The following is a 43,657-nucleotide window of genomic DNA, read 5'->3' on the forward strand; positions in this document are numbered from 1 at the left end:
TCGCCGCCGTGGTCTTCGCCCCCGTGCGCCTGTACCAGGGCCGGGGGAGGCAACAACACGGTCAGGACCAATCCGGCCGCGGCCGTGGCGACCAGAAATTTATGTGTGGTTCTCATGTCCGTTGAGCTTTAGGGAAAGGGGGTGCGGCGGCTGGCAGTCAGCGCTTGCTCCGAGGTTTGCAGCACGGGCTCCGGGCGCCGCCGGCGCAGGAACAGGGCCGTCAGCCCGATGCCGAGCATGAAGGCGCCGACCAGCGCCAGGATGGTTTTCCAGGAAGAGAAAAGCGAGCCGTCGGCGTGGGCGGCCTCCGCCGCCACGGGCAGCTTCTCCCCCACTTTGATGCCTTCGAGCAGCATTAGGTCAGCCTTGTCGCCCACTACAATGTTGGCCGCGAAGCTGTAGGCCTTGTTGGCCGGAAACTGGCCTTCTACCAGGTACTCCCCCGGCCCTTTTTCCGTCACCGCCCATTTCAGGTTGGCATCCTCGGGGTTGGTGAGCGTCAGCTTGGCGCCTTTGATGGGGGCGTTGGTGGCGTAGTCCGAGAGGAACAGGCGCAGGTCGGCGGGCTGCCCCCCTTCCAGCGGCTCGTAGCGCAGCAGCACCTCGAACTGCTCCGAGAGCGCCGCCACCGAAAAGGAAGTGGCGCCGGCCGGGGTCGAGGCCTTGGGCGCGCCGTGGTCTTCGCCCCCGTGGGCGGAGGCCCCGCCGCTCAGCAGCAGCAGGCCCAGCAGCATAATCAGGAGTTGTTTCATGTTATTCACCCCGCAGGTAGTTAAGTTCGATGAGGGCCTGACGGTAGTCGCGAATGGTGGTCAGGTAGGTATTCTGAATGGTAAAGGCTTGGTTGAGGCTCTGAATCAGCACGAGGTAGCTGATTTCGCCGGCCTTGAAAAGTCGTTGGGATTGGCTGATGATGGCCCGGGACTGCGGCACGCCGGTTTGCTCGTAGTAGCCCAGCGAAGCCGAGAACTTGCGCGTGTCGGCCAGCGACTGCTGGTAGAGGGTGCTCAGCTCCAGGCGCTGGGTTTGCAGCTGGTAGCCAGCCGCCTGCGAGCGGGCCGTGGCCGCCTGCAACTGCGAGCGGTAGGTCCAGAACCAGATGGGCACCGACACCCCGAACTGGAAGCGGTACTTGAGGGCCGAGTTTTCATAGGCCTGATTCTGATAGCCCACGGTCAGGGCCGGCGTACGCCGGGCCCGCACCAGGCTGATGCCCGACTGGCTTAGGGCCACGTTCTGGGTGGCCGCGGCCAGCGTGGGGCTGCGCACCAGGGCGCTGCTGTCTTCGGTGAGTAGGCCCGCGAGCAACGCCCCGCCGGTCTGCACCAGCTCGGGGCCGCTGCGGCGCAGATCGGTGCTGGTGGTGAGGGCGGCCGTGGGCTGACCCAGCAGCAAGCCCAGGCGGCGCTGAGCGGCCTGCCGGTCGGCAGCGGCCTGCTGCAGCTGCACGCTCACCTGCCGGGCTTCGGCGTCGGTGCTGATGCGCTGCAGCGAGGTGACTTCGCCGGCCGCGAACAGGCGCTCGGTGGCCACGCGCAAGGCGCGGAACAGGCTGTCCTGGTAGGTGAGCTGGCGCACCTGCGCTTCGGCAAACTGTAGGTTCAAATACGCCAAGCGGGTATCGCGCAGCACCGAGGCCCGGCTGACGTCGCGGTTGCGCTCGGCCAGCGTGATGCCGACCTCGGCCACCTGGCGCTGACGCCGGTACACGTTGGGCAGGTCGATGGTTTGCACGACGCCCGGCGCCCACCGCTCGCCCGTGGGAGCCGAGAAAAGAAAGTCCGGGTTGGCGGGCGCGAAGGAGCCCCGCTTCAGGGCCCGCTGCTCCTCAATCTCCCGGTCCGACTGCCGCAGCCGCGGGTGGCGGCGCAGGGTCAGGGCTTCGGCGCTGTCCAGGCTGATGGCGGTTTGGGCCCACGCGGTTTTCGGGAGCAGCCCGAGCAGCAGCGCCAGCACCAGCAGCCCGTGCGCCGCATAGTTCATTTTGAGGTACTTCATGTTATCCGATTAAAGTCCGGCTAGGGGCCGCCCACCGTTGCAGCAGCGGACGGCCCGAGACGGAGGAGAGGGTCCGGACGCCCGGCGTCCGAAAAACAGGCTCCGCCTACGCCTTTTTCACCAGGGCCATGCCGCACTTCGGGCAGCTGCCCGGCTTGGTGCTGGCGCTGCCTTCGCACTTCATGGGGCATTCATAGGCCGCGCCCACGGCCTTGCTGCCCGGGGCGGCCGCGTCGAGCTTGTCGAAGCGGGTGTTGATGGCCTTGCCGTCGGCTTTCAGGCTGACGATGGCCGTGCGCACTTTGGACCCGGCGGGCAGCTTGGCCACCAGGTGGTCGTCGCCACCGGCTGTCAGCGTCACCGACGTGGTTTTGTTGTCGGTGGTTTGCACCATCACCGTGCCCGAGAGCGACTTATTAGGCACCGGGGCCATCTTGGCCGCCAGCAGGTAGATGTGCAGCTCGCCGGCCTGCTGCACCAGCTCCATGTGGTAGGGGCTGGCCGAGCGCACCACGCCGCCGTGCGGGGCCACGTGGGCGTGGGTTTCGCCGGGGGCCATGTGGGCGTCCGGCTTGCCGTCAGCGTGGGCGTGCTGGGCCTGCGAGGCCAGGGGGGCGAGGGCGAAAAGGGCGGCAACGGCCAGGGAGATTCCAAAAAGCTTCATGGGGATTGAAAAAGAGATTGGGAAAGTGAAAAAGCGGGGCCGGCCGCTATCCGTCTGGGCGGAGCGACCGGCTGCCCGGGCTACATTTTGTCGGCGTTCTGAGCGTGCCAGGTTTTGAAGGCGGAAATCTCTTTTTGCTGGGTATCGACCATCTTCCGGGCCATTTCCTTCAGCTTGGTGTCTTTGCCGTGGGTTAGTTCGGCCTTGGCCATGTCCATGGCGCTCTGGTGGTGCATCGTCATCATCATGTTGAAGTTCATGTCCGGGTTGGCCACCTGCTTGGGCATATCTTGCATCACGCGGTCCATAGAGGTCTTCATCTGGGCCGTGAACGGGTCGTTGGGGTCCTGGGGCTTGTAGTTCGTCGGGGCCGCGTCGAGGCGCTCGGCAATGGGTTCCAGCTCCCCGATTTCCTTCTGCTGGTCGGTCTTGATTTTCTCGGCCATCTGCTTCATGGTGGCGTCCTTGCCGTCGCGCAACTCGATGTCGGACATGGCAATGGCGCCCTTGTGGTGCTCCATCATCATGTGGGCAAAGTCGTGGTCGGTGTTGCCCTTCATCTTCATGGCATTCATTTTGGCCATCATGTCGTTCATGGAGGCCATCAGGGGCGAGTCGCCGGCCGGGCCGCTCTCGGCCATTGTGGAATGGTCCATGCCAGCCATGTCGCCTGAAGCGTTGGCGTCCGGCGTGGTCGTTTCGGTGGTCGTGGCCGTGGTATCAGCGGTTTTGTCGCTGTTGCAGGAGGCCACCAGCAGGGAGCCCGAGCAGAGGGCGGCGAGGAAAAAAGCGGACTTTTTCATGGGTTTTGGACTGGTTGAGAGCCGGGAAAAGGAACTGATGAACGGGACGCACCCTAGCTGGCGGCCGGGCCCTGTACGTTGATGGTGAAGTCGCCGGTGTGAATCTTCCCGCCGTGGTTGAATTGCAGGAAGACGCGGTAGAGGCCGGGGGCTTCGAAGTTGGTGTTGAAGCCGATGGCGGGGCCTTTGTCGGGCTGCTCGTTGGGGTGCACGTGCAGGTAGCGCTCGGTGTCCTCGCTGATGACCACCACGTGGCCCAGCGCGCCGAGGTAATTGTCGAGGTCGGTCACGGGCTTACCCTCCTTGTTGATGGTAATTTTCATGCCCAGCAGCTGACCGGTGTTCAGGGGCTTGTCAAACGCCAGGGTGGCCGAGTAGCCATCCTTCTCCCACTGCATGTCGTCGTTCTTGAACTTGACCGACGTGTATTTGGGGCCCTTTACCGAAATGGGCTGGCGGCCCAGTTGGTGGCCGGAGCCCGTGGGCGTGTAGTCCTGAAACAGCACGTAGTCGCCACCCTTGGGGAAGGTATAACTGACCTTGTAGTTGACATCGGCCGTGTAGTCGGGGTGCTCGTGGTAGAACTGGCCCAGGTCCTTGCTCACGATGATGAGGTGAATCTTCTTCTCGTGCACCACGGCCAGCGGGACGGGCGCGGCCTCGTTGCCCACCTGCTGCGGCGTGAAGACCAGCTGCGACGGCTGACCGGCCGTCAGCTGCATGGGCTGCGGCTCGAACTTCATGGCGTAGGACTTGCCGTTAGCCACTTGGTCGTTGTGTTCGAGCTTCATGCCGCACTTGGGGCAGGTCTCTCCTTCCTTGGTGCTGGTCACCTCGGGGTGCATGGGGCAGGCGTAGGTGTGGCCGCTGGCGTGGTCGGCCGTGCCTTCGGCCGGCCCATTCGTAGGCGTCGTGACGGTGTTGGTAGCGCTGCTCGACGAGGAATCGGACGAGCAGCTGGCCACGGTTAGCAGGCCGGCGACGGCCAGCAGGGAAACAGGTAAGCGAAACATAAAATGGGGTAAGGGTAAGAAAACGGACCGCCGGCATCGGCGGTCCGGCGGCGGCAGGAGCCGTATTAGGCCTGCCATTGCTGCCAAAGCACGAAGCCCAGGGCAGCGGCCAGCACGACGTAGAGCAGGCCCGTGAGTAGGCGGCGGAGCGGTCCGCGGGGTGGCGGGCCGGCGGCCGGTTCGCAACAATCTTTCATTGCGGAGCAGGGGTAACCCGGAAAATGGAGGGGGAGGAAATGCCGACGTAGGCGGCGCGACGGGCAAACGAAAAGGCCCGCCCCGGACACAGCATAGCTGTGCCGGCGCGAGCCTTAGCGCGTCGGAAGAATCAGACAGTCAGCGACTGAATGAAAATGCGGATGTCAGGTATTTTGGGTTTCAGCTGCCGGCGAGCCACCAGCAGCACGGGCCGCGTGCGGTCCCATTGTTGAAAGCGAACCGCCAGGGCCAGCGGAGCCGGGGGCAACATTACTGGCAGGAACGCCATCTTCTCGATACCGGCTTTCGGCGGATGGGCCAGCGCGGCCCACACGGCAGCGGCATCGTCCTGGCAGCAGGCTCCCTTGGGGCCGTGCTTATGCGTGCCAGGTGCTTCGCTATCGTGGTGCTGGTGCTCGGCAGTAGCGCCGTGCTGTTTTCCGTGGAAATGGGGTACCCCGTGGCCGTGCTTATGTTCGGGTGTGCCCACCGGGTGCTCATGTTCCGCCGCCTGGGCCGGAGCCGCTGGCATAACCAGCGCGCAGACGACCTGCCCAAAGAACACGTTGAGGAAGACCACCAGCAAGGAGGCCGCCATCGTGCGTCGGGAATGGGTCTTGAGTCGGAACATTAGTACGAAGCAACGACAAAGGTATTTAAAAGGTTTAAAAGGTTCGCCGCCCGTTTAAACCTCCCCCGTTGGCCATTGACTTGTTTTGCCGCTTGCCTACTCGACTGAAAATGCAGCTTTTAGGCCCCTGTAGTTGCTTCGGGCATCCTGCTCTAAGCCTTGACAGTTTGGCCAGTTTAAGTACAGCTCTGGAAATTTTATAAGCCCCGCAGCCTAATCATGTACAACCGCGGCTAAATCATGGCAGGGTCCACAAATGTTGTAAGCACAAAGCCCAATTCTACACATCTATTGCCAACCGAAAGGAGTTTAGATAATGTTGTTTTGCTGGCCGCTATTCGCGCGGCCTTCCCCGAATCATTTTTCCTATGGAAACCACTCACCACCACCCGGCGCCTCCGGTGCCCGCAGGTCCGCCCCCGGCGCCGGCCGCCGGCACCGAAACGGCGACCCTTAACATCGAGGGCATGACCTGTGCCTCCTGTTCCAACTTTGTAGAAAAAGCTTTGAGCCGGACGCCCGGCGTGCAGCGCGCCACCGTGAACCTAGCCAGCGAAAAAGCCACCATCGAATACCTGCCGGGCCAGATTGACCGCGCCGGCCTACGCGCCGCTGTGGAGCAGGCCGGCTACGGCGTGCACGAGGCCACCCCGGCGGTGGCCGCCAACGTGCTGGCCTCCGACGAGGAGCTGGACGCCCGCAAAGCCGCCGCTTATGAGAAGCTGAAGCGCCGCTTTCAGGTAGCCGTGGGGCTAGCCGTGGTCATCATGCCGCTGAGCATGCTCATGCTCTGGCCCGCCATGATGAGCCGCATCTCCACGCCCGTGCTTAACTACGTGCTGCTGGCCCTGACGCTGCCGGTGCTGCTCTACAGCGGCCGCGAGTTCTATGTGTCGGCCTGGAACGGCCTGAAGCACCGCACCGCCAGCATGGACACCCTGATTGCGGTGGGCACCGGCGCCGCCTTCCTGTACAGCCTGGCGGCCACGCTGATTCCGCACTGGTTTATGCAGCACGGCCTCATGCCGGAGGTATACTACGACACCACGGCCACCATCATTGCCCTGATTCTACTGGGCAAGGTGCTGGAGAGCCGGGCCAAGTCCAAGACTTCAGCCGCCATCAAGGCGCTGATGGGCTTGCAAGCCAAAACCGCCCGCGTAGTGCGGGGCGGTCAGGAAGTAGACGTGCCCATCGAGCAGGTGCTGGTGGGCGATGAAGTAGTTGTGCGCCCCGGCGAGAAAGTGGCCACTGATGGCACGATTCTCACCGGCCGCTCGGCCGTGGACGAGAGCATGCTGACCGGCGAGAGCCTGCCCGTGGAGAAAAAGGAAGGCGACAACGTGTTTGGGGCCACGCTCAACAAAACCGGCTCCTTTCGCTTTCGCGTGAGCAAAGTGGGCGCCGAAACCATGCTGGCGCAGATTGTCAAGCTGGTGGAGGAAGCCCAGGGCAGCCGGGCCCCCATCCAGCAGCTGGCTGATAAGGTCAGCGCCGTGTTCGTGCCGGTGGTCATCATGATTGCCATTGCTACGTTTGTGGTGTGGTTTGACCTGGCTCCCGAGGCTACCCGCGTGCCGCTGGCCTTGGTAGGATTCGTGGCCGTGCTCATCATTGCCTGTCCCTGCGCCCTAGGGCTGGCCACGCCCACGGCCATCATGGTGGGCACCGGCAAAGGGGCTGAGCACGGCGTGCTCATTCGCAACGCCGAGGCGCTGGAGAAAGCCGAGAAAGTAACCACCGTGCTGCTCGATAAAACCGGCACCATCACTCAGGGCGAGCCCGCCGTGACGGACTTTGTGCCGACCAATGGTGATACGCCCGCCCACCTGCTGCCCTTGCTGGCGGCGGTGGAGCGGCAGAGTGAGCACCCCCTGGCGGAAGCGGTAGTACGCTACGCTGATGCGCAAAATAGCGCGCGGCTAACGGCCACCGCGTTTCAGGCCTACGAGGGCCGGGGCGCTGGCGCCACTGTTGAGGGGCAAGTGATTCTGCTCGGCAACCGGCGCCTGCTCAGCGAAAACAGCGTGGTGCTTTCCACCGATACCGAGCAGGCCGCGGCCCAATTGCTGAGCCAGGCGAAAACGGTACTTTACGCCGCCATCGGCGGGCACGTAGCCGCCCTGATTGGGGTAGCCGATACGGTGCGCGAGTCCAGCCGTGCCGCCATTCAGGCGCTGCAGGCCGACGGCATCGATGTGGTGATGATGAGTGGCGACAACCAGCAGACCGCCGCCAAGGTGGCCGAGCAGGTGTGCATCAAACGCTTCTTCGCCGAAGTGCTGCCGGCCGACAAAGCCGGCAAGGTGAAAGAGTTGCAGGCCGAGGGCCGGGTGGTGGCCATGGTGGGCGACGGCATCAACGACGCGCCGGCCCTGGCCCAGGCCGACATCGGCCTGGCGATGGGCGGCGGCACCGACGTGGCCATGGAAGCGGCGGGCATCACCCTCATGCGCTCGGACCTGCAGGGCGTGGTCACGGCCATTGACCTGTCGCGCCAGACCATGCGCACGATTAAGCAGAACCTGTTTTTTGCCTTTGTCTATAACACCTTGGGCATTCCCATTGCGGCCGGGCTGCTGTATCCGTTCACGGGCTGGCTGCTCTCGCCCATGCTGGCGGCCGGGGCCATGGCCCTGAGCTCGGTGTCGGTGCTCACCAACTCGCTGCGCCTACGCGGCTATAAGCACTCGGCCTAATGCCGGGGCTTTTTCTTTCCCTTTTGTTCTCGTTCTCATGGATACTTCTCAGATAATTGTGACCCTGGTGGGCGTGGGCCTGCTGGCGTTTGTGGGCTGGTTTTTCTTTCTGGCGCCACACCGGGTGGCTGCGGCCGTGTCCTCGTCGGCGGGCGTGCAGCAGGTCGACATCGTGGTAAAGGGCGGCTATTCGCCCAACGTCATCGAGGTGGAGCACGGCAAGCCCGTGCAGCTGAACTTTTACCGCGACGAGGAAAACACCTGCTCGGAGGAGCTGCTGCTGCCCGACTTCAACATCCGGCGCGACCTGGCCCCGTTTAAAACCACGGCCATTGAGTTTTTGCCCAAGCAAGCCGGTACCTTTGAGTTCACCTGCGGCATGCACATGCTGCGGGGGAGCCTCGTCGTTAAATAAGCGCAATGCTGCAATCCGCCACTTCGGTGTTGCCGGCCCCCGCGGCCGACGCCACCCGCCTCTCCATTCGCAACATGGTGTGCCCCCGCTGCCTGCGGGTGGTGCAGCGCGAGCTGGAAAAGGCCGGGCTGGTGGTGGACAACGTGGCCTTGGGCGCCGCCAACGTGCGCACGGCCGATGGCAGCCCGGTGGACATGCCGGCGGTGGAAGCCGCGCTACAGGCCTTCGGGTTCGCGCTCGTCCAGGACCCGCGCGAACAACTGGTGGAGCAGGTCAAGGCCCTGGTGGTAGAGCTCATTCACTACACCCCGGCCGAGCAGCAGCCCTACCAGACCTACTCGCACTTCATCAGCGAGCGGCTGGGCCGCTCCTACGCCTACCTCTCGCACCAGTTCTCGCTGCGCGAGGGCCTGACGCTGGAGAAGTACATCATTCGCCAGCGCGTGGAACGTGCCAAGGAACTGCTCAGCTACCAGGATGCCAAGGTGGCCGAAGTGGCCCGCCTGCTGGGCTACAGCAGCGCGGCGCACCTGACCAACCAGTTCCGACAGGTGACGGGCATGGCGCCGTCCGACTTCCAGGCCCTGGGGCCGGGCAGCGCGGGCCGGCTCAGCCTGCATGATCTGGGCTAAAGCTGGAAACTTTACAACGCCACAGGGCGAATTGTGCGCATACCAGGTGGAGCTTAGTCCGTTAAGAAGCAGGAACATTTCCTTCATCATTTCGACCAAAAATCCTTTTCCCATGCTACGTTCTCTCCGCCTCCCCTTGCTGGCTTCCCTGCTGGCCTTTAGTGCCCTGACTTCCTGTAATAAGGACGACGCCGACGGTCTGATGGTCATTGCCCACGACGACAGCGTGTACATGCGCAACATGCACGAAACCATGGCCATGATGGAAGCCATGCCCAAAACCCAGGACCCCGACAACGACTATTCTTCCATGATGATTCTGCATCATCAAACGGCCATCAAAAACAGCCAGGAGGAGCTCAAAAGCGGCAAAAATGCCGAGATGAAAGCCATGGCCCAGTCGATTATCGACAAGCAGCAGGCGGAAATTGCCCAGTTCAACGCCTTCCTGTCGGGCCACCCGGCGCACGCCCCGGCCGTGCCCGAGTTCAACGCCCTGCAAATGATGAACATGATGCAGATGATGAAGGCCGTGGATTTGCGCCCCCTGACGGGCGACCCGGACTTTGATTTCGCGCAACTCATGATTGACCACCACCAGTCCGCCATCGAAAACTCGGACGCGCTGCTGAAGTATGGGCGGGAGAACACCACCAAGGCCCTGGCCCAGCAAATCATCACGGACCAGAAAATGGAAATCAAGATGCTGCAGGATTGGCTGCTGGCCAATAAAAAGTATTAGGCAGCAGCTTGTCTTGGTCACCTCCACAAGAGCGGCCCCTTTGGGGCTGCTTTTTTGCTTCCAGGTTGTTTTGCTAACTCCCACCTCCTGATGCACCCGATGTCGGCGCCCCTGTTTCCCGAGTACCTGTTGTGGGTGTGGTTTGCCCTCACGGCCTTATCCGTGGCCTACGTGGCCTGGGACCTGTTTACCAGCACCCCGAAAATGAAGGTGGTGAAGTGGGGCTGAGTGCTGGTGACGCTCTACACTGGGCCGATGGGGCTGCTGGTGTACTGGTTTTCGTGCCGTGAGCCCTCGCCCGGCACCCACGATTAGTTTGTGGCCCCGCTCTGGAAGCAGGCCGTGGGATCCACTATTCACTGCGCGGCCGGCGACGCCACGGGCATTATCGTAGCCGCCGCCATCACGGGCTACTTCGGTCTGCGCATGGGCGTCGACATCTGGCTGGAGTATGCCGCCGGTTTTGCCTTTGGGCTGTTCATTTTCCAGGCCCTGTTATATAAAGGACATGATGAAGATGAGCTACGCGCAAGCCCTGCGCAGCTCGTTTCTGCCGGAGTGGATGTCGTATGAACGCCATGATGGCCGGCATGTTGCCCACCCATCCTCATGAGCCGCGACATGCGGGCCATGGAAGCCACCTCGCCCTGGTTCTGGGCGGCCATGTCGGCCGCCATGCTGACGGGGTGGTAGTCTCATATCCAGTGAACTACTGGCTGGTCAAGAATAAGCTCAAGCACGGCATGGGCACCGAGCGGGCCCTGGGCAAGGGCGGTGCTCCCCTGGCAGAAACGGCTCCGTCCGCGCACGCCGGCCATTCCATGAGCATGACCGGCATGACCCACGGCCAAGCACTTACTCCGCCCGCCGCGGCCCATTCCGGGCATAACATGGCCGCTATGCCCGGGGTGAACATGAGCGCCGGTGCCCCGGTTTCGGGAGGGCGCAGGGCGGTCGTAACCCTGCTCACCTTGGTCATGCTGGCCGTGGGCTACTACCTGGCAGCGCGGTACGGCGACTTGACCATGCGGGCCGGTGACTCGGAAATGCTCATGAGCATACCCCGATATACGGCCGGTGGCCAGTTCTGACCGCCCGCTCCCATTTCTGTTAGGCTGGAATTACAACCTGTGTCTTTCCGAGGGCCGTTCACCTTGGTCTTTAGGAAGTCGATTTTTGTAAGCTCTTGATAATTATGTTGATATACCCAATAAGCAACTATCCTGTAGAGCTGGTTAGTGGAGCGTGCTCAACAATAAATCATGCAAGCTCATAGTAGATTCATATAAAACGTCTCAGGGGTGAAGTAGGTAAAGCAGGGGGTACTTGGCAGTCATTCACAAACCATCTCCATTCTGTTCAAAACATTACATCTTTTCAACATGAAAAACATTTTGCTCAGTGCAAAGGCAACGGTGTTTGCCCTGCTTACCAGCTCCCTGGTTTTTACCGGCTGCGGTGACAGCACCAAAAACGAGGACCCTACTCCGCAGACACAGAACGACCCGCAGTACGCGTCGGCGGAGGACAAGCGCAAAGACGAAGCGTTTGACCAGGCAATTGGCGATATCATCAGCCGCATGCAGCGGGAGATGTCGCAGATTCAGGCCAACTACACCCGGGACCCCGACGTGGACTTCGCCCGCCTGACCATCAAGCACCATGAAGCCGGCATCGCCATCGCGGAAGCCGAACTAAAGTACGGCAAGCACGACGAAGCCGAGAAGTTGGCCGAAAGCTCTAGTCGGGCGCAGCGCAACAGCGCCCGCCGCTTGCAGGAATTCCTGGCCAGCCACGGAACCCCCGAGCCGGCCTCTACCGAAGAGTTTGCTGCATTCAAAGCGGAAATGGACGGCGCTGTAAGCGATATGATTCAGCACATGCGCAGTTCGCCCGATACGCGCGACGTGGACATCGACTTTGCCGAAGTCTTTAAGCGCCACCACCAGGGCATCATGAAAATGTCCAGCATCGAAATCGAGTTTGGCGATGACGATGAGGTGACCGACGAAGCGCAAATGATAATCCGCAGCCAGGGCCAGGAGGTCATTGAACTGTCCAAGTTCATCAACAAGCACGGCTATCCACGCTAGGGCTTGCCGGTTAGTTCCAAGTACAACGCCCAAGAGGGGGCCAGAAGATGACCATTCTTATGGCCCCCTCTTGGGTTGTTGCAAAGCCGTCCGAACTCTGATAGAGCCGTTAATCACGCGGGTAATGTCAGCGGACAGCCTCCTTGAACCGGAAAAGTTGCTCATCTTGGAGCTTGCTTTTCTCCTCCACCGCTTGCCATCTTATGTCCGTTGACCTCTCCTCATTAGTAGCCCACTACAAAACCGATTCGGAGTCCGTTTATAATACCTGGTTTATCAACAACGAGGAGCGCCTGAAGGCGTTCCGCTCCATCCGGCGCGGGGTGCAGCAAGTGGTCAAGGACATCAAGGCGGGCAGCTTCGGCAACGACTTCAAGGGCACTTCGCTCGAATTCGTGCTCAGCGTCATCAGTGAGCAGAAGCAGGTGTTTCAGGGTGCGGCCCACCCCTTCTACTGGAAGCCCAAGCTGCGCATCCCCGACATCTACGAGCACGAGGGCAACAAGCGGGCCTTCGGCCAATTCCTGGAAAGCTGCCTGGCGGCCACCACCGAGCAGCAGTTGCTGCGCGAAATTGACATTCTGGACCGCCGCAAAATCAAGGGCCTGGGGCCGGCCGTGGCCAGCATCCTCTACTTCCTGCATCCGACCTTGATGCCGCCTTGCAACACGGCCATCGTCAACGGCTTCAATGCCCTGTTTGGGGAGAAAATCAAGCTCGGTTCCTGGTCGGAATATCTGCGGATGCGCGAGCGGCTGCGCGACCTCAACCAGGAGCACCGCCAGCACCTGAGTCTCGACTACGGCGCGCTCAGCGGGCTGCTCTTCGACATCGGGGTGAAAAAGATGATTGCCGGCGACCAGCAGTTTGCCACCGACGAGGACCGCGACAAGTACCAGCAGCAGGCCCAGAAGCGCCATAAAGAGGTGCAGTCCGAAGCGCAGGAGGAAAACCAGCACACCGAGATCCAACACCACCTGCTGCGCATCGGCAAAGCGCTGGGATGCGATGTGACCACCGCCATCAACGACCGCAACCGCCTCTGCGGCGGGCAGAAGCTCTCCTTCCTTTGCCTCGACCAACACCCCGAGCTGCCGGTGCCCGCCGACGTGGCCAGCACCATCCGCCTGATTGACATCGTGTGGTTTGCGCCCGGCAGCAACCGCGTCGTGGCTGCCTTCGAGGTGGAGAAGAGTACCAGCATCTACAGCGGCATCCTGCGCCTGACGGACCTGGCTTTCTCCATGCCCGAGCACGAAACGGCGCTTTACCTGGTGGTGCCTGATGCCCGCGAGAAGGAAGTACAGGCGCAGCTTTCGCGCCCGGCCATCCGGGCCGCCGGCGCCACCATCCGTTACATCCTGTTTTCGGAGCTGCGCCAGCACTGCGAGGCCCTGTGCAAGTTCGGCGACTCGCCCGCGGCGATGCGCAAGATTGCTAGGAGCGTCGCCGCAATGGGTGTGGGTACCAGCTAAGGTTTTGCGTAGTTACGGAACACATTTTCAGTAAAAACCAGCCGATTCAGTAAGAGTCAACGAATTTTAATGTTGCACAAACGCAACAAACGTGGTATATTTGGCCATCTTTGTTGCGCCTATACAACATGAACTGGTACTCTCTTTCAGACCTGGCCATCCTGCGTGAGCTGGGCAGCAGCCTGCGCCAGATTCGGCTCAACCGCAATCAGTCCCAGCAGGCGGTGGCCGAGGCGGCCGGCATCGACCGGGCCACCCTGAGCCAGATTGAACACGGCCGGCCCACCTCGCTGCTCACCTTCGTGCAGCTGCTGCGCACGCTGGAGCAGCTCGACCTGCTCGACACGCTGGTAACCAAAGCCGAGATTAACCCTTTGGTGTTAGCCCGCCTCACCAAAAAGCAGCGCCGCAACGCTTCGCCGGCTGCGTCAACGCCTCCCCCTCCCCCGCCCGCTGAATGGTAGACCTCGCATTTGTTCGCCTGTGGGGCCAGCAGGTTGGTGCCGTGCGCTGGGACGCCGCGCGGGCGCTGGCCACGTTTGCCTACGACCCCGGCTTTGTCAAATCCGGCCTGAACGTGGCCCCGCTGCAGATGCCCCTGCCCACCCGGGCCGACCAGGTATACGCATTCCCCCGCCTGAACCCCGACACCTACCACGGCCTGCCCGGGCTGCTGGCCGACGCGCTGCCGGACCGGTTCGGCAACCAGCTCATCAACGCCTGGCTGGCCACGCAGGGTCGCGCCGCGGCGGACTTTTCGCCGGTGGAGCGCCTGTGCTACATCGCCAACCGCGGCATGGGCGCCCTGGAGTTCGAGCCCCAGGTGGGCAACGTGGCCGGGGCAGGCGCCCAGCCCCTGGAAGTGGCCGCCCTGGTGGAGCTGGCGCAGCAGGTGGTAGGCCAGCGCGAAGCCTTTCACGCCAACCTGCGCGACGGGGCCGCCGAGGGACTGGCGACCCTGCTGGCGGTGGGCACCTCGGCGGGCGGGGCGCGGCCCAAGGCCATCATTGCCTTCAACGAGGAGAGCGGCGAAGTGCGCTCGGGGCAGGTGCAGGCCCCGCCCGGCTTCGGCTACTGGCTGCTCAAGCTCGACGGGGTGCGCGACCAAGCGCTGGCCGACCCCCAGGACTTCGGCCGCCTGGAGTACGCCTACTACCTGATGGCCACCGCCAGCGGCCTGCACATGAGCGAGTGCCGCCTGTACGAGGAAGGGCTGCGGGCCCACTTCATGACCCGGCGCTTTGACCGAACGGCCGCGGGAGAGAAAATTCACGCGCAGACCCTGTGCGCGCTGGCCCACTACGACTACAACCAGCCCGCCGCCTATTCCTACGAGCAGGCCTTCCAGGTCATGCGCGACCTGCGGCTGCCCTACACGGCCGCCGAGCAGTTTTACCGGCGGATGGTGTTCAACGTGGTGGCCCGCAACCAGGACGACCACACCAAGAACATTTCCTTTTTGATGGATGCGGCCGGCAAGTGGCAGCTGGCTCCGGCCTACGACGTGGCCTATGCCTACCAACCCGGCAACCGCTGGACCAGCCAGCACCAGATGGCCCTGAACGGCAAGCGCGACAACTTCACCCGCGCCGACCTGAAAGCCGTGGCCCGGGAAATGAACATCCGCGGGGCCGACGAGCTACTCGAGGACGTGCTGACGCAGGTGGCGCGGTGGCCGGAATTCGCCGCCAGGGCCGGCATGGCCGAGGAGCGCACCGCCGCCATCGGCCAAGCGCACCGGCTGCTGCAGTAAGCAGAAATTATTCTGACTGCACCGGGAGCCGCCGCAGCCAAGCCTGCACCTGCTCGATTTCCCGCTGCTGGTCCAGCAGGATAAAGTAAGCCACTCGTTGCAGGGCCTCATCCCGTCCCAACTCCAGCTCGGCGCGGGCCAGGGTCATCGAGTTTTGGTGATGGGGCACGAGCAGGGCGGCAAAGTCGCGGTCAATGCTGCCGGTGCCGGCGTCTTCCTGCTTGGGGGTGTGATGGTGGTTGAGGGAATCGGAGCCTGCTTCCACTTTGGCGATGATGCGGTGGGCGGCCGGGTGCAGGCCGTCGGTGGCCGCCGCGAGCAACTTCTCCAACTCGTGGGATTGGGTGGTATGGTCCGGGTAAGCAGGTGGCTGCGCCTGAATGCGCTGGATGGCCGAGTCCAGCCCCAGAATGAGCTGCTGATGGGCGCGGTGGATGTCCTGTGCAATGCTACGCAGCTCCGGGTCGTGGCCCTGTTTGAGCTCCAGGGCGGACATGGACACGGCTGCCCGGTGGTTTTCGCGCATGAGCCGGGCAAAGTAGAGGTCGAGGTTGGTCCCCAGCGGGAGGGCCTGGGAGTGCTCGGCCATGGTGTGCAGGGCCGCCATCATGGTCGCCGGCGCCCCGGGCGCGTGCACGTCGGCCGTCTCCGCCGATTTACCCCGGCAGGCGGCCAGCAGTAACCCCAGGGCAAGCAGCAGGAAAACGCGCACCTGCAGCAGCGCACGCGATGCAAGGGGAACGTAGATGGGAGTGCCACATGCCGCAAACTTAGGCGACGGTGGTGCTCACCACGTGGCTGCGGGCTTCGGGCGTGCCCTGCTGCGTTTCGTGCTGCACGTAGTATTCCAGCAGCGTGCCTGGGGCAAAAGCGTCGGTATCCAGGTAAGGCGAGCGGGCGTTTACGGCCACGCGCTGCCAGGCGGAGGCCTCCCCGCCGACGCGGCGCAGCACGTGGGCAACTTCCAGCAGGTCCTTGGAAAAAGCCAGGTGGCGTCCTTCGGGCACCAGGGTCAGGTCAATTTTGGCGGTGTGTTCAGTTGACATTAGCAAGGGGGAATAAGGTACTAGCTGTATGGTCCCGGGGTATGGGGAAGGGGTTTCGTGTCGTATCTTTCAGGCAAACTTATGGGCAAAATACCACACGGCTGCGCCACGACAACGCCGGCAACCCGGCGCCTTATCCAGCAAAGTACAGAAGGCGTACAAACGCTAGCCAAGCGCCTGGGGCTGAACGAGAAGACGGTGCGCAAGTGGCGGCGACGCACCACGACCGAAGAGGCGGTGCGCGGTCCCAAACCGGCCTCCACGGTGCTGGCCCCACTAGAAGAAGCGGCGATTGTGCTCTTTCGCAAAGAGATGCTGCTGCCCCTCGATGACTGCCTCTACGCGCTGCAGGAAACCATTCCGCACCTGCGCCGGTCGGCCCTGCACCGCTGTTTGCAGCGCCACGGCATCCGTTGCCTGCCCCCCGCTGACGCGCCCGCTGAAGGGACGAAAAAAGCGGCTTTCAAGTCCTATCCCCTGGGCTACCTGCACGTCGACTTTGCCCAGGTGCAGACGGAAGAAGGCAAGCTGTATGTAGTTATCGCCATTGACCGCACCAGCAAGTTTGCCTTTGCCGGGTTGCACCCGCACGCCACGCAGGCCATCGCCGTGGACTTCCTGCGCCGGGTGCTGCCGCAAATCCCCTACAAGGTGCATCAAGTGCTCACCGACAACGGCATTCAGTTTCGCAACTTGCCCCACCACACCCGCGTGGGCCGGCACCCTTTTGGCCAGCTCTGCGACGAGTGGGGTATTGAGCAGCGCTTTACCAAGCCGGCCCATCCCTGGACCAACGGCCAGGTGGAGCGGATGAACCGCACGGTGAAGGAGGTTACGATTAAACGCTACCACTACGAAACGACGGCCCAGCTCCACACCCACTTGCTCAGTTTCTTAGTCGCCTACAACTATGCCAAACGGCTCAAGCGTTTAAAGGGCCTTACCCCTTACGAATTCATCTGCGCCGAATGGCGGAAAAATCCTACTATCTTTCATCGCGACCCCACCTGCGCCCCCCTTCCCCATACGCCGGGACCATACAGGCGGCGGGCTTCTGGTCAATGTAAGCCCCGCCCGCGTTCTGGTTGTTGCGCGAGACGGCCTGGTAGACCTGGTCGATGGTGACGTTGAGCGAGCGCAGGCGGGTGGGGTCGAGCCGGATTTCGTACTGCTTGAGCAGGCCCCCGAAGCTGGCCACGTCGGCCACGCCGGGCGTGCCCAGCAGCTGCCGCCGGATAATCCACTCCTGAATGGTGCGCAGCTCGCGGGCGTCGTACTTCTTCTCGAAGCCCGGCTTGGCGCGCACCAGGTACTGGTACACCTCGCCCAGGCCGGTGCTCACGGGCGCGAGTTCCGGGCGGCCGGCTCCCTCGGGGATTTCGCTCTCGGCCTCGCGCAGGCGCTCGGCCACCTGCTGGCGGGCCCAGTAAATATCCACGTCGTCTTCAAAGACGATGGTGACAACCGAGAGGCCAAAGTGGGAGAAGGAGCGCACTTCCTTGCACTCTGGAATGGTGGCCACGCTCTACTCGATTGGAAAGGAAACGAGCCGCTCGATGTCGCCCGCGGCCAGCGAGGGGGCCACCGTGTACACGACGACCTGGTTGTTGGTAATGTCGGGTACCGCGTCAATCGGCAGCCGGCTCAGCGAGTAGCCGCCCCAGGCCACCAGGGCCAGGGTCAGCAGCCCGATAATGAGCTTGTTGTGAATGGAAAAATGAATGAGCCGGTCAAACATGCTGGCTGAGGGGTAAGGCTAGAAATCCTGAAAAAGAGCGGCCGGAGCTCGGGGGCTCGACGACGGCAGGTCCGGCGGGGCACAAAACGGTGCGCATGTGCCTACGCAACCGGGCACAACAGGGTGCCCGGTCCCGCAACGGAACCGGAAAAACAGGAAACTAGGCTTGGGGAGGCTGCCAGATGCTAGCGGCCCGTTGCCGCGCGGCGGGGGGCGCTAGGCGCGGGAAAAAGCGCGGGCCGGCGAATTCCTGCACGGGCTGGCCCAGTACTATGGCCAGCGCCACGGGCAGGGTGGTGCCCGGGCAGCAGTGGCATTGGCACAGCGGGGAGCACCATTCCAAGTGCGTGCGGCTGCCAGCCCCGTGCTCGGTGGCTTCCACCCGCGTCCTGCTGCCGAATGCCCACACCGGGACCTCGTCTGCGCAGGGCAAACAAGCCAACAAGGCAATGTAGACGGCAAAAAAGACGGAGAAGAAGCGCATTATTTAACGACGGGACGGTGCAAACATACGCAGTCTGCCGAGAGAAGGATATGCGGGCGGCGGGTTTGGGTTCCAGCCGGCGCAGCGCGGTGAAGGGAAACTCGTCGCCGGTGCGGTTCAGGTTGCGTGTTTGGGTTCCAGCCGGCGCAGCGCGGTGTAAGCCAGCGGCTGACCAGTGTAGTCCAACACTAGAAAATGGCTGGAAGTTGCCACGAAGCTCCCCGGAAAGAGCCCATTACCGGCAGCATTCTTTTTTCAACAATGAAACGCGGTTTCGGTAACTTTGTTTAGAAAGATTACAAATAAAAACTAGGTTCATGTCCGCATTTACTATGCCCCCCCCCGCTGCCCCGCTGCCCCTCGTGGACCAGCCGGGTTCCGGGCGGGCCACTTTTTCCCGGCTGGCGCTCATCGGCAACCCCAACTCGGGCAAATCGTCGCTCTTCAACCAGCTCACGGGCCTCAACCAGAAGGTGGGCAACTTCCCCGGCGTGACGGTGGACCGCAAAACTGGCATCAGCCAGCTCACGCCCCAGCACCGGGCCGAAATCATTGACCTGCCCGGCACCTACTCGCTCTACCCCAAGAGCCTGGACGAGAAGGTGATTACCGACCTGCTCTACGACCGCACGTCGGCCCAGTACCCGGACTTCGTGGTGGTGACCGTGGACGCGAGCAACCTGCGCCGCAACCTGCTGCTCTTCACCCAGGTGGTGGACCTGGGCCTGCCCGTCATTCTGGCCCTGAACATGATGGACGTGGCCGAGCAGCACGGCGTGCACATCGACGTGCCGGCGCTGGAGCGCGAGCTGGGCGTGCCTGTCATCCCGATGAACGCACGCAAGGGCGTCGGCGTGGCGGCCCTCAAGATTGTCATGGCCCGGGAGTTGGCCGCGCCCCGCAGCCGGTTCTACACGCCCGAGGCCGACCTGGCCGACCCGGTGGCGCAGATTCGCGCCCGCTTCGGGCTGCACAACGACTACTTGGCCTTGCACTACGCCCATCAGGGCGCGCACATCAAGCTGCTCACGGCCGAGGACCGAGCTTTCCTGCAGGAGCTGACGGGCCGGTACGACTTTCAGCCCACGGCGCGGCAGGCCCAGGAAACCATTGCCCGCTACGCCCGCATCAACGCCATCCTGCTCGACTGCGTGACGGTGACGCGCACCGAGAAAAATGAGCCCTACAGCAACCGGCTCGACAAGGTCCTCACCCACAAGGTGTGGGGCTACGGGATTTTCTTCGCCGTGCTGCTGCTGCTCTTCCAGGCCATCTTCGCCTGGGCCCAGTACCCGATGGATTTGATTGACCGGGGCATTGCCGGCCTGAGCGGGCTGATTCAGGACCGCTTCGATGGGCCGCTGGTGAACTTGGTGACGGAGGGCATCCTGGCGGGCCTGGGCGGGGTGCTCATGTTCGTGCCCCAGATTGCGCTGCTCTTCGCCTTCATTGCCGTGCTGGAAGAAACCGGCTACATGGCGCGCGTCACGTTCCTGATGGACAAAATCATGCGCAAGTTCGGCCTCAACGGCAAGAGCGTGGTGCCCCTGATTTCGGGCGTGGCCTGCGCCGTGCCGGCCATCATGAGCGCGCGCACCATCGAAAACTGGAAGGACCGCATCATCACCATTTTCGTGACGCCGCTCATGTCGTGCTCGGCGCGCATCCCGGTGTACACGGTGCTCATTGCCCTGGTGGTGCCCGACCAGAAGGTGCTCGGCGTCTTCAACCTGCAGGGCCTGGCCCTGATGGGCATGTACCTGCTCGGGCTGGGGGCGGCCCTGCTTTCGGCTTTGCTCATGAAGGGGCTGCTTAAGACCAAGGAGCGCAGCTACTTTATCATGGAGTTTCCGGTCTACAAGTGGCCGCGCTGGAAGAACGTGGGCATTACCATCGTGGAGAAGGTGAAGACCTTCCTCTTTCAGGCGGGGAAGGTCATCGTGGCCGTGTCCATTATTCTGTGGGTGCTGGCCTCCTACGGCCCCGGCCAGGCCCAGCAGCGGGCCGAAGTCCGGGTGCGGGCCCAGGCCGCGCAGCAGCGGTGGGCACCGGCCGAGACAGAAACGCGGGTGGCCTCGGCCAAGCTGCAGGAATCCTACGCCGGCGTGTTCGGGCGTACGCTAGAGCCCGCCATCCGGCCCCTGGGCTACGACTGGAAAATCGGCATTGCCCTGCTCACCTCGTTTGCGGCCCGGGAGGTGTTCGTGGGCACGATGTCCACCATCTACAGCGTGGGCCAGGACGCGGACATGCGCACGGTGCAGCAGAAGCTGGCCGCCGAGAAAGACGTGAACGGCGAGCCCGTGTTCACCGCGGCCCGCTCGTTTTCGCTGCTGGTGTTCTACGCCTTTGCCATGCAGTGCATGAGCACGCTGGCCGTGGTGTACCGCGAAACCAAGGGCCTGAAGTGGCCGCTGCTGCAACTGCTCTACATGACCGGGCTGGCCTACGCGGCGGCGTACGGGGTGTGCCACCTGCTGCGGTAAGCAACTATTCAGGCCGGAAACAAGGAGCCGCCTGCGATGCCGCTAACTGCACACAAATGAAAATCCCCGCTGTACAGGCGGGGTTTTTTTTATGACAACTACCTATCAATAATCAATCGGTTAGAAATTTCCGATATGTCAGAGTGTTATGCTTATGGCATTGGGGATGCTGTTAAACAAATAGGGTAAAACCTCCGACTTGGCAGCCGAGCAGCTTGAATGCTCTCCCCGACAGGCTAAAAAAAGCTCCCACAATATCGTTCTCTCATCTTCAAACAGGTGCCATTCAGGGTTTTATATTTTTGAAAAAAGCAGTTTTCAATCTTATTTAATCCAATAAACAGCATGTACTTAGCCCTTGGCTCAAAATCAATTATTATAACAACATCCTTTTCTGTTTCAGGTCACTTATTACTTTCTGCCCTTGCATCTTTTAATATCTTCACCCCTCCCCAGATGCTGATACCTACGACAACAACACCCACCACCAGGTCCGGAATAGAGGACTTTAAGAGCATTACCCCTAAACCAGATACGATGATTCCAAGATTTATCCACATATCATTATTCGTAAAAATAATGGATGCTTTTATATGTACACCGGCTTGTTTTTCAGGCTTCAGCAGTTGCACAATCCAGTAATTACTGGCGGTATTAACAATGGCAACAATAATCATTGCCCAACCCACGGGCTCAGAGCCTTCCGTAAATTTTCTTATCACATCAATTAAAAGAAGAATACCTGCGCCGATAAGAAAAAATCCTGAAAAAGAGGCTGCCCGCACTTTGGCTTGGACACTTTTCCCCACAGCATATAAGCTTACCAGGTAAATAGCCATATCTCCCGTGCTATCCAAAGCAGTACCTAACAAGCCGGAGGAATTGATAATGAAACCCACAATGCCAGCGAGGGCTACTTGGGAAAAATTAATCAACGATACTTGTATCAGCGTCCGCCGCTCCTTTTTGTTGCCCGGGTCGAGTTGCGGTTCTTTTTCTTCTTGTTCCTCCATTCCTATTATTTTAAGGTAGTCCTGAAAATGTAATGCTGGTGTCACGTTTTAAAAAACAGCTAAAAGATGAAATGTAGTCATTGCAATAGCGAAAATATCAAAAAGAATGGGCATACTCATTATGGCAAACAAAACTATTTTTGCCATATGTGTAATCGTCAATTTGTGGAAAACGGCCAAAACTGGTTTGTAAATGAAGCCGACAAATTACTCATCAATAAACTACTTTTAGAACGTATTTCTTTAGCCGGTATCTGTCGTGTATGTAATATCAGTGAAAAATGGCTTTTATCTTATCTTAAAGAATTGTATAATAATTTGCCTGACGATCTAAATGCCGATCTTTTTCTGCCAAATATTGAAGCTTACTTGGCCGATAGAATGGATGAGGAAATTTCGCGGTTAGAGGGTGTAAAAAAAATTCAATTGCATTACAAGACTATCTTCAGACGACAACAGAAGATCCGAATGTAATGGAGACAGATGAGAGCCACCAGTCGCCTATAATTGGCAGCTATCTAGCTGATATAGAGAATAATGACTTACTGCTAAATGATCTGTATAGCCAAGAGCGCAGCGCACGGGTAGAATATTACGGCATTCAACTGGATGAAATGTGGACTTTTGTTGGTGAGAAAAAGAATCAGCAATGGTTATGGTTAGCGCTCAATCCTGCGAATAGACAAATTGTTGCTTTTCATGTAGGCGGACGTGGCGGAGAAGATGCGCAACAGTTCTATGAAAATATTCCGGCCGCATTTAAGGGAGAAGGTGGCTTCTTTTCGGATTATTGGCAGGCGTACACACGTGTCTTTAAACAGGAGAATCATTTTGCAGTTGGCAAGGCTAGTGGCTTGACAGCTTATATAGAACGTTTTAATTGCACCCTTCGACAAAGAGTGGCTAGACTTGGAAGAAAAGTATTGAGTTTTTCTAAATCGCAGTAAACCATATTGGGGCAATAAACTATTTTATCTGCAATTTTAATATAGAGATGAAAGCATTACATTTATAGGACTACCATATTTTAACGGATTATTTTAATGGAATAACCTCGGAGAGCATCAAAAAATGGGGGGCAATTTATTGTCAGCTTCGGTGACTATTCGTTCTGCACCGTTTAACCACCCCGCAAAGGGAGCTGCCCACATTTTTTGATGCTCTCGGAACAGACCGACGAAACGCATCACAAGGACTTTGGCCGCACACGGGATGAGTGCCTTACAAAGTACGGCAACCCCGCCCAAGGGTTGTGAACAAGATTACTCCCGAAAGGTGCAGGATTATCAGACTACCCGTTTGGGCTTTACCAGGAACAGACCTGGCTCATAAGTACCTTACGCGGCGGCGTACGGGGTATATTACCTGCTGCGGTAAGCAACTATTCAGGTCGTAAACAAGGAGCCAGAGCCGCAGGCATCCTGCGGCGAATCCGCTTACAAGGCCGCCAACTCTTCGGCAAAGCCACCGCTGAGGATGGGAAAGCGCAGCCAGGAGCGCGGGTCCACGTTGTAGTCGTCCAGATGAAATGAGGGAGCATACCGCTCGCGCTTCCACTGGTTGCGGCTCCAGAGCTGGTAGAAGCGGCGCACGTACGTTTTCAGCTGTTCCGTGTCGAAGCCGGTGCTTTCGCCTTCCAGCATGGCCAGCACCTGCTTGGGGCTGAGGCGGTCGTAGAAGGTCAGGCGCTCGATGCGGTTGAGCAGGGCGTAGGGCATGAGGTCGCGCTCGTCGGTCTGCTGGTCTTCGAGCGGGCGCAGCTCGGCGGTAGGCTGTAGGGCATTCACGTGGCGCAGGGCGGGGTAGCCCAGCTCGGCTTCGGCCCAGCGCAGCCACTTTTTCACAAAGTCCTTGTCCACGCCCGTGATGGGCGAGATGCTGCCGGCCGTGTCGCCGTCCATGGTGCAGTAGCCCACGCTGGCTTCCGAGCGGTTGGAGGTGGTGATGAGCAGGCAGTTCAGCACGTTGGCCAGCAGCCAGATGGCGGGGGGCGCACCCGTGCCTGAATGTTCTGCAGGGCCAAATCGTCGGTCTGCCAGGTCAGCTCCCGGCCCAGCGCACCCTGGATTTTGCTCACGTAGCCGGTCACTTACTCATCAATTTCCCAATGGTAGAACCGGGCACCCAGGCTGTCGGCCAGCTCTTTGGCCGAGTTGAAGGTATCATCCGACGAATTCACGGTACCCTGGTAGGCGCAGGTGAGCAAGTGCTGCACCAATTGCTGGTTGACGGAAAGTTCGGGCGCCCGGGCTGATGGGAGCACTACCTGGGCTGCTTTGCCCCCGGCGCCTTCCTGCTGCACCTCGGTAGCTGCCTCCGGGAAGCAGCCACTGCGGCGCCTAAACAGCTCCAGGCCCAGCTCCGCCACGCCCAGGCGCACCATTTCGGCCACGGCCACGGCGCATGGCCCCACCGCTCAAACTCAGCACAAAGCCCCGGCTGCGGGCCTTGCGCAGGTAGTCGAACAAGCCCAGGCTCATGGCCTGGTTAAGTTCCAGGTATTCGTCGGGGGCGGGCAGCGGCACGACTTCCGGGGCCGGGGCAAGCTCCGCCAGAAAATCCACGTCCATCCACTCCAGGCCCACCTCCTTGAAGCTCAGCAGCTGGTTGCGCAGCAGCAGGTGCCCGTTGCGGGCCACCAGGATTTCGCCGTCGAAGATGATGCGGCCCGACTCGTTGCCCAGCAGGTTGGCGTAGAGGTAGGTGCAGTGATAGGTGCGCGAGGCCTCCATTACCAGCTGGTAGCGCACGTCGGTTTTGCTCATGGCAAAGTGGCTGGCCGACGGATTGACAATCAACTCCACCCGGCCTACCAGCCGGCCAGCCGGTCGCTCATGGGCGGGCTGCCAGGCATCCTGGCAGATTTCAAAGCCGAAGGGCTCATGCTGATGATGTACCCGCCGCTGGCCAAGGTCAAGTATGAGCAGTTGCCTACGGTCTTTAAAAACACGCGCATCATCGGCTTGTCGCTGGTGCTGAACTGGCTAGTGGGGCCGCTGCTCATGTTCCTGCTGGCCATTTGGCTGCTGCCCGACAAGCCCGAGTACATGATGGGCCTGATTCTCATTGGCATTGCCCGCTGCATCGCCATGTTGCTGGTCTGGAACGACCTGGCCGACGGCAGCCGCGAGTACGCGGCGGGGCTGGTGGCCCTGAATTCCATCTTTCAGGTGCTGTTTTACTCGGTGCTGGCCTGGCTCTTTATCACCGTCCTGCCCCCCTACTTCGGCTTGAAGGGCTACGCGGTGAACATCGGGATTTGGGACATTGCCCAAAGTGTGCTGATTTACCTGGGCACCCCCTTCGCGGCCGGATTTCTCGCGCGCACCATCCTGCGCCGCCTCAAAGGCAACGAATGGTACGAGCGGGTGTATATCCCGGCCATTAGCCCCATTACCCTCATCGCCTTACTGCTGACCATCGTGGTCATGTTTAGCCTGAAGGGTGAAACCATCGTGCAAGTACCGCTGGACGTGCTGCGCATCGCCCTGCCGCTGGCCCTGTATTTCGGCATCATGTTCGTGCTCAGCTTCGCGGCCGGCAAGTGGCTCGGGGCCGACTATGCCGAGAATGCCAGCATTGCCTTTACGGCCACGGGCAACAACTTCGAGCTGGCCATCGCCGTGGCCATCGGCGTGTTCGGGCTCAACTCCGGGCAAGCCTTTGCCGGCGTCATCGGACCGCTGATTGAGGTACCGGCCCTGATTGCCCTGGTAAACGTCGCCTTCTGGTTCCGCCGCCGCTGGTACGGAGAATCGGCGGCCGGCCCCGTTGCTAACCCGTCTCCCGCTGCACGCCCCTAGATGCCCGAAAGAGGGAATATAGCAGCCGTTTTTAACAGTATTAAGGATAGTATATGCTCTTAGCGGGAATCTCTGTTCCTACTATTGTGCTACCCCTATTACTAGCACTCACTCGGGAGCCGGGGCCGGCGACTCTTGCAGCACCAGCGCCAGGACTTCCCCACGGGAAAAAACTCACTGCGGAATAAACTCAATTCCCAATCCTCGATAGGGAAGCGGGCCGCAATGGCTTCATAAGCCGCGGCTGATATAGTGAGGTACGCCACTTCGCCGGTTGTTCCTTGGCCCCGGTCCCCATGAATGCAAAGCAGGTGGTCGAATTGGTTGAGCGGCGTGTACTTGAACGTGCGGATATATGCCTGATGCCCGCGATAGTATTCTAGGTCAGCGGCGGTAGCTAGTTTCTTGGAACTCATGTTAGTGAAGAGGGAAAAGGTTGGCTGGACAGGAAAGCAATGCAGCAATATCTACAAATTAATTGTTGTATATTGGTAACATACTTTGGTCTTTAACCTAGCGGCAACCATGGAAGTGAACGCAGAACAACAAATTAGGTACAGCTTCTTTAAGAAATTCGTGTACGGGAACGCGCCAATTGTGCGGGTCCCGTTGGCCCCGGAAAGAAGGTTCTCTTATCTGAGTGGGTGCTATTCCCATGAAGCGGTAGCAAGCCAGGACGAACAAGGGCAGTGGATAGAAATGCCGGATAACCTCATAATAGAGCAAGGGACCGACCAGGTATTGACGTGGCAGCGACCCTACGTAATCGGGCTGCAGCTGTCAGAGGGCGAGCGGGTGCGTTTACCAAATATGGTGCGCCGACAGATACATAATAATGGGCTCTATACCGTATCCAAGCTGGGTGAGGGGCCGTTTCGTTTTCTAAACGTCGAGTATACGCGCGACCAGTTCATTGCCTTGCAGGCCCAGCTACGGCCCGATTGCATCGGCGTTACCTATCCCACCAGTGAGGACAACGAGGTATCGTTCCACGAGGCCGGCGACGCCTACGGGGAGTGGACAGAGCTTTTCCATCCTAAGATAGAACTGCTCTTGTCCACGCGGGTTGGGGACGTGCATATCAAGCTGTATCGGGTATTTGCGAAGGGTATAATTCAGCACCACCATTACCAGCTTCAGACGTATGGCACCATTACCCATGCCATGATACAGCCCGAAGTAGGACGCCTATTCGTTGGCTTTCAGGAACATGGCCCCGAGTATATCTACGACAGCCCCGAAGTGTACCCTACCATCTTGGGTAATTGGTTGATTCACCAGCTCCGCGACGTGCTCACCCCAACAGAGCAAGCAGTACTATCTCTTTCTTACCCGGCACAAACGCAAGAAAAGGCAGCCCCGGCATTCGTGAGCTGGTGGCAGCGATTTTTTCGCTGCCCGACTCTTTCGTGACAAACTCCTTTGACGCATGACACTGGCCGCAACTATCAAACACAACCATCATCTCTGGGCTTCGATCAGAGAGCATTTTTTCCTCTTAGCCGAGGTAGAGCACTTACCAGTTTCCTCAGAAGAGAGGCGCCAGGTAAAGGCCCTGCATGAAGCCTTTCGCGTGTTAGTGCACGACGGCTGCGAGGAAGGCGAGGCTCTATTTGAGCGAACGATGACGCTATTTCCTTGGCTGGAACAGTTCAGGGCACAGGATAGATACGATATAGTCAAACTACAAGAGCAGGCTTACCTCGTAACTGAAGCAGCGTTAGAGTTTTGTAGTGACATAGTGGGCGTTCCGGCGTACGCGATTACCAGCATCAAAGCGAAGCTCGAAGCAACCCGAATCGGAACCTTTCGGACCCCCTACCCCTTTTTTTGCCCAGAACGTTCCCGAAATACAACACATCAACAGTAATTCTTCATTGTCTTATGGAAGTATTTTTCGACAGCCCCGGCCCAGGTTCTCATGCTACAACGGTGTTGGTCACCGGAACACCCAACGTTGATGAGGCCCTGAATGCCGCAAAAACGCGCATCTACAACGAGTATGCGACTGACCGGTACGAGATAATAATAACGCCCCCCAGCGGCGCTCCTGCTGAGGCCGAGCGATACGAAATGAGCGTTAGCATTACAGACACCCAACAGTCAGCCTGAAGCAGAAACTAACTGCAAGAAAAAAGAAGCGTTCCGGCCAATGATAGGAGCGCTTATCTTTTTAATCAAATAAGCAACATGTGATTAACATAAACCGTATATTTGATTAGTTGTTTCACCCCAGATACCGCCCAGATGGAAAAGCTGCATGCCCCGTGGAGCCCGGAACAGGTTCAGCTAATCAATGCCTACCAGCAATCCGGCAGCCCCCTACGCCTGCTTTGTCCCCACCGGAGCGATGCCGTAGGCGACACGCTCTTCCAAGCGCTGGCTCCGCGTACCAATAAAGGGTTGCTGCACGCTACCGCAGCCGGGTTGCGCTGCTCGTACTGTCAGCATGTGCAGGAGTGGTGCTGGGCCTTCATGACGAAGCCCGAGCCTCCGGTAGTAGAGTCTGCTGGGTTCAGTAGCTTTTGGGCACTTGGTACGCCCAACCGTACTCCCTAACTCTATGGCCATCCCAAGCGCCCCGCAGCCGGGCACGCGTGCTGCATGAAACCTGCCTACTCCTATCAGCTCATCATTGACGGCCAGGCCCAACGCGTTGTCTACACCAGTCTGGAGGCGCTGCTACTCGATCCTGACAATCCGGTGAAAGCCGACCAGCGCAACCGCATTGCCTACCTGCGCCGCAAGAGCGGCTATCCGGTCGATTTGGGCGAGGGGATCTTCCTTCAGCAGCTGGTGGTGCTCAACGTGGGCGACGTGCGCAAGAAAGCCGCGCCGGCCTCTGAAGCCTCTTCGATTTCCAATTAGAAAACCCAGCTTACAATGAGCACTTCCTTGAACCTGACGCTCGATGCCGGCAGTAAACCGCTCTAGCTGGCTGTGACCCCTGACCTGCCAGCCTTTGAGCAGCTAGTCTACACTTATGATCCAGAATGGCTGGAATTGGAAAACCCGTACGATTACAATTCTGCGAAGGTCCCCCGTTGCGGGGTAAATATGCGCTATGCGTGTACGGATGGCACAACACACGACCACTGGCGTTGGGGCGAACCGACGTTGTGGTGGCCACTACCCGAAACTCCGGCTATTCCAGGTGCTCAGGCACTTTTAGACAGCGTTAGTGCTGAAAGTGATTCGTAACGGCTGAGCAATTTCTAACTACAAAATTATCCTGCCATGTGCACGACCTTGAACCTCACGCCGCCTGATGGCAGCACTCCCCGCCCCGCTTCCGTTGCAGTAGATACCGCGAACCTGGCGCTCGATGGCGCCGAGACGTTCCGCTCCATGGCCACGAGTCCCCTTTCCGGCGTCGAGAAGGTGCGCCGGGCCTTAGCTACCGGTACGGTGAACGAGCTGATTATTACCGTGGCCGTCCCCAACCGTGATTTAGAGTCGATGATTTGCTTTGTTGCCGGCGATGATTTCGACGGAGTAGCCCTGGAGCAAGGCGGCGACTATTTCATCATCGGACTGGATAACTCGGTTACCCCTTCCGGCTGGGTAGAGCTAAGCCAGGACAAGGAGTTGGGCGGGGATGGGAGCCGCGTCCTTATCGAGCTGCCAGGCAAGGAATTCACGGTAGGCGTCGAGTGGCGCAACGGTGATTTCTTTGAGCCTTTCACAGTGCAGGAGTTTGAGCAGGGCCTGAAGGATTATGAGCACCTTTACTAATTACTGGCGTCCTAAAAGCAATGAACACAGAATACATCACGGCCGCGCAGTGGGCAGCCATTAGGCCGTTTTTACCCGATGAGCCCCACGACGGCCAGTCCGAGAACCGCTTGTTTGCCGAAGGGGTACTTAGAATGCTCATCACAGGTACGAATTGGGAAAAATGGCCCGAAGCGTTAGGCAATAGGTACGTGGCCCACGAGCGCATGCAAGTATGGCTACAAGAGGGTACTTGGTTGAGAATATATGATAAGCTGCACCCGTTGAGTGCCCCGGCAGGAGCCATAATGCAACTATGGCAGGTTTACTACGACGACCTGCGAAAGCAAGGCTTGTTAGGCGAGGAAGATCCAGTCTTGGTGGAGTTGGCTGAGAATTCGCGGAAGATGCAGGAACGGGCAAAGGAGCTGCTGGTACTCTTACCCACGCTGTCGGAAGAGGATCAGCAAGCCGCTATGCGCGCCTATTTACACGACTTGGCCAACGCGGACATATCCAAGTATCAGGTGAAGTATCCCGAAGAATACCTTCGCTTGATAAGCAAGCTGGAAGGAGATGGTGAGGTTAGTTAGAACCCCAGCAGAAATGGGACCCGCCCGCTGATCGAGCTGCGAAAGACTGGAGTAAGTAGGAATGAAAAAGCCTCGATTAAATATAGTCGGGGCTTCTTTTTTTGAATAGCTAATGGGTATTTTTTGCATTTATTTTGTTATATTATGGTAACAGACAAAGCACACTAATCTCCCACTTATAAATAGAAAACGCTGGTATGGGGAAGTTATTGATTGTCGAGAGTCCCAATAAGGTTGGCAAGATCAAGGGCTTTTTAGGGCCAGGTTGGGACGTAGCGGCCAGCGTCGGCCATATCCGCGATCTGCCGAAAGATGGCGTCGGCATTGATAAGGCCAACGGCTACAAGATGCAGTATGTCATTTCCGAGGGCAAGCACAAGGTCGTCAAGGACCTGAAGGAGAAAGTAAAAACGTGCGGGCCGCAGAACGTGTATCTGGCCACGGACCCAGACCGGGAAGGCGAAGCCATTTCCTTTCATCTGTGCCAGGCCCTGGGCTTGGACTACCGGACCACCCACCGGGTAACGTTCCAGGAAATTACCAGCGAAGCCGTGCAGGCAGCCGTGCAGAATCCGCGCCGCCTCGATATGCCGCTGGTATTGGCGCAGGAAACCCGCCGCGCCGTGGATCGACTCGTCGGCTATGAAATCTCCCCCGTGTTGTGGCGCAAGCTCACCAACGTTAAGTCGGCAGGGCGGGTGCAGTCCCCCGCCGTGCGCCTGATCGTGGAGCGCGAGCGCGAGATAGCCGGGTTCACCGACAAGTATACGTTCGGGGTCTGGGGCATCTTTGGGACGCCGAAAGGCGAACTGTTACCGGCCGTCCGTACCACCTCCTTTAACGATGGCCAGAGTGCGCAGCAGTACTTGCGCAGCACCCAGGGCCAACGCTATGCCGTGCGCGAAGTCACCAGGCAGCCAGTAGAGCGCAACCCGCCCGCGGCCTATAGCACCTCGACACTGCAACAGGACGGGGTGAAAAAGCTGAAGTTCACAGTTAACCGGGTATCAGAAGTGGCGCAGGCACTGTTCGAAGCCGGCCACATCACCTACATTCGGACCGACTCCGTGAATCTTTCTGATTCGGCCATTGCCGAGGCCAAGGGCCAGATTGTCGGTCAGTACGGGGCTCAGTACCTGCACGAGCGGCGGTTCAAAAACAAAGCCGGGGCGCAGGAGGCCCACGAGGCAATACGGCCGACCCATTGGGAAAACCCGCAGGCCGGGGCGACCGACGAACAGCAGCGCCTCTATCAGCTGATCTACAACCGGGCCTTAGCATCCCAGATGAGCGCCGCCCGCTACGACGAAACCCGTATCACGCTGGGCTCCGCGCTCCCCGACGACGAGTACGCCAGCAAAACCCGCGTCCTGGTGTTCGATGGCTATTTACGCGTGTACCAGGACGCACAGGAGGAAGATGAGGAAGAAGATACGCCGCTGTTGAAACATCCGGTGCAGGCCGGCGACGCGCTGAGCGTGCAGCAGCTCGAAGCCCGGCAGACCTACAGCAAGCCGCCCCGGCGCTTTGACCAAGCCACCTTAGTAGGGGAGCTAGAGAAGCGGCAGATTGGCCGGCCCAGCACCTACGCAAGCATCATCGACAACATCACGACCAAAAAGGGCTACATCACTACCGGCACCGTAACGGGCAAGCAGGTAAAAGCTACCGTCTTCACGCTAGCCGACGGCCAGATTACCCAGCGCGATAAAACCGTGACGCTGGGGGCTGACAAAGGCAAACTGTTGCCCAGCCCCACCGGAACTGATCTGGTAGTCTTTCTGGAGCAGAATTTCGCGCAGGTGGTAGACTACCGTTTCACCGCCCGCTGCGAGGCCATCTTTGATGAGATTGCGCAGGGTACGAACACCTACCAAAGCTTCCTGCCCAAGTTCGACAAGCAGTTAGCGGGCTGGCTGGCTCAGGCTGAAACCAAGTACAAGGACGTGCCCGACGCCGGCAGTATAGCCGTAGGGAAACTCGATGGGTTGCCGATCACAGCCGGTAAGGGCAAGTTCGGAACGTACGTGAAGTACCAGGAGCAGTATTTCTCGATAGAAAAGCTCGCTCCCGAGGCCGTGACAATGCCCGTGGCGATTGCTGCCATCCGGGCCAAGCAGGAAAACGGTAAGCGCGAAATAGGCAAGTACCAGGGCAAGCCGATAGTTGCGTGCAAAAACGAGAAGGGTACCTATCTACTCTGGGAGAAGCAGTTTTTCAACGTGGACGCCGGCATGTTGCCCGGCGACATTTCCGAGCAGTTGGCCCAGCAGTTTATCAGCCAGGGCGTAGCTAAGCAGCAAGAAAACGTAGTGGCCACCATCGGCAAAACCTACAGCATCCGGCGCGGGCAGTACGGGCTTTACCTCACCGATAGGAAAACCAATGCGGGCCTGAAAAAAGACGTGACGGAGGCCCAGGCCAGTAGCTATACCGAGCAGCAATGCAAGGAGCTGATTGACAGCTACAAGAAATGGAAAGCGAAGCAGAAGTAGTAAAACCAACCCTTGTCCCCTCCCCCACGGCTAGCATGTCAACCTCCTCCCCTACCCTGTCTTACGCGGAGTTCTGCATCACGTACTGGCAAGCAGGCTATCACTGGCCCTACCCCGTGGCCTCCTATCAGGATGCCAGCCCCAGCACGTCCTTCCACGAATTTAAGGTGCTCATGCAGAAAATGGGCCGAGAAAGCGAGTTGGAAGGCCGGGGACCTAGCTTGCTTCGGGCCTGCTACGAGTATCTAGCCGGACCGGAAGGAAAGGCAGTGGAGCTTCTGGAAGTGTACGCATTCCTCTGCCAGCCCTACCCCGAGGCAATTGCGCTGTTGAAAGGCTACCAGCCGGTATTTTCCTGGCTGTTGCGAGCAGCAGTTACGGAGCCCGACATGCTGGAGGGATTCAACCGAGGGCTAGGCGCTTTCGAGTCGGCCGGGCAGTATATTGAATGCTGCCTAGCTTACCCAGAACAAGAGGAACGCGAGTGTCAGGCGCAGGAGCAGGCGGCGAGGGAACGCGAAGCCTACGCGGCCGAGGTCGAGCCCAACATACAGAAGTTGGTGCAGCAGGATATAGAGCGGGAGAGGCAGGTTTTGCAAGAGCAATTGATTGGTACGCTTATTCAAGCGGTGATCATCTTCTTCAGCATGGCAGCCGGCTTTATAGTCGGCCAGCTCTTCTAAGCCCCGCCGCATGAAAAATATCCTGACCACCGTTCCGCAGCGCGGCGGCCTGAAGCAGTGGGCCGACGTAGAGAAGATCTTCCAGGGCTGCGACAGTGAGGAAGATTTCTGGACCTTCAGTTGCCGGTATTTCCCGAAAGAAAGCGGGCCAGGGGCACTTTGTTTTATGGTGCACAGTGGCTTTGTCCGGGGTTATTTCACGATACTGGAGTATTCAGACGACCCGGTGTACCGTTACGGCACCGATCAGACCGTTGCCCAGGAGTTTCTTGGCAACAAGGTGAAGCTCGCAGTATGGCGGCCAGTTCCCCAGCAGCCCATGACCGGGTTTCAAGGGTGGCGCTACACGGACCTACAGCCCTAACCAAGAGACCCGCCTAATTACCTCAATTCCTTGCTTCCAATGGCCTCTGACAAAACTTACGACCAAGTATTTGAATTGGAGCTAAAGCGCGTGCAGGTGGAGAATTTCGCCGTAATGGTGCAATTCTGGCAGGATGCGTTGGCACGCCCCGGAGGGCTGGCGACCGACTGGAGTAAACCCCTGATGCAGCTGCTCGACTTTGCTTTACAGCAAGGCTTCTGGGGCGCCGGTTTCCTCGATGCCGCGCACTTCCTGGAATGCCGGCAGCTGCAAGCGGCGTTCGAGGCGTACGCGCCCGGTGTCGGGTATGATCTGCTGACCCGCTTACCCCGCGACGAGCAGGGCCGCATCACGAAGCCCTTTGGTCATGAGTGAGACTCGCTTTTTCGTGGTTACCCAGAGCATGCCGGCCAAGGACGTGCATGGCCACTGGTTCACGTTCTTTCCGAAGCGCATCTACGAGGCCGAGAAAATAGCGGCAACCTACCTGGTAGCCAAAGACCCGGATAAGCCCAGCCGCGAAATCTACTTGCGGTTGCCGTCCCCGTGGTGGTGGCAGCGCGTGCAGTTCACCCCGGAAACCCTCGACCTGAGCGGTCTATTCAAGAACGGGTAAGCCCCACTTTTCTACTTACAAAATGGATACCCTTTTCATCTTAACCGTCCTGATCGTTTTGCTGACCTCCGGCGTCGCTATGCTCGTCTACTATCTTTTCACGCGGGACCGGCTGAAGCCGCAGGTAAAACTTACGCTCTACGTCTTCTACCTGATTGCGGCCCCTATCCTGATCTACAAGGTCCTGTTGTTGCCCCTGACACCGGTAGTTATGGTGCCCTTGTGGACGCTGCTGCTGGTAGTGGCCTGGGTGGGCGCCGTGCAGCAGTCCATTACCAAGTTTCAGGGCGGCAACGCGGCCCTCTTCATCATTTGCTTTCTGCTCTATTATGGGGGCCTGGGCTACCACGTCTACCAGTTACTGGAGATAGAACGGCGCGGGCACTACCAGGTCGCGCAGAAGGCCAAGGCCACGCCGAAAGCAGCCCGCTCGAAAGCGCAGGGCCGCTAGCCCCTCCCCTACCCTACTCAGGTAGGATAATGCGTCGGCTAATCCTGAGCAGGCCCCACGTAGAGGTTAGTATGATGCCCTTCAAAAATGGCAATCATATACAGGATATCCGGTACCTCGCCCGGCTCCAAAGGTTCTAATTCGGAATCCAAAATGTCGCCCGCTTGCATCTTGTCCCCGTGCACCTTGATTTGCGCTAGTTGGGCCGCATGATCTGCACTAGTGGCTTGGACGTGGGCAATGAAAGTTGCCCCATCGTCATAAAAGCCCGCGACGACTGTACAAGGTCGCAGGGCTGTAGTTGCAGCGTGACTCATTGTTCAACCTAAAAGGGGATATTCGGACGATTTACCGTTTGCTGGCGTAAAAGTAGTAGCCGCTTCGCCTTTCTTTTCCCTTTCGTCTTTATTCATGCAAAAGCCCGCCCCTGGCAACAGAGGCGGGCTTTTTGTTGGGGGCTACTACTTCTAATGTTGCACCGTTACCGGGTAGTTGGCCAGTGGTCCGGCAGGTACTTGCGGACAAGGGAGTTGTCTCGCGGCGTGAGCGTTTTGCCTTGCCGCAGCTGCTCTTGTACCCATTCCATGTGGCGCTGTTGATGCGGTGGTATCCGGGGCGTCACCTGGCTATGAACCTGACTGGCTCGGTAGTCGGGAGCGCGGTGCTCCGTAATGCCCGATGAGGTACTACACTCCATGCCGATGACAAGCCAACCCAAGAGAAAGTAACAAGACTTGCGCATTGTGACGGCGGTTAATTGGACGAGAGGGGTTGCGCCGGGCTTACCTGAGTCACTTGCGTTTTCGGCCCTACATCCTTCAGACGGCGGGCTTGCAGTATATCCTTGTTACTGAGCTTCAGCGAGAGTTGACGTCCGCCGCCTCGCTCGAACATTTCCACCACCAGTACCTTATCTTCCGGGATAGTGAATTTGTGGAAGGCAAACACCTTTTCAATCATAGCGGCGCCAGGGATAGTACCGCGCTCCCCATTGTAGACGTAGATTGGCGAGATCTGCGATTCCTGAACCGCCGTGCGCTTCATCAGCTTCTTGTCCCGCACGGTGAATTTGATGAAATCTATGTCGTAGCTGATATTGGAGCTGTTAAACAAGTACAGCTGAAAAAAGAACGCATCATCCTTAGTGTACATTCCGCGCAGGCCCAGGGTGATGTTATCCTTTTTCTCGTCGTGGCCCCGTACCATCCGTTTCTTTTCCAGAATGGCGGCGGAATAGCTCATGAGCTGGTTTTCCGTAAGGTCCACATTGGTAAACTGAACCATATTCTTGTTCAGGCTACCGGCAGCCGGGTTGTTGAGCGAAGGCGCTATCCCCGTAAAATTGACGTTGATAACCCTCGGGTCTTTCTCGAAATCGACCAGGAAGGAATAGAGCTTGCCATCGGTGGTAAGGACCGTCATGTTGGTTTGGGCAAACCCAATCACGTTGGCTTTCACCTTAACGATGTTTTCCGCGTTCTGAGCCTTATCGGCAATAATGTCGGCACTGCCTAAGTCCACGTAGGCCACGGGAAAAGGAAAGACCAGATGCGTTGTTTTCTGGTAGCCCACGCCCAGGTGATACGACGGAACGACGGTTTGGCCCTGAAGCGGTAGGGTTGCAACTGGAGGATAAGTTTGCGCGAACGTGAGCGCAGGGAGGCCCAGCAGGGCGACAAGGGCGAGAGTGGTGCGAAAATTCATTACTTCAGCAAAATTTTATAGTTCGCTTTCAGATTGACCTTAATCAACTTCACTTGATTGCCCAGCAAGGCTTTGCCGGTCTGCATGGCCACGCCGGCAACTTGCGCCCCCGCGTTGGGGGACATGGTGAGCATATCGGCACTGGTAACCCCCTGGCTTACTCCTTGCTTGGCGGCATCCCGGTTGAGGGAGCCGGGAATGTAGAGTCCTTCGCCCCCGTCCAGATCGAACGCCGAGAGTTTGACCGGGATAATGCTGTTCTGGTACTGTACCGAGCTAATCTCAATACCCAGGCGCTGGCCCGAAACGGTACAGAGGCCGTAGATAAAGCTGTTGCGGGGAATTAGCCGCCCTTCAATAGCCACATCCTGGAGTAAGCGCAGTTTTACCGTTGAGCCCGCCGTTACGGTTTGATCACTATGCACCGTGGCGGGGACCGCGTTTACATCAGCACTGGCATCCGAAGTGCCCAGGCTATGAAAACTGTTGCTGTGTTGCGCCGGAGTGGCCAAGGCCACGACCTTTCCTTTCGGAGCAGCCAAGGTGGTGATAACGGAGGTTGGCGCGGATGAAACGACGGTAGCCCCACCGGCTTTACCAGCGACGGCCGTTGTTGCTTCCGGGGCCGCAGCAACCGGGGCAGCGGGCGCGGCGGGCTTGCTCGCGTCAGCAATGCGTTTCTCATACTCGGCCTTTAACCGATCCAGATCTTTCATAGCCAACTCTAACTCTTGGTCGCGGGCCGACCTTGGCGGGCTGGCCGCATAGCCCCCACCACTATAGCCCCCGCCCCCGTAGGCCGCAGCCGGGGAGCCGTAGCCCCCACCCGCGCCATACGCCCCGGCCGAAGCCCCGTAGGCCCCGGCAGGAGCCCCGTAGGCACCCGGAGGCGGGCCGTAGCTAGCAGGCAAGCCCGTACCATTCTGCGTCTGCTGGAGGCGCTGTAAGCGCGACTGCACGGCTACCACGTTCGGGTCCGCGTTTTGCGCATCGAACCCGAGCTTGGTTTCTCCGGCGTTCACCCCATAATTGAGGCCGGTGGCGGTGGGCGAGCTGGGCGTATCTTCCGACTCCGCATCCGACATAGCCCCCACGGTACTAAAGGCTAGGCCCCGGTTTTTAGAGGTGTCGATGGGCGCTCTATAGGCGTCGGCCTTGGAATCAAATAAAGGCGCCGGCTGCGCGGCGGGTAACGACATATTGATACCGGCGTCCGTGGTGCCGGTGGCGGCTGCTACGGGAGCAACAGCAGTTCCTCCCCCGCCGAGCCAGAACATGGCCGTGAGAAACGGGGCACCGAGAACCGGGATAAACGTCAGCATCTTGCGCTTATTGATGAAGTCAACCGAGTGCTTCACAGGCGGGTTAGGAGTGCTCATAACAGATAAGGGAAAGAAGAAAGCAATTGAAGGAACCAGGGCCGGGACACCCTACCCCAGAGCAGTAGGGGTAGGATGCCCGCCCGGCAGTAGCAGCTTAGCGGCGTTCGGTCCGAACATCGGGGTTGCTCACTACCCGCCAGCGCTCGATGATAAACCCGTGCGGGTTGGAAGTAGACCGGGACACGTCACGCAACGAACACTCAGAAAGCAGGGTCCGGTAGGTGATGGACGAGGTGCGTATTACTTGCTGATGGGCGTAACACTTAGCCAAATAGGGGTATTTGGACCCGTCAATTGCTACGCTGTCCACTATAATATTTTGGCTGATGTTGGCTTGAATCAACTGATTATAGTAGTTCGACTCTTTCAGGTTATCGTACGCTTCCTTTGCGGATTGATCGGCCAGGGCTAAGGCTTGCTTGATATTGTACTCGATAGCCTTCGAGTCCGGGTCCAGCGTGAAGAAAAACTCGTGGAAGCGCTTGACGTGATCTTGCGCTTCTACCGGCCGGTTTTCTTTCACGTTATGTGAAACGGCCAGCAGCAGGTTGCCTTGATCGAGCAAATACACCTTGCCTTGTGCCGCTTGGGCCGTCTGGTGCGAAACGTAGAGGGCGTACCCGGCAACGGACAGACAAAGCACCATGAACAGCAGGGCGATTGTTTTTACCTGATGAAACGCGGAGTCAATATTTTTTAGGGATCGGAAAGCCATAGCTCAGTAAGTCAATTAGGATTAAACAGCCGTGTTCTTGTAGGCAGAGTTAGTAGCCGCGCCGAGGCTAGGCGGCGGTGGAGCGGAGCCCGCGGCCATAGCGGCTCCCATACTGGCTGCGCGGCCGGCGACGTTACCCGTGGCAGCTCCGGCCAGGCTAGCCCCCGTGCTACCCACTTGCTGTACCGTCTTAATGGCACCACTCATCCCGCTAGAGGCCACAATCCACCCAGCGACACTCGGTACCGTGAAGTAGCCGGCAATGGCAATGATGAGGAAAATCAGGTAGCCCATATCCGCCTGCTCGATGCTGCCCCCCGACTGTATCTGGCTAATGTCCAGCTGAAGCATCATGATCTGAATTTTGCCGATCATAGCGCCGAAGATGTTGGCCACGGGTAGCCACAGAAACACGTTGACATAGCGCGCAATCCAGTTGTTAAGCGTCCCTTCAAAGCCCGGCCAGACCGCAAACCCAAAGGATAAGGGGCCAATAATGGAGAGGATGATGAGAAAGAAGGTGCGGATCGTATTCAGGACCAGCGAGGCGGCGTAGTGCGACAACTCCAACACATTCTTAATCCAGTTGCGGAAGCTGCTCTTTACATCGTAGCTGAACTTATCGAGGTAGAGGGCGGCGGCGCCATCCTTGCCGAAGTCGAGTACGCTTTTGCCCTCCAACTCGCGTTCAAAGGCTTCATCCGACACGAAGGCTGCATTCTCCGGGCGCGCATTCATGGCGGTTTGTTTCTGCGCCATCAGCACCACAATCTGCGCGTTCTGCTGATTCACCATTGCGTCGGTGAAGTTGGTTAGTCCCCCGAGCACGCCATTGAAAATGGCCAGCACTCCCGGAAAAAAGGCAATGGCCATTCCAATTCCAATCGGGCGTAACAAAGGCAGGAAATCAATGGATTCGGCGCGGGCCATGTGCCCATAGACCCGGCTGGAGATATAGATCAGTGCCCCCAGGCCGGCCAGTGCCCGGCCGAACAGCATCATATCGGAAACCAGCGGCAACATTTCCGTATAGAGCGAATCCAGCAGCTTTTGCAGGGAGGCGTACGTAGTGCTTACTTGTAATAGAAGTGCCAGTAGCATAGCGGTATTATTTGGGACCGTAAAGCGAGGTGAGTAATCGTTGCTCAATGTTCTGTCCCTCCTGAGCCTGAGCAATGGCGTAGTTGCGGCGGGTGAAGTAGCTCACGAGCTGGTACTGATGCTCGATGCGCCCGGCCAGCTTGTTGATCATCTTCATGCGGTCCGCATCATCGAGCTTGGCCATCTGGGGCGTGAGGATACTGGAGAGATCATCCAGCATGTTCACGTTCTCGGTCAGCAGGGTAGTATAGCCTTTGACCATGGCCTGTACTTGGCGCGGCGTTAAGCCGGGGTGTTGCCGGAGCGTCGTAATGTTCTGGCTGTAGAGGGTGAGAATGCGCTGCTGATAGTCCCACATGCTTCTTACCCGCTTGTAATCCCGGACAATGCCCCCCACTTTCAGCAAGCCCGAATACCATTCATCGTGCATTTCCGAGGTTACTTTCGTAACCGTCGCCGTGATTGCCTGAGCATCGTTACCCGCGTCCTGAATGGTATTGCCGATGGCCTTCAACGTGGTGAGGAACCCTTGGTGACCAACTTGGGCTTTGGCCTGGGATTCAGCAATAGGAACCCATACAACAGCCTGGGCATAGGCGGCGGGAGCGGCTAATAGCAACCCTGCTACTACTCCGAGCATTGAGAGATGCTTCTTCATTATCTAAGGCCGTAAAGTTTTTTGAGCGTATCCAATTCGCGCGTCGTGGAGCTTTCCCGCAGCGAGAGGGCGATATTGCGCCGGGTGAAGTAGGATACCAGCTCGTATTGATGGGTTACTTTGTCATCGAGGGCATCAATCAGTTCCATGCGTTCGGCGTCCGTCATTTTTCCCTTCAGCGGGGAAACGATGGCCGTCAGATCATCCAGGTAATCGGTTGATTCGCCAATGAGGGTGGTGTAGCCTTTTACCATGGCGGTGACCTGGGCCGGCGTCAGGTGGGGATCTTGCCGGAAGCGCTGGATATAATCCGAGTACAGGGAGATGATAGCCGTCTGGCGCTCGAAAATGTGCTGTACCCGCCGATAGTTTTTCACCGCGTTGCTCACCTGCAAGAGCCCATCGTACCACTCTTTGGCTAAGGCCAGGTTTTTCGCGGAGGCTACTTTCGTCAGTACCTGCTCCACTACCCCGGCGTCAGCCAGCACGTTCGCCTTCGCATTGAGGGCTTTTAAGCCTGCCTGAAGACCGGTTTGAATGAAGTTTTCGGTTTCCAGAATAGGGGCCGATACAATAGCCTGGGCATGGGCGGGACGGGTTGAGGCCCACCCAAGGACAGTGGCCATAACCAGGAAAGACTTTTTCATTTTCATGATAGAGTGTGGTTAAGAGAAGTGAATGGTTAGTAGCCCCAGGCTTTGTGTTTGAGTTCTTCGTCCCGACGAGCTTGCTCGACTCGGGCCAGTTGCGAGCTGGTGCGCTGACCGTAGTACTTGACTAGGGCCAACTGACGAGTTTCTTTATCGGCCAGGGTAGACACGTACTGAAGCTGTTCCGCCTCGCTCATGGACGAACCCGAGGTGGCCAGGTTCGTTAGCTCCGTGATGTTGGCGGTACTGGCGTCTACCAGCTTCTGGTAGCCCGCCGCGATACTGGTTTTTCTTTCCGGGCTCAGGCCGGGATGCTGGGCAAACCGGGCGGATTGGCGGGCGGCTTCCTTCAGAATAGCCGCGTGCGTCGTATAGATGCCTTCCGTCTTCGGGTTCAGCTTGATTGTATTCGGTACCTTGCTTTGATACCAAGTATGCAGCGTCGTTACCACGTAAGTAGTAGTCGGCTGATCGACCGAATCGGCCAGGGCACGGGTGATAGAAGCTACTACCCGCGTTTCGATTTCCTGAGTCTGCTTGGTAACCGCAGCATCTTGACAAGCCGGCAGCAGCGCGACCAGTGAGAGATGAGAGAACGTTATCTTGGTCATGGGAGTAGCCTCTATCGAGGTAGTTGATTAGGCGTAAACCTGCTTGCCTTTATTAGCCTTCGCGTAGGCCAGCACATCCTCATCGGACTTGCGGGTACGGGTCCGCATTTCGTCGGCCAGCAGCAGTATGGCTTGGTCCATGTCGCCGGTCAGCTCATAGAATTCATTGAGCCGCTTCTTTTCCAGCTCTTCCGTCGTGTAAGCGCAGTATTCTTCCAAGCTTACTTCCGTGGCATACACTTTGGATTCATCCCCGAGCGAGATAAAGACCTCTTTGTATTTGCGCGTGGGGTCGTTGTTCTTGTTGATGCTCAGGATCTGGGCCTTCATTTTGTCGGTGAGGCCGAGCATCTTTTCAATGCCGTCGAAGCGCTTCACAAACTTGGCCTGGTCCAGCAAAATCTTGCAGTCCGACGAGTTCAGAATAGCATCCTTTACAATCGGGCTACTCAGAATGTCGTCTACTTCCTGGGTGACGACAATAGCTTCCCCGTAGAACTTGCGCACCGTTTTGAAGAGGTACTTGATGAATTCGGCGGTACCTTCCTTGGCAATGGCTTTCCAGGCTTCCTCGATCAAGATCATTTTGCGCACCCCTTTCAGCGCCCGCATCTTGGTAATGAAAGTCTCCATGATGATGAGCGTCACCACCGGGAACAGAATCGGGTTATCCTTGATGTTGTCCAGCTCAAAGACGATAAACGGCCGGTCGATCAGATCCAAGTCTTTCTCCGAGTTGAGCAGGTAATCAAAGCTGCCCCCCTGATAGAAGCTGCTGAGCACGTAGAGGAAATTCTGTAAGTCGAAATCCTCATTGCGAACATTCTTGCTTTTCAGATAAGCGGCAAAGTCGCTCTGACAGAACTCGTAGAAGGTGTTGAACTTCGGCGCGATGGTCGAGTCTTTCTGATTGAGCTTATCATAGTACATGCTCACGGCCGTTGACAGCGACACGTACTCGGACCGGGTAGATACCTCATCATCCTTTTTCCACAGCGTCTGGAGCAGCGTAATCAGGCTCTCCTTCTTCTCGACACTAGGCCGACCACCTTTCACCCAGAACGGATTGAACTGAATCGGCTTATGTTCCTCGTAGGTGAAATACACGCCCTTCACCATCTCACACAACCCCTTGTAGCTATTGCCAATATCGACAATGACGACGTGGGTGCCGGCGTCGTAGTAGGAACGCACCATGGCATTTGTGAAGAACGACTTACCCGAGCCAGAGGGACCGAGCACGAACTTATTCCGGTTCGTGATCAGGCCCTTTTTCATGGGCGCGTCGGACAGGTCCACGGCAACCGGGCGGCCACTGATGCGATCCGAAAGCATCATGCCCGAATTGCTATCCGCCGTTACGGTGTCGCGGTAGTTGGTTTCCATGGCCAGGAAGCACACGGCTTGCGGCATGAACGTGAAGAAGGTTTCCTCGCTGGGGAAGTCCCCGGCATTACCCGGAATACCGGCCCAGAACAAGGCTCCGATATCGACCGTCGTTTCCCGCGGCCGACAGTTCATCTTGGTAATGGCCGTACTGGTAAGGTTGCGCAGGGCAGCCAGCTCCCGTTCATTTTCCGTCCACACCAGCAGATTACAGTGCGCCCGAATCGTTACCGCATTCAGAGAGGCAGCATCATTAAGGTGAGCATCCAGAAACTGTTTGTTGATTTCGTTCTGGCGGCTGTACTGAGCCATCGACTGCATGTTGTCGCGCTTCTTCTCAAACCCCCGGATTGTTTTGCTGGAGTCGTCGATGAAGATGTACTGATTGTAGATATGGTTCACCGGCAACAGCAGGCCCACATGAGCTGCAAAGCCCAGAGGAAACGGCGCGATTTCCGTACTGTATCTGTCGTAGCGGTCATTGGTCTGCACTGTGTTGGGCAGATCATCTAGGTTGGAGATGGCATAGCACTGGCATAGCTTGCTGCCTACTTTGAGGCTCGCAGCACCGGGGCGGAAGTCCAGGTCTACCATGGGGGCCGTGTCGCGCTGATCCAGAGCGAGGTACTTTTCAATTACCCCGAGCTGATCTTCATTGCCAGCCAGATCATCATCGAGCAGCTGAGTAAAGCCAACGCCGGAATCTTGCAGAATCTTAATGAACTGGCCTACGGCATCGAAAAACGTCTGCATGGCCTTCTCGTCCAGCGAGTCTTTGGGAACAATCTTTGAGCGAGTCAGCAGGCCGGCCAGACTAGACCAACTGGAACGGTCACTAGGCGTTTTGG

Annotated in this window: 51 protein-coding genes and 3 pseudogenes (1 of these 54 running past the window's edge); 29 read left to right on the forward strand and 25 right to left on the reverse strand. The window is 58.6% G+C overall.

Features of this window, described 5'->3' with window-relative positions:
• The 8 genes from J4D97_RS15785 to J4D97_RS15815 form a co-directional block, all read right to left on the reverse strand.
• Nucleotides 1-116 carry the 5' end (the start) of an efflux RND transporter periplasmic adaptor subunit gene (locus J4D97_RS15785; protein WP_208308387.1) on the reverse strand. 1,030 nt of this gene lie to the left of the window's left edge, so the window shows 116 of its 1,146 coding nt (coding positions 1-116); the start codon lies at nt 114-116; its stop codon lies beyond the left edge, outside the window.
• Between the two features lie 12 nt (nt 117-128).
• On the reverse strand, nt 129-752 hold the full coding sequence (locus J4D97_RS15790) for a hypothetical protein (protein WP_208308388.1): 624 nt from the start codon (nt 750-752) through the stop codon (nt 129-131).
• Nucleotide 753: 1 nt separating this feature from the next.
• Nucleotides 754-1,998, reverse strand: a complete 1,245-nt coding sequence (locus J4D97_RS15795; protein WP_208308389.1) for a TolC family protein — start codon at nt 1,996-1,998, stop codon at nt 754-756.
• A gap of 106 nt (nt 1,999-2,104) precedes the next feature.
• The gene (locus J4D97_RS15800; protein WP_208308390.1) at nt 2,105-2,662 is read right to left on the reverse strand and encodes a heavy metal-binding domain-containing protein; all 558 of its coding nucleotides are present in this window, start codon (nt 2,660-2,662) and stop codon (nt 2,105-2,107) included.
• A gap of 80 nt (nt 2,663-2,742) precedes the next feature.
• Complete coding sequence (locus J4D97_RS15805) at nt 2,743-3,465, reverse strand: DUF305 domain-containing protein (protein ID WP_208308391.1); 723 nt, start codon at nt 3,463-3,465, stop codon at nt 2,743-2,745.
• Nucleotides 3,466-3,518: 53 nt separating this feature from the next.
• Nucleotides 3,519-4,478, reverse strand: coding sequence for a heavy metal-binding domain-containing protein (locus J4D97_RS15810; RefSeq protein WP_208308392.1), 960 nt, complete (start codon nt 4,476-4,478; stop codon nt 3,519-3,521).
• Nucleotides 4,479-4,543: 65 nt separating this feature from the next.
• Entirely contained in the window at nt 4,544-4,675 is a 132-nt protein-coding gene (locus J4D97_RS23760) for a hypothetical protein (protein ID WP_279592447.1), read from the reverse strand.
• Nucleotides 4,676-4,806: 131 nt separating this feature from the next.
• Nucleotides 4,807-5,307, reverse strand: a complete 501-nt coding sequence (locus J4D97_RS15815) for a hypothetical protein (protein WP_208308393.1) — start codon at nt 5,305-5,307, stop codon at nt 4,807-4,809.
• A gap of 368 nt (nt 5,308-5,675) precedes the next feature.
• On the opposite strand from J4D97_RS15815, the gene J4D97_RS15820 reads away from it, so the two are divergent.
• The 11 genes from J4D97_RS15820 to J4D97_RS15870 all read left to right on the forward strand — a co-directional run bounded on the left by J4D97_RS15820 (nt 5,676) and on the right by J4D97_RS15870 (nt 15,116).
• Nucleotides 5,676-8,006 carry a heavy metal translocating P-type ATPase gene (locus tag J4D97_RS15820; protein WP_208308394.1) on the forward strand — a complete coding sequence of 777 codons (2,331 nt, stop codon included), beginning with the start codon at nt 5,676-5,678 and terminating at the stop codon, nt 8,004-8,006.
• A 37-nt stretch (nt 8,007-8,043) separates the two neighbouring features.
• Nucleotides 8,044-8,421, forward strand: coding sequence for a cupredoxin domain-containing protein (locus J4D97_RS15825; protein WP_208308395.1), 378 nt, complete (start codon nt 8,044-8,046; stop codon nt 8,419-8,421).
• Between the two features lie 26 nt (nt 8,422-8,447).
• Nucleotides 8,448-9,053: a helix-turn-helix domain-containing protein gene (locus J4D97_RS15830; protein ID WP_208308396.1), complete on the forward strand. Its 606-nt coding sequence runs from the start codon at nt 8,448-8,450 to the stop codon at nt 9,051-9,053.
• Nucleotides 9,054-9,165: 112 nt separating this feature from the next.
• Nucleotides 9,166-9,795: a DUF305 domain-containing protein gene (locus J4D97_RS15835; RefSeq protein WP_208308397.1), complete on the forward strand. Its 630-nt coding sequence runs from the start codon at nt 9,166-9,168 to the stop codon at nt 9,793-9,795.
• 90 nt (nt 9,796-9,885) lie between these two features.
• Nucleotides 9,886-10,023 carry a hypothetical protein gene (locus J4D97_RS15840; RefSeq protein WP_208308398.1) on the forward strand — a complete coding sequence of 46 codons (138 nt, stop codon included), beginning with the start codon at nt 9,886-9,888 and terminating at the stop codon, nt 10,021-10,023.
• 90 nt (nt 10,024-10,113) lie between these two features.
• Nucleotides 10,114-10,368 carry a DUF4396 domain-containing protein gene (locus tag J4D97_RS15845; RefSeq protein ID WP_208308399.1) on the forward strand — a complete coding sequence of 85 codons (255 nt, stop codon included), beginning with the start codon at nt 10,114-10,116 and terminating at the stop codon, nt 10,366-10,368.
• Between the two features lie 113 nt (nt 10,369-10,481).
• Nucleotides 10,482-10,886, forward strand: a complete 405-nt coding sequence (locus tag J4D97_RS15850) for a hypothetical protein (protein ID WP_208308400.1) — start codon at nt 10,482-10,484, stop codon at nt 10,884-10,886.
• Nucleotides 10,887-11,177: 291 nt separating this feature from the next.
• On the forward strand, nt 11,178-11,888 hold the full coding sequence (locus J4D97_RS15855; RefSeq protein ID WP_208308401.1) for a DUF305 domain-containing protein: 711 nt from the start codon (nt 11,178-11,180) through the stop codon (nt 11,886-11,888).
• Between the two features lie 203 nt (nt 11,889-12,091).
• The gene (locus J4D97_RS15860) at nt 12,092-13,363 is read left to right on the forward strand and encodes a hypothetical protein (protein WP_208308402.1); all 1,272 of its coding nucleotides are present in this window, start codon (nt 12,092-12,094) and stop codon (nt 13,361-13,363) included.
• 128 nt (nt 13,364-13,491) lie between these two features.
• Nucleotides 13,492-13,827, forward strand: coding sequence for a helix-turn-helix transcriptional regulator (locus J4D97_RS15865; RefSeq protein WP_208308403.1), 336 nt, complete (start codon nt 13,492-13,494; stop codon nt 13,825-13,827).
• Complete coding sequence (locus tag J4D97_RS15870) at nt 13,821-15,116, forward strand: type II toxin-antitoxin system HipA family toxin (RefSeq protein WP_208308404.1); 1,296 nt, start codon at nt 13,821-13,823, stop codon at nt 15,114-15,116. The genes J4D97_RS15865 and J4D97_RS15870 overlap by 7 nt, the downstream gene beginning before the upstream one ends.
• Nucleotides 15,117-15,123: 7 nt before the next feature.
• Here J4D97_RS15870 and J4D97_RS15875 read toward each other — a convergent pair whose 3' ends face one another.
• Together J4D97_RS15875 and J4D97_RS15880 are read right to left on the reverse strand one after the other, a co-directional pair.
• Complete coding sequence (locus J4D97_RS15875; RefSeq protein WP_208308405.1) at nt 15,124-15,828, reverse strand: DUF305 domain-containing protein; 705 nt, start codon at nt 15,826-15,828, stop codon at nt 15,124-15,126.
• Between the two features lie 58 nt (nt 15,829-15,886).
• On the reverse strand, nt 15,887-16,162 hold the full coding sequence (locus tag J4D97_RS15880; protein ID WP_208308406.1) for a hypothetical protein: 276 nt from the start codon (nt 16,160-16,162) through the stop codon (nt 15,887-15,889).
• 81 nt (nt 16,163-16,243) lie between these two features.
• On the opposite strand from J4D97_RS15880, the pseudogene J4D97_RS15885 reads away from it, so the two are divergent.
• Nucleotides 16,244-17,167: pseudogene (locus J4D97_RS15885) on the forward strand (IS481 family transposase); the annotation flags it as partial.
• A 16-nt stretch (nt 17,168-17,183) separates the two neighbouring features.
• Here the strand turns inward: J4D97_RS15885 and J4D97_RS15890 are convergent.
• A pseudogene (locus J4D97_RS15890) lies at nt 17,184-17,900 on the reverse strand (efflux RND transporter permease subunit); the annotation flags it as partial.
• Nucleotides 17,901-18,060: 160 nt separating this feature from the next.
• Nucleotides 18,061-18,384: a DUF6660 family protein gene (locus J4D97_RS15895; protein ID WP_208308407.1), complete on the reverse strand. Its 324-nt coding sequence runs from the start codon at nt 18,382-18,384 to the stop codon at nt 18,061-18,063.
• A gap of 332 nt (nt 18,385-18,716) precedes the next feature.
• Between J4D97_RS15895 and feoB the strand changes: the two genes are divergently transcribed.
• Complete coding sequence (gene feoB / locus J4D97_RS15900; protein WP_208308408.1) at nt 18,717-20,870, forward strand: ferrous iron transport protein B; 2,154 nt, start codon at nt 18,717-18,719, stop codon at nt 20,868-20,870.
• 404 nt (nt 20,871-21,274) lie between these two features.
• Here the strand turns inward: feoB and J4D97_RS15905 are convergent, their stop codons facing one another.
• Nucleotides 21,275-21,883 (reverse strand): cation transporter, encoded by a 609-nt coding sequence (locus J4D97_RS15905; protein ID WP_208308409.1) that lies wholly within the window; start codon nt 21,881-21,883, stop codon nt 21,275-21,277.
• Nucleotides 21,884-21,949: 66 nt separating this feature from the next.
• Here J4D97_RS15905 and J4D97_RS15910 point away from each other — a divergent pair, with 66 nt between their 5' ends.
• Together J4D97_RS15910 and J4D97_RS15915 are read left to right on the forward strand one after the other, a co-directional pair.
• Complete coding sequence (locus tag J4D97_RS15910; protein WP_432207213.1) at nt 21,950-22,357, forward strand: IS1/IS1595 family N-terminal zinc-binding domain-containing protein; 408 nt, start codon at nt 21,950-21,952, stop codon at nt 22,355-22,357.
• A complete protein-coding gene (locus tag J4D97_RS15915) occupies nt 22,357-22,830 on the forward strand; it encodes an IS1 family transposase (RefSeq protein WP_208308411.1) in 474 nt (157 codons plus the stop codon). Before J4D97_RS15910 ends, J4D97_RS15915 begins: the two co-directional genes overlap by 1 nt.
• 489 nt (nt 22,831-23,319) lie before the next feature.
• Here the strand turns inward: J4D97_RS15915 and nadE are convergent.
• Nucleotides 23,320-24,378: pseudogene (gene nadE / locus J4D97_RS23995) on the reverse strand (NAD(+) synthase); the annotation flags it as partial.
• A gap of 276 nt (nt 24,379-24,654) precedes the next feature.
• Between nadE and arsB the strand changes: the two are divergent.
• Entirely contained in the window at nt 24,655-25,686 is a 1,032-nt protein-coding gene (gene arsB / locus J4D97_RS15930) for an ACR3 family arsenite efflux transporter (RefSeq protein WP_347879353.1), read from the forward strand.
• 101 nt (nt 25,687-25,787) lie between these two features.
• Here arsB and J4D97_RS15935 read toward each other — a convergent pair whose 3' ends face one another.
• Nucleotides 25,788-26,102 (reverse strand): hypothetical protein, encoded by a 315-nt coding sequence (locus tag J4D97_RS15935; RefSeq protein WP_208308413.1) that lies wholly within the window; start codon nt 26,100-26,102, stop codon nt 25,788-25,790.
• Nucleotides 26,103-26,385: 283 nt separating this feature from the next.
• On the opposite strand from J4D97_RS15935, the gene J4D97_RS15940 reads away from it, so the two are divergent.
• The 13 genes from J4D97_RS15940 (at nt 26,386) to J4D97_RS16000 (ending at nt 34,602) form a co-directional block, all read left to right on the forward strand.
• Complete coding sequence (locus J4D97_RS15940; protein WP_208308414.1) at nt 26,386-27,099, forward strand: hypothetical protein; 714 nt, start codon at nt 26,386-26,388, stop codon at nt 27,097-27,099.
• Between the two features lie 16 nt (nt 27,100-27,115).
• Nucleotides 27,116-27,556 (forward strand): hypothetical protein, encoded by a 441-nt coding sequence (locus tag J4D97_RS15945; protein WP_208308415.1) that lies wholly within the window; start codon nt 27,116-27,118, stop codon nt 27,554-27,556.
• A gap of 14 nt (nt 27,557-27,570) precedes the next feature.
• On the forward strand, nt 27,571-27,798 hold the full coding sequence (locus J4D97_RS15950; protein ID WP_208308416.1) for a hypothetical protein: 228 nt from the start codon (nt 27,571-27,573) through the stop codon (nt 27,796-27,798).
• 135 nt (nt 27,799-27,933) lie between these two features.
• Nucleotides 27,934-28,245: a hypothetical protein gene (locus tag J4D97_RS15955; protein ID WP_208308417.1), complete on the forward strand. Its 312-nt coding sequence runs from the start codon at nt 27,934-27,936 to the stop codon at nt 28,243-28,245.
• A 45-nt stretch (nt 28,246-28,290) separates the two neighbouring features.
• Nucleotides 28,291-28,554, forward strand: coding sequence for a hypothetical protein (locus J4D97_RS15960; RefSeq protein ID WP_208308418.1), 264 nt, complete (start codon nt 28,291-28,293; stop codon nt 28,552-28,554).
• A 369-nt stretch (nt 28,555-28,923) separates the two neighbouring features.
• A complete protein-coding gene (locus tag J4D97_RS15965) occupies nt 28,924-29,421 on the forward strand; it encodes a hypothetical protein (RefSeq protein WP_208308419.1) in 498 nt (165 codons plus the stop codon).
• Between the two features lie 20 nt (nt 29,422-29,441).
• Nucleotides 29,442-29,993, forward strand: coding sequence for a transposase (locus tag J4D97_RS15970; RefSeq protein ID WP_208308420.1), 552 nt, complete (start codon nt 29,442-29,444; stop codon nt 29,991-29,993).
• A 197-nt stretch (nt 29,994-30,190) separates the two neighbouring features.
• On the forward strand, nt 30,191-32,488 hold the full coding sequence (topA, locus tag J4D97_RS15975) for a type I DNA topoisomerase (protein ID WP_208308421.1): 2,298 nt from the start codon (nt 30,191-30,193) through the stop codon (nt 32,486-32,488).
• A gap of 35 nt (nt 32,489-32,523) precedes the next feature.
• Nucleotides 32,524-33,171, forward strand: a complete 648-nt coding sequence (locus J4D97_RS15980) for a hypothetical protein (protein ID WP_208308422.1) — start codon at nt 32,524-32,526, stop codon at nt 33,169-33,171.
• A 10-nt stretch (nt 33,172-33,181) separates the two neighbouring features.
• Nucleotides 33,182-33,535 (forward strand): hypothetical protein, encoded by a 354-nt coding sequence (locus J4D97_RS15985; RefSeq protein WP_208308423.1) that lies wholly within the window; start codon nt 33,182-33,184, stop codon nt 33,533-33,535.
• A gap of 39 nt (nt 33,536-33,574) precedes the next feature.
• Nucleotides 33,575-33,910, forward strand: coding sequence for a hypothetical protein (locus J4D97_RS15990; RefSeq protein ID WP_208308424.1), 336 nt, complete (start codon nt 33,575-33,577; stop codon nt 33,908-33,910).
• Nucleotides 33,903-34,151: a hypothetical protein gene (locus tag J4D97_RS15995; RefSeq protein ID WP_208308425.1), complete on the forward strand. Its 249-nt coding sequence runs from the start codon at nt 33,903-33,905 to the stop codon at nt 34,149-34,151. The genes J4D97_RS15990 and J4D97_RS15995 overlap by 8 nt, the downstream gene beginning before the upstream one ends.
• Before the next feature lie 22 nt (nt 34,152-34,173).
• Nucleotides 34,174-34,602 carry a hypothetical protein gene (locus J4D97_RS16000; protein WP_208308426.1) on the forward strand — a complete coding sequence of 143 codons (429 nt, stop codon included), beginning with the start codon at nt 34,174-34,176 and terminating at the stop codon, nt 34,600-34,602.
• A 38-nt stretch (nt 34,603-34,640) separates the two neighbouring features.
• Here J4D97_RS16000 and J4D97_RS16005 read toward each other — a convergent pair whose 3' ends face one another.
• The 10 genes from J4D97_RS16005 to J4D97_RS16050 all read right to left on the reverse strand — a co-directional run.
• Nucleotides 34,641-34,919: a hypothetical protein gene (locus J4D97_RS16005; protein WP_208308427.1), complete on the reverse strand. Its 279-nt coding sequence runs from the start codon at nt 34,917-34,919 to the stop codon at nt 34,641-34,643.
• Nucleotides 34,920-35,083: 164 nt separating this feature from the next.
• Nucleotides 35,084-35,344, reverse strand: a complete 261-nt coding sequence (locus tag J4D97_RS16010) for a hypothetical protein (RefSeq protein ID WP_208308428.1) — start codon at nt 35,342-35,344, stop codon at nt 35,084-35,086.
• An 11-nt stretch (nt 35,345-35,355) separates the two neighbouring features.
• Nucleotides 35,356-36,306 (reverse strand): conjugative transposon protein TraN, encoded by a 951-nt coding sequence (gene traN / locus J4D97_RS16015; RefSeq protein WP_208308429.1) that lies wholly within the window; start codon nt 36,304-36,306, stop codon nt 35,356-35,358.
• Nucleotides 36,306-37,685 carry a conjugative transposon protein TraM gene (traM, locus tag J4D97_RS16020; RefSeq protein WP_208308430.1) on the reverse strand — a complete coding sequence of 460 codons (1,380 nt, stop codon included), beginning with the start codon at nt 37,683-37,685 and terminating at the stop codon, nt 36,306-36,308. Before traM ends, traN begins: the two co-directional genes overlap by 1 nt.
• 97 nt (nt 37,686-37,782) lie before the next feature.
• The gene (traK, locus tag J4D97_RS16025) at nt 37,783-38,403 is read right to left on the reverse strand and encodes a conjugative transposon protein TraK (protein ID WP_208308431.1); all 621 of its coding nucleotides are present in this window, start codon (nt 38,401-38,403) and stop codon (nt 37,783-37,785) included.
• Between the two features lie 21 nt (nt 38,404-38,424).
• Nucleotides 38,425-39,504, reverse strand: coding sequence for a conjugative transposon protein TraJ (gene traJ / locus J4D97_RS16030; protein WP_208308432.1), 1,080 nt, complete (start codon nt 39,502-39,504; stop codon nt 38,425-38,427).
• 7 nt (nt 39,505-39,511) lie between these two features.
• Nucleotides 39,512-40,162 (reverse strand): hypothetical protein, encoded by a 651-nt coding sequence (locus tag J4D97_RS16035; RefSeq protein ID WP_208308433.1) that lies wholly within the window; start codon nt 40,160-40,162, stop codon nt 39,512-39,514.
• A complete protein-coding gene (locus tag J4D97_RS16040; protein ID WP_208308434.1) occupies nt 40,162-40,809 on the reverse strand; it encodes a hypothetical protein in 648 nt (215 codons plus the stop codon). Before J4D97_RS16040 ends, J4D97_RS16035 begins: the two co-directional genes overlap by 1 nt.
• Nucleotides 40,810-40,844: 35 nt before the next feature.
• Nucleotides 40,845-41,423 (reverse strand): hypothetical protein, encoded by a 579-nt coding sequence (locus tag J4D97_RS16045; RefSeq protein WP_208308435.1) that lies wholly within the window; start codon nt 41,421-41,423, stop codon nt 40,845-40,847.
• A gap of 27 nt (nt 41,424-41,450) precedes the next feature.
• Nucleotides 41,451-43,657 (reverse strand): TraG family conjugative transposon ATPase (locus J4D97_RS16050; RefSeq protein WP_208308436.1); only part of this gene is annotated, 2,207 nt, incomplete at its 5' end.

This window comes from Hymenobacter defluvii (assembly GCF_017589435.1).
GTDB lineage: Bacteria > Bacteroidota > Bacteroidia > Cytophagales > Hymenobacteraceae > Hymenobacter > Hymenobacter profundi.

Excerpts from the sequence above, each read along its gene's own strand:
- J4D97_RS16005 (WP_208308427.1), bottom strand. The coding sequence starts at position 34,919 with ATGAGTCACGCTGCAACTACAGCCCTGCGACCTTGTACAGTCGTCGCG.
- J4D97_RS15995 (WP_208308425.1), top strand. The coding sequence starts at position 33,903 with ATGAGTGAGACTCGCTTTTTCGTGGTTACCCAGAGCATGCCGGCCAAG.
- J4D97_RS15985 (WP_208308423.1), top strand. The coding sequence starts at position 33,182 with ATGAAAAATATCCTGACCACCGTTCCGCAGCGCGGCGGCCTGAAGCAG.
- J4D97_RS15955 (WP_208308417.1), top strand. The coding sequence starts at position 27,934 with ATGGAAAAGCTGCATGCCCCGTGGAGCCCGGAACAGGTTCAGCTAATC.
- J4D97_RS15790 (WP_208308388.1), bottom strand. The coding sequence starts at position 752 with ATGAAACAACTCCTGATTATGCTGCTGGGCCTGCTGCTGCTGAGCGGC.
- J4D97_RS15840 (WP_208308398.1), top strand. The coding sequence starts at position 9,886 with ATGCACCCGATGTCGGCGCCCCTGTTTCCCGAGTACCTGTTGTGGGTG.
- J4D97_RS15940 (WP_208308414.1), top strand. The coding sequence starts at position 26,386 with ATGCCGGATAACCTCATAATAGAGCAAGGGACCGACCAGGTATTGACG.
- J4D97_RS15805 (WP_208308391.1), bottom strand. The coding sequence starts at position 3,465 with ATGAAAAAGTCCGCTTTTTTCCTCGCCGCCCTCTGCTCGGGCTCCCTG.
- topA (WP_208308421.1), top strand. The coding sequence starts at position 30,191 with ATGGGGAAGTTATTGATTGTCGAGAGTCCCAATAAGGTTGGCAAGATC.
- J4D97_RS15970 (WP_208308420.1), top strand. The coding sequence starts at position 29,442 with ATGAACACAGAATACATCACGGCCGCGCAGTGGGCAGCCATTAGGCCG.
- J4D97_RS15910 (WP_432207213.1), top strand. The coding sequence starts at position 21,950 with ATGAAATGTAGTCATTGCAATAGCGAAAATATCAAAAAGAATGGGCAT.
- traN (WP_208308429.1), bottom strand. The coding sequence starts at position 36,306 with ATGAATTTTCGCACCACTCTCGCCCTTGTCGCCCTGCTGGGCCTCCCT.
- J4D97_RS15810 (WP_208308392.1), bottom strand. The coding sequence starts at position 4,478 with ATGTTTCGCTTACCTGTTTCCCTGCTGGCCGTCGCCGGCCTGCTAACC.
- J4D97_RS15935 (WP_208308413.1), bottom strand. The coding sequence starts at position 26,102 with ATGAGTTCCAAGAAACTAGCTACCGCCGCTGACCTAGAATACTATCGC.
- traJ (WP_208308432.1), bottom strand. The coding sequence starts at position 39,504 with ATGCTACTGGCACTTCTATTACAAGTAAGCACTACGTACGCCTCCCTG.
- J4D97_RS15835 (WP_208308397.1), top strand. The coding sequence starts at position 9,166 with ATGCTACGTTCTCTCCGCCTCCCCTTGCTGGCTTCCCTGCTGGCCTTT.
- J4D97_RS16040 (WP_208308434.1), bottom strand. The coding sequence starts at position 40,809 with ATGAAAAAGTCTTTCCTGGTTATGGCCACTGTCCTTGGGTGGGCCTCA.
- feoB (WP_208308408.1), top strand. The coding sequence starts at position 18,717 with ATGCCCCCCCCCGCTGCCCCGCTGCCCCTCGTGGACCAGCCGGGTTCC.
- traK (WP_208308431.1), bottom strand. The coding sequence starts at position 38,403 with ATGGCTTTCCGATCCCTAAAAAATATTGACTCCGCGTTTCATCAGGTA.
- traM (WP_208308430.1), bottom strand. The coding sequence starts at position 37,685 with ATGAGCACTCCTAACCCGCCTGTGAAGCACTCGGTTGACTTCATCAAT.
- J4D97_RS15820 (WP_208308394.1), top strand. The coding sequence starts at position 5,676 with ATGGAAACCACTCACCACCACCCGGCGCCTCCGGTGCCCGCAGGTCCG.
- J4D97_RS15880 (WP_208308406.1), bottom strand. The coding sequence starts at position 16,162 with ATGTCAACTGAACACACCGCCAAAATTGACCTGACCCTGGTGCCCGAA.
- J4D97_RS15945 (WP_208308415.1), top strand. The coding sequence starts at position 27,116 with ATGACACTGGCCGCAACTATCAAACACAACCATCATCTCTGGGCTTCG.
- J4D97_RS15980 (WP_208308422.1), top strand. The coding sequence starts at position 32,524 with ATGTCAACCTCCTCCCCTACCCTGTCTTACGCGGAGTTCTGCATCACG.
- J4D97_RS15795 (WP_208308389.1), bottom strand. The coding sequence starts at position 1,998 with ATGAAGTACCTCAAAATGAACTATGCGGCGCACGGGCTGCTGGTGCTG.
- J4D97_RS15815 (WP_208308393.1), bottom strand. The coding sequence starts at position 5,307 with ATGTTCCGACTCAAGACCCATTCCCGACGCACGATGGCGGCCTCCTTG.
- J4D97_RS23760 (WP_279592447.1), bottom strand. The coding sequence starts at position 4,675 with ATGAAAGATTGTTGCGAACCGGCCGCCGGCCCGCCACCCCGCGGACCG.
- J4D97_RS15950 (WP_208308416.1), top strand. The coding sequence starts at position 27,571 with ATGGAAGTATTTTTCGACAGCCCCGGCCCAGGTTCTCATGCTACAACG.
- J4D97_RS15800 (WP_208308390.1), bottom strand. The coding sequence starts at position 2,662 with ATGAAGCTTTTTGGAATCTCCCTGGCCGTTGCCGCCCTTTTCGCCCTC.
- J4D97_RS15895 (WP_208308407.1), bottom strand. The coding sequence starts at position 18,384 with ATGCGCTTCTTCTCCGTCTTTTTTGCCGTCTACATTGCCTTGTTGGCT.
- J4D97_RS15965 (WP_208308419.1), top strand. The coding sequence starts at position 28,924 with ATGTGCACGACCTTGAACCTCACGCCGCCTGATGGCAGCACTCCCCGC.
- J4D97_RS15860 (WP_208308402.1), top strand. The coding sequence starts at position 12,092 with ATGTCCGTTGACCTCTCCTCATTAGTAGCCCACTACAAAACCGATTCG.
- J4D97_RS15905 (WP_208308409.1), bottom strand. The coding sequence starts at position 21,883 with ATGGAGGAACAAGAAGAAAAAGAACCGCAACTCGACCCGGGCAACAAA.
- J4D97_RS16035 (WP_208308433.1), bottom strand. The coding sequence starts at position 40,162 with ATGAAGAAGCATCTCTCAATGCTCGGAGTAGTAGCAGGGTTGCTATTA.
- J4D97_RS15960 (WP_208308418.1), top strand. The coding sequence starts at position 28,291 with ATGAAACCTGCCTACTCCTATCAGCTCATCATTGACGGCCAGGCCCAA.
- J4D97_RS15865 (WP_208308403.1), top strand. The coding sequence starts at position 13,492 with ATGAACTGGTACTCTCTTTCAGACCTGGCCATCCTGCGTGAGCTGGGC.
- J4D97_RS15915 (WP_208308411.1), top strand. The coding sequence starts at position 22,357 with ATGGAGACAGATGAGAGCCACCAGTCGCCTATAATTGGCAGCTATCTA.
- J4D97_RS16000 (WP_208308426.1), top strand. The coding sequence starts at position 34,174 with ATGGATACCCTTTTCATCTTAACCGTCCTGATCGTTTTGCTGACCTCC.
- J4D97_RS15870 (WP_208308404.1), top strand. The coding sequence starts at position 13,821 with ATGGTAGACCTCGCATTTGTTCGCCTGTGGGGCCAGCAGGTTGGTGCC.
- J4D97_RS15990 (WP_208308424.1), top strand. The coding sequence starts at position 33,575 with ATGGCCTCTGACAAAACTTACGACCAAGTATTTGAATTGGAGCTAAAG.
- J4D97_RS16045 (WP_208308435.1), bottom strand. The coding sequence starts at position 41,423 with ATGACCAAGATAACGTTCTCTCATCTCTCACTGGTCGCGCTGCTGCCG.
- J4D97_RS16010 (WP_208308428.1), bottom strand. The coding sequence starts at position 35,344 with ATGCGCAAGTCTTGTTACTTTCTCTTGGGTTGGCTTGTCATCGGCATG.
- J4D97_RS15825 (WP_208308395.1), top strand. The coding sequence starts at position 8,044 with ATGGATACTTCTCAGATAATTGTGACCCTGGTGGGCGTGGGCCTGCTG.
- J4D97_RS15855 (WP_208308401.1), top strand. The coding sequence starts at position 11,178 with ATGAAAAACATTTTGCTCAGTGCAAAGGCAACGGTGTTTGCCCTGCTT.